This window comes from Allobosea sp. P4_C6 (assembly GCF_056402015.1).
Genome location: NZ_JBFUIF010000014.1, coordinates 1 through 55,971, shown reverse-complemented (window position 1 = coordinate 55,971; position 55,971 = coordinate 1). Strand labels below are relative to the sequence as shown.

The following is a 55,971-nucleotide window of genomic DNA, read 5'->3' as shown; positions in this document are numbered from 1 at the left end:
TCTACCGCAGCTTCCGCTATCGCACCCGAGGACCTGTTTTCGCCCCGCGCTTCCCCTCGCGGGGCTGACCGGGAACGCATCGCCGTCTCGTCGTCAGCATTTTTCGGCGCGGCTTGCCGCGCTTGCCTGATCGCATGAGATTCCGATGTCCCTGATTGCCCTGAAAGACCTTTCGCTCGCCCGCAGCGAGCCCCTGTTCGCCGGCCTCGACCTCGCCATCGCCAAGGGAGACCGCCTCGGCCTCGTCGCCGCCAATGGACGCGGCAAGTCCTCGCTCCTGCGCATCATGGCGGGAGAGGAAGAGGCCACGGCCGGCAGCGTCACCCGCGCCCGCGGTCTCGTCACCGCCTTCGCGCCGCAGGACCCGCCCGCCCATCTTCTGGCCTTGAGCTTCCACGATGCCGTGCGCGACGCGTTGGACGTCGAGACCGCGGAAACCGAGGGCTGGCGGGTCGATGTCCTGCTCGACGATCTCGCCGTCGACGAGGGCTTGCGCAGCCGCCCTGTCCGCGCGCTCTCCGGTGGCTGGCAGCGAGCGATGCTGCTGGTGCGGGCGGCGGTGGTCGAGCCCGATCTGCTGCTGCTCGACGAGCCGACCAACCATCTCGATCTCGAGCGGATCGGCGTGCTCGAACGCTTCCTCGCGGCCCTGCCGCGTGACTGCGCCGTGGTGGCGGCGAGCCATGACCGCGCCTTTCTCGACGATGTCAGCAGCCGCACGCTGTTCCTGCGCCCGGCGGAAAGCGCCGATTTCTCTCTGCCTTACACGCGCGCCCTGCAGGCGTTGGAGGAGCGCGATGCGGCGCGGGGCCGGCAGTTCGAGAACGACATGCGCAAGGTTCGGGCGATCCGGCAGCAGGCGGCGAAGCTCAAGAACATCGGCATCAATTCCGGCTCCGATCTGCTGGTGGTCAAGACCAAGCAATTGTCCGAGCGGGCCGACAGGCTGGAGGACAGCGCGCGGCCGGCGCATAAGGAGCGCTCGGCCGGGGCGATCCGGCTGACCAATAGCGGCAGCCATGCCAAGGCGCTGGTTTCGATCAAGGACACGGCGATCGCCGCCCCGGACGGACGCTCGTTGTTCCGCACCGGGCAGTTCTGGATAGAGAACGGCGATCGGGTCGCCCTGCTCGGCGCGAACGGCACGGGCAAGACGCGGCTGGTCGAGCGGCTGCGCGCCGCGCTCGATGGATCGGATCCGGAGATCCGGGGCGCGGCGAGCCTAAAGGCCGGCTGTTCCGACCAGGCGCTCTCGCAGCTCGATGCCTGGCCGACGCCTTGGGCGGCGGTGAAGGGGTCGAGCGATCTCGGCGATCAACTGGCGCGCACCCTGCTCTCGGGAGCCGGAATCGCGAGCGAAGCTCAGGCGGCGCCGACCGCGCGCCTTTCGGGCGGGCAGAGGGCGCGGCTCGCCTTGCTGCTTTTGCGTCTGGCCCAGCCGAACTTCTTCCTGCTGGATGAGCCGACCAACCATCTCGACATCGAGGGGCAGGACATGCTCCAGGCGGAACTGGTCGCGCACGGGGCGGCCTGCCTGCTGGTCAGCCATGACCGCGCCTTCGTCCGCGCCGTGGCGACGCGGATCTGGGTGATCGACGGGAAGAGGCTGGTCGAGGCCGACGATCCCGACCCGGTCTTCGACAGGCTGATGGCGGGCTGATCGCTCCGCCGCTCAGCGCGGCCAGCGATAATCGTCGAGCCGGCCGGGGACCGGATCGGGCGCGATGCCCTGGCCGAAGACGCGCTCCAGCTGCATCGCGGCGTCACCGCGCCCGCGCGCCTCGGTGATCGAGGCCAGCAGCGGCTGCTCGGTCGTCGCGGCCTGGCCGGTGAGCGGCTGGATCGGCCCGGCCAGCGGGCGCGCCTGCAGGGCCTGGGGCAGGCCGATCGTCGGCATGCCGGCGACCATCTGGTCGATCAGCCGCTCGACGCCGCCGGCCTGCAGCTCCGGCGCCGAGGGGGCTCCGGTCTCTGGCGAGACGGGCAGGGCGATCACGCTGTTCTGCGGGGCGGCCTCGATGATGCGGCGGATGACGAGATCGACGAAATGCGCCGCCTTGCGGGCACCGGCCACGGTGAAATGGATGCCGTCGCCGAGGCGCAGCCGCGTCGGCTGGCCGGAGACGTCCGGGCCTGTCGCGGTATAGCGGTTCTCGGCATCGACGAAGCCGCCCCAGAGATCGACATACTGGCCGCCGGCTTTTTCGACGCGCTGGCGGTAGAGCTCGTTGAAGCTGACGAAATCGGCCGAGAGCCGTCCGTTCTGCACCGGCGGCGCACCGACCCAGATCAGGGGGATGCGCCGGGAGGCGAAGGCATTGGCGATGATGTCGACCCGGTCGCGGTAGAGCTCGAGCCAGCGCGGGCTCAGCGGCTCATGGACGGTCTCGCCCTCGCGGATCGGCTGGCGGTCGTTGAGGCCGACCAGCATGACGCCGATGCCGATCTTCTGGTCGCCGGCCAGGATGTCGGAGACGGCCTTCGGCCAATCGTAGAAATCCGTGCGAACGAGGCCGGAATCCGGCTTGGCCTTGCGGATCACCTCGACATCGGGGCGGTTGTTCAGGGCATCGTCGAGGCCACCAGCCAGCAGATTGGCGAGGGAGTCACCCATCACCACGATGTGATTGGTGACATCGACCTTGGGGATGACCGGATCATCGCGGACGACGACGGGGGCCTCGCGGCGGCGGATGGCTGGCGCTATGCGCTGGCGCGGCTGCGGCGCGGCGCGCTGCGGCGCTGCCGGCAATTGCCAGAACATCTGGAACAGGTTGCGCTGCTGTTGCTGGGCGAGCGAAACCGGCCCGCCGGTGATGAGCAGCAGGCAGGCGGCACAGAGAACCACGGCGAGCGAACGCAGACGCATCGGCCAATCCGGTCCAGCACTTCGTATCTCCCCTAATATAGGGCGGGAGGACGCGGAAGTCAGCGCTTGCCGCGCATCCGCGCCAGCAAAGCGGGCGTCGGGTAGCCGTCGGGGATCTCGCCGGCGCTGATCTGGTACTGGCGCACGGCCTCGCGCGTGCCGGTGCCGATGCGCCCATCGGCATCGTGATCGTAGAGGCCTAGCGCCTTGAGCCGGAGCTGCAGGTCCTTGGTCGCGGCCATGTCGAGGCGGGCGGCCTTGAGCGGCCAGTCGGCCTGGATCGCCGGGCGGCCGACGATGCGGTCGCCGAGATGGCCGACGGCCAGTGCATAGGCGTCCGAGGAGTTGTACTTCTTGATCACGTCGAAATTCGCGGTCAGCAGCATCACCGGCCCGCTATGCCCGGCCGGATAGAACAGGCGGGCTTCGCCGGAGGAGGGCAGGCTGCGGCCGTCGGCGCGGCGCACGCCGGCAGAGGCGAAGGCGGAGAAGCTTGCCTTGTTGAGGCGGTGGTCGAAGCCTGCAGGCAGTGCCACCTCCAGGCCCCAGGGCAGGCCCGGCACCCAGCCATAGCCCTTGAGGTAGTTGGCGGTGGAGGCGATGGCGTCGCTCGACGAGTTCCAGATGTCGGCATGGCCGTTTCCGGTCCAGTCGACCGCGTATTTCATATAGCTCGACGGCATGAACTGGGTGTGGCCCATGGCGCCGGCCCAGGAGCCGCGCAGTTCGCTGCGCTCGACATAGCCCTTCTCGATCAATTCGAGCGCGGTCAGCAACTCGTCGCGGAAGAAGTCGCCGCGGTAGCGGATCGAGGCGAGGGTGGCGAGCGAGCGGATGACGTCCTTGCCGCCCTTGAAGGAGCCGTAATTGGTCTCCATGCCCCAGACGCCGAGAACGACCTCCTTGGGCACGCCATAGCGCGCTTCGACCTGGGCGAGCACGCTGGCGTTCTCTGCCGCAGCGTCGCGGCCGCGCTGGATGCGGGCGCCGCCGACGGCGTTCTCCAGATAGTTCCAGATCGGCGCGCTGAACTCGGACTGCTTCTTCGTCAGCGCGACGATGGAGGCATCCGGCGTCACGCCGCGGAAGGCGAGGTCGAAGGTCGCGCGCGAGATGCCGCGTGCCTGTGCCTGCGGCCAGAGCCGCTGGAGGAAAATGTCGAAGGAGGCACTCGCCGGCGTCGCCTGCGCATTGCGGGCATGCGCGCCGGAGACGTTGATCGAGCCGGTCGTCTGCGCCAGCGCCGGCGCCAGGCTGATCACGGCCGAAGCTGCGATGACGGACAGGCGCATGGACACTCCCGGCGGATGCTGGATGGAAACCCCATCACAGCGCCTGAACAAGATTAACCAAAGGTTAAGCCGGGAGCGAGTGCGACGATGCGTTCGTGATTTGACAAGGCGGGGCGATTGCCCGAATCTTTCCCGATGAACAGCGCCTCCCCCTTCCGCCGCGGTCTGCACCGCTCGGGCAACCTGATCGCGGGCTTCTAGCCCCGGGCCTGTCGCGCTTGTCGCCTCCGGTTCGGGGGGCGCTCCCTCTCTATCGTTTACCTGCGAGTTCGACCCTGAGATGCCGTGCGGCTTGTTGTCCGAGGGCGGGCGCTCGCTTTCGATGAAAGACCCAGTCCATGACCGCCAAGCGTCCTGCCATCACCGTCACGGCCACCGATCATGCCATGCTGAGCCGGATCGCAGCCGGCGCCGCTCACACCATGCCGGAGCTCGCCGCCGAGCTGACCTATGAGCTCGACCGCGCCCGCATCCTGCCGGAGGGGCGGGTCTCCGCCGACCATGCCCACATCGGCAGCGAGATCGTCTATCGCGACGAGAGCACCAAGCGGGAGACCACGCTGAGGCTAGTCTGGCCGCAGGACGCCGATATCGAGAAGAACCGCGTCTCGGTGATGACGCCGATCGGCGTCGCGCTGCTCGGCATGGCGGCCGGGCGCTCGATCGACTGGACGACGCGTTCCGGCGACGTCAAGCGCCTGACCGTGCTCGAAGTGCGCGAGCCGGCGGAGGAGCGGGCAGCCTCCTGAGCGGAGGCGCACCGCTCAACATGTCCTGCAGCTCAGGCCGAGGCGTTGCGCGTCCTGAGCTTCTCCTCCCAAGCCAGGGCCTGGCCGACGATCTCCTCGAGATCGTCATGCTCCGGCTGCCAGCCGAGTTCGGTCCGGATGCGATCGGCGCGGGCGATCAGCGAGGCCGGGTCGCCGGCGCGGCGCTCGGCGAGGACGACCGGGAAGTCGATCCCTGAAACCTTCTTCACGACCTCGACGACCTCCTTGACTGAATAGCCGCGGCCATAGCCGCAGTTCAGCGTCAGGCTTTCTGCGCCGCCGCGCAGATGGTCGAGCGCAGCGAGATGGGCGCGGGCGAGGTCGGTGACGTGGATATAGTCGCGCACGCAGGTGCCGTCCGGCGTCGCATAGTCGGTGCCGAAGACGGTCAGGCCGTCGCGCTGGCCGAGCGCCGCCTGGCTCGCGACCTTGATGAGATGCGTCGCGTTCGGCGAGGACTGGCCGGAGCGCAGCTTCGGGTCGGCGCCGGCGACGTTGAAATAGCGCAGCGCGATATAGGTGAAGCCGTGTGCCTTCGCCGCATCCTGCAGCATCCACTCGCTCATCAGCTTGGAGCGGCCATAGGGGTTGATCGGGTTGAGCGCGATCTCCTCGGGGACCGGCGAGACCGGCGGCTCGCCATAGACCGCTGCGGTGGAGGAGAAGATGACGTGCTTCACGCCGCCCCGGACCGCGCTCTCGATCAGGGCGCGCGTCTTCACGGTATTGTTGAAATAGTAGCCTAGGGGGTCGCTGACCGATTCAGGAACCACGATCCGGGCCGCGAAATGCGCCAGCTCCGTCACGCCGTGCTCGGCGATCAGCGATTCGACCAGTTCCTGGTCGCCGATATCGCCCTGGACGAAGACCGCCTCGGGCGGGACCGCCCACCAGAAGCCGGTGGAGAGATTGTCGAGGACCACGACCTTCTCGCCGCGATCGAGCAATTCCAGCACCATATGGCTGCCGATGTAGCCGGCGCCGCCGGAAACCAATACTGCCATCGTCTCTCTCGCCTCATCTTCGTCGGGAACACGGCCTATCGAAAAACCGTTGACGGGTTCTCAAGGCCTGTCAGCTAATATCCCAGATGGCCGGCAACCATGACAGTTGTACGGCCTTCCCCACCACGCCTGGCTTCGGCAAAGGCATTCGCGCCCAATGGATTTTGCATGACGAAACGCATCCGCAAGGCCGTTCTCCCCGTCGCTGGTCTCGGCACCCGCTTCCTGCCCGCCACCAAGGCGATCCCGAAGGAGATGCTCACCATCGTCGACCGCCCGGTCGTGCAGCATGTGGTGGATGAGGCGCGCGCCGCCGGCATCGAGCACTTCATCTTCGTCACTGGCCGCAACAAGGCGGTGATCGAGGATCACTTCGATCTCGCCTATGAGCTCGACGACACGCTCGCCAAGCGCAACAAGATCAAGGAACTCGAAGCGCTGAAGGCCGATCTGCCGGCCGCCGGCGCCACCAGCTTTACCCGTCAGCAGGCGCCGCTCGGCCTCGGCCACGCCGTCTGGTGCGCGCGCGAGCTCGTCGGCGAGGAGCCGTTCGCGCTGCTGCTGCCGGACATGCTGCATTACAGCCAGGGCAAGGGCTGCCTCGCCGAGATGATCGAGGCCTATGACCGGCATGGCGGCAACCATATCGCCGTCGCGCCGGTGCCGGACGACCAGACGCACCAGTACGGCATCGTCGGCGTCGAGGACGCCAAGGCCAAGGTCTCGAAGATCACCAGCATGGTCGAAAAGCCGCCCAAGGGAACCGCGCCTTCGAACCTGCATATTTCGGGCCGCTATATCCTGCAGCCGACGATCTTCAACCTGCTCGCGAACCAGGAGACCGGCGCGGGCGGCGAGATCCAGCTCACCGATTCGATGATCGCGCTGTCGCATCTGGAGCCGTTCTTCGCGGTGCGCTTCGATGGCGAGATCTACGATGCCGGCTCGAAAATCGGCTTCCTGGCGGCTAACGTCGCCTATGCGCTCGACCGCGGCGACCTCGGGCCGCAATTGCGCGCCGAGATCGAAAAGCTGCTCGATCGCTGAGCCGGACACAGCGACGCAGGGAATGCGCGGTTGAGCGACAACAGCCTCGTCTTCGACCGCACGCTTGGCCGTTCGCGGCTGCGGCGTGCGCTCGCGCAGGGCTATCCGGATTTCCTGCTGCAGCGCGCGGCTGGTGATCTGGAGGAGCGGCTTAGCGCGGTGCTCAGGCAGTTCGCGATCGCGGCCGATCTCGGCACGCCGCTTCCCGTCGTCGGCCCGGTGCTGGCGGGCAAGGCCGGTTGGTTTCTGCGCATGGCGGAAGCCCAAGGCCCGGGCGCCGATCTCATTGGCGATCTCGAACGCCTGCCCTTTGGGGCGGGTTCGCTCGACCTCGCCGTCTCGCTACTGGCATTGCATGGCGTCAACGACCTGCCGGGGGCGCTGATCCAGATCAAGCGTGCGCTGAGGCCTGACGGGCTGTTCATGGGTTGCCTGCTCGGTGGCCGAACCCTGCAGGAATTGAGGCAGGTCTTGCTGGAAGCGGAGAGCGAGACCGCCGGCGGCGTGAGCCCCCGCGTCGCGCCCTTCGCCGATCTGCGCGATCTCGGCGGGCTCCTGCAGCGTGCGGGCTTCGCCCTGCCCGTCGTCGACAGCGAGGCGGTGACGGTGCGGTATCGCGATGCCTTCGGCCTGTTCCGCGACCTCAGGGCCATGGGCTGGACCAATGCGCTCGTCGCGCGCCGCAAGGCGCCGCTACGGCGGGAGACGCTGCTGCGCGCGGCCGCGCTCTATGCCGAACGCTTCGCCGATCCGGACGGGCGCCTGCCGGCGACCTTCGAATTCGTCTGGGTCTCCGGTTGGGCGCCGCATGAGAGCCAGCAGAAGCCGCTGCGGCCGGGCTCGGCCAAGGCGAGACTTGCCGATGCGCTCGGCGTGCCGGAGATCAAAGCCGGCGAGAAACCGGGGGGCGGCAATGGCTGAGCGCCAGCCGCGCCTGTCACGCGGCGATTTCCGCGTCTTCCGCGCGATCCCAACGCGCTGGCACGACAACGACGTCTTCGGCCACGTCAACAATGTCGTCTATTATGGCTGGTTCGATACGGCGGTGAACGCCTGGCTGATCGAGGGCGGCTTCCTCGACCCGGCGACGAGCGAGATCGTCGGCCTCGTGGTCGAGACGGCCTGCACCTATTTCGAGAGCGTCGCCTTTCCCGAGATCGTCGAGGTGGGGATCGCTGTCGAGCGGCTGGGCAACAGTTCGGTCACCTACCGCATCGGCATCTTCCGGCAGGGCGGCGAGCAGGCGGCGGCGCAGGGGCGCTTCACCCATGTCTATGTCGAGCGCGCCGGGCAGAGGCCCGTGCCGATTCCCGCGCCGCTCCGGGCCGCGCTGGCTGCCATGTAACGATTCAGGCGAGCTGCAAGCCGCAATGGGCGGCAAATGGATCGAAATCGCGATCCTGATGGAGCAGAAGGTGGCGGTGCTCGATACAGAAGGCCGCAATGATCAGGTCAGCGGTTTTGCGCACGGTGATGCTCCGTTTGCGGAGCTCTCGATAATGCCATGCAGCCCGCACAGCGAGGGCTGGCGACAGCATGGCCACCATGGCAAATTGGCGGATCCGTTCTTCGATCGCCGCGGCGTGCGCTTCATCGCGAGCGCCACGCAGGATTTCGAGGAGAACGATATCCCCGACGAGGATCTCCCCGGTGTTCTCCAGGGATCGCAGCACGGTGAAGCCGCGCGAAATCTCGCCACGCAGCAAAGCGATCCAGACCGACGAGTCGACGACGATCACCGGTGATCCGGCTCGACGATGTCCTGCCGCATCGCGTCGAGGTCGCCTTCCCAGCCGAGGCCGCTGAGTTCTTCCAGAGCGTGACGCTGACGATGTTGCCTGACGACGATGCGCAACGCCTCCTCGACTGTGGCGCGCTTGGTCGGCAAGCCGGTCGCCTTCATCGCTTCTGCGAGGAGCGTATCGTCCAGTTCGATATTGGTCCGCATCAGCCAACTCCGCCGGAATTCGCAATGTGTATGGTATTTGAAAATTATACACATTGACGTTGGAAGCACAACCGCCGGGGCCGAATGCGTTGTCTCGCGCGCCGAGGCAGGCTATGCCCCTGCCAAACCCCCTCGCCGGACCGCCAGGAACCCTGAGCCCGTGATTCCGAACGATATCAAGATCACCCCGCAGCTCGTCGCCGAGCACGGCCTGAAGCCGGACGAGTATCAGCGCTTCCTGCATCTGATCGGCCGAGAGCCGACGATCACCGAGCTCGGCATCGTCTCGGCGATGTGGAACGAGCATTGCTCCTACAAATCGTCGAAGATCCATCTGAAGACGCTGCCGACCAAGGCGCCCTGGGTGATCCAGGGACCGGGCGAGAATGCCGGCGTCATCGATATCGGCGAGGGCACGGCCATCGTCTTCAAGATGGAGAGCCACAACCACCCGTCCTTCATCGAGCCCTATCAGGGCGCGACGACGGGCGTCGGCGGCATCCTGCGCGACGTCTTCACCATGGGCGCGCGGCCGATCGCGGTGCTCGACGCGTTGCGCTTCGGCGATCCCGCCCATCCGAAGACCCGCCACCTCGTCTCCGGCGTCGTGGCCGGCATCGGCGGCTATGGCAATTCCTTCGGCGTACCGAATGTCGGCGGCGCGACTGGCTTCCACACCCGCTATGACGGCAACATCCTGGTCAACGCCATGGCGGTCGGCATCGCACAGGCCGACGAGATCTTCTACGCCAAGGCCTCCGGCGTCGGTAAGGCGATCGTCTATCTGGGATCGAAGACCGGCCGCGACGGCATCCACGGCGCGACCATGGCCTCGGCCGAATTCGACGACAAGTCGGAGGAGAAGCGCCCGACCGTGCAGGTCGGCGACCCCTTCGCCGAGAAGCTGCTGCTCGAAGCCTGCCTCGAGATCATGGCCGCCGGCCATGTCGACGCGATCCAGGACATGGGCGCGGCGGGCCTGACCTGTTCGGCCGTCGAGATGGGCGCCAAGGGCGATCTCGGCGTCGAGCTCGACCTCGACAAGGTGCCCTGCCGCGAGGAGGGCATGAGCGCCTATGAAATGATGCTCTCCGAGAGCCAGGAGCGCATGCTCATGGTGATCAAGCCGGGCCATGAGGACGCCGCCGAGGCGATCTTCAAGAAATGGGGCCTGGACTTCGCCGTCATCGGCCACACCACCGACACGCTGCGCTTCGTCGTGAAGCACCAGGGCGAGGTCATGGCCGACCTGCCGATCAAGGAGCTCGGCGACGAGGCCCCGGAATACGACCGGCCCTGGATCGAGACCGAGCTGCAGCAGCGCATCGCGCCGGAGAGCGTGACGCCGCCCTGCGGCAATGCCGAGGCGCTGAAGACGCTGCTCGGCTCTCCGGACCTGTCGTCCAAGCGCTGGATCTGGGAGCAGTACGACACGCTGATCCTCGGCAATTCGGCGGTGACGCCCGGCGGCGATGCCGGCGTGATCCGCATCGAGGACGGCCCGAGGGGTCTCGCCATGACCGCCGACGTGACGCCGCGCTATTGCGAGGCCGATCCCTTCGAGGGCGGCAAGCAGGCCGTGGCCGAAGCCTGGCGCAACCTCACGGCAGTGGGCGCGACCCCGCTCGCCATCACCGACAACCTCAATTTCGGCAACCCCGAGAAGCCGGAGGTGATGGGCCAGTTCGTCGGCTGCGTGCGCGGCATCGGCGAGGCCTGCAAGGCGCTCGACTTCCCCGTCGTCTCCGGCAACGTCTCTCTCTACAACGAGACCAACGGCATCTCGATCCTGCCGACCCCGACCATCGGCGGCGTCGGCGTCATGGCCGATGTGACCAAGCATGCGACCGTCGCCTTCAAGACCGAGGGCGAGGCGATCATCCTGATCGGCGAGACGCAGGGCTGGCTCGGCCAGAGCTCTTATCTCGCCACCGTCTGCGGCCGCGAAGAGGGCGCGCCGCCGCCGGTCGATCTCGCGATCGAGCGCCGCAACGGCGATTTCGTGCGCGGGCTGATCGCGGCAGGCCGGGTCACCACCTGCCACGATCTCTCGGATGGCGGCCTTGCGGTTGCGCTTGCCGAGATGGCGATGGCCAGGGGCATCGGCGCTACCGTCGAGACGCTGCCCGCCGGCCCGGTCCATGCCGCGCTCTTCGGCGAGGATCAGGCGCGCTATGTCCTGGCGGTTCCCGCCGCGCAGGCCGAGGCGATCCTCGGTGAAGCCAAGGCGGCCGGTGTGCCGGCGCTCGCGATCGGCCGCACCGGAGGCATTTCGCTTGCGCTGCCGGGCGAGCCCGCGCTGGCGATCGCCGATCTCCGCAAGATCCACGAAGACTGGTTGCCGTCCTACATGGCCGGCAAGGCAGCCTGAGGAGACAAGACCATGGCGATGGATGCCCACGAAATCGAGCGGATGATCAAGGCGGCGCTGCCGGATGCGGCGGTCGAGATCAAGGATCTCGCCGGCGACGGCGACCACTATGCCGCGACGGTGACCTCGACCGCCTTCAAGGGCAAGACCCGGGTGCAGCAGCATCAGATGGTCTATGCCGCGCTCCAGGGGAATATGGGCGGCGTGCTGCACGCCCTTGCGCTGACGACGAGCGTTCCCCAAGATTAGAACGAAACCATCCGGCGGGCCTTGAACCCGCTTCAGGAGACAGACGATGTCCGACGTCAACGCCCGTATCGATGCCGAAGTGAAAAGCAGCGACGTGGTGCTCTTCATGAAGGGCACGCCGCAATTCCCGATGTGCGGCTTCTCCGGCCAGGTCGTGCAGATTCTCGGCTATGTCGGCGTGCCTTTCAAGGGCGTCAACGTGCTGGAGGATCAGGAGATCCGCGAGGGCATCAAGGCCTATTCGAACTGGCCGACGATCCCGCAGCTCTACGTCAAGGGCGAGTTCATCGGCGGCTGCGACATCACCCGCGAGATGTTCCAGGCCGGCGAATTGCAGCAGCTTTTCGAGGAAAAGGGCATCGCGGTGAAGCAGGCGAGCTGAGGTTTCTCAGCCTTCCTTGCAGGGCGGCAGCGATTCCAGCACCGCCCATAAGGCTTGGGGTAGATCGCCCTCCCGCTCGATCAGGGATGCGCAGCCGCGTCGTCCTTCCGCGATGACTTTCGGGCGCGCGCCATTGATCGACCGTACCGATATAGGCAGGTAGGTTGGCAATCGAGCGCTCGAAGCGGCGGCGCACATCGGCTTCGGCGACATCGTGCCCGCCTTCGCTGACGCGGCGGGCGATACGTGCCAGCGAGATGTCCGGGCTGGCGACCAGAAAATAGAGCAGGTTGACGACGAACCCGGCCTCCCGCGCGGCTTCGATCGTGCGCAGATGGGTCTTGCCCGAAAGCGTGGTCTCGATTGAGAATGACCGCTGGTCGGCGATCAGCGAGCGGGTCAACTCCAGCGCCACGCGCGCGGCGCGCTGCTGCTCCATCGAGGGGTCGAGCGGCGAGAGGCCACGCGCGATCTCATCGAGATTGACGAAACGCGTACTGCCCGAGACGGCCTTGATATGCCGGAAAGCGTAAGTCGTCTTGCCGACCCCGTTGGGGCCGGCAACGATCCAAAATTGAGGCTGGGCGGTCGTCATCGCGCTCTGGCTAGCATGGGCCTTGTTTCAGCGCCAATCCAACTCAAGCCGCCGCGCATTGCGGATGCGGCTTGCGCATGCGCTCCGTCGAGGCCGGGTATTTCTCCAGCATGCGCTCCGGCCTGATCGGCCGGCGCACGAGATCGCCGCCGCAGTTCGGGCAGGTGCCGGCGAAGCGCGTCTCGGCGCAGTCGCTGCAGAAGGTGCATTCGAAGGTGCAGATCAGGGCCTCGCGCGATTGCGGGCCTAAGTCGCGGTCGCAGCATTCGCAGTTCGGGCGCAGTTGCAGCATGGCGTCGTCTCCTTCCGATGGGCCGGAAGAATGATGGCAAATGTAGCCGAAACCAGCGATTTCGCGTGATCCGACCGATCAACGAGGCGGATCGATGTTCTCCCCCTCTGAACTTGGCGCGGTCATCCCGGGGGACCATCGGGAGGCCCGGGATCCATGCCCGAACGTTCATGGAAGCGCTCCGGCATGGATCCCGGATCTCCGCTTCGCTGCGTCCGGGATGACGGCGTGTTCTCGGAGGGCTGACTGGTGGCCCCTCACTTCACCAGCAGCCAGTCCTCGATCACCAGGGCATCCAGCCCGCTCGTGTAGAACATCAGGATCGCGTCTTCCGCTGTGTGCAGGATCGGCTTGCCCATGATGTTGAAGGAGGTGTTGAGGATCACCGGCACGTCGGTGAGATCGTGGAAGGCCGAGATCAGCGCGTGGTAGCGCGGGTTGCGCTCCTCGGTAACGCTCTGCAGGCGGCCTGTCGCATCCTCATGGACCACCGCCGGGACTTGGCTGCGCGCCGCCTCCTTCCAGGTCAGCGTGCGCTCCATATAGGGGGCGTCCTGATAGTTCTCGAACCAGTCGGCGGCATGCTCGGCCAGGATCGAGGGTGCGAAGGGGCGGAAGGCCTCGCGGTATTTCACCTTCGCGTTGAGGATGTCCTTGGCGTCGGCCGGGCGCGGATCGGCGATGATCGAGCGGTTGCCGAGCGCGCGCGGGCCGAACTCGGCGCGGCCCTGCACCCAGCCGATCAGCTTGCCTTCGGTAAGAAGCTTCGCCGTGGCGGGGGCGACCTCGTCCGGCGCGAGCTTGCGCAGCCGTTTCTCCCAGAGCTGCATGCGTTCGAAGGGCTCGCTCGAGACTGTTGAGCCGAGATAGGGCGTCAGCGGCCCTTTTGGCGCGCGCCAGTCTGGATTGGCCTCGGCATGGCTGAGCCATGCGGCGCCAATGGCGTTGCCGTCATCGGCCGGGGCGGAGGGCACGAAGACGGTCCTGAAGCCATGGCGGCCGGTGATCTTGCCGTTGAAGGAGGAGTTGAGGGCGCACCCGCCGGTCAGGACGAGGTTTTCGTTCGGCACGAGGGCGGCGGTTTCGCCGAGCAGCGCCTCCATCATCTCGGCGAAGACGTCCTGCCCGCAGCGGGCGAGGTCGGCCCAGCCCTGGTCGAGCGCATCGGCCGGACGCTTTGCAAGGATTTCTGCGGCGACGGCCCGCACGACGTCGGCCTTGGTGAAGGAGAGCTTGTGACCGTCGATGGTGTAGAGCCTGCGCAACAGCGCCATCAGTTCCGGGTCGGCCCGGCCATAGGGGGCGAGCCCCATGATCTTCCATTCCTCGCCTTTCGCCTGGTCGAAGCCGGCGAGATCGGTGACGAGCCCGAAATAGAAGCCGATCGATTCCCGCCCGCGATGGCGCTTCACCTCGCGGATGCGGCCGTTCTCCAAAGCGAAGATGGCCGAGGCGGCGGTCTCGCCCATGCCGTCGACGACAAGGCAGGCCGCGTTCTCGAAGGGCGAGGACCAGCACGCATAGGCGGCATGGCTGAGATGATGAGCGTAACGCGTCAGCCCTGTGACGTTGGCCTTGCCATGGGCACGGTCGAGGCTGAGGAGCACGCCCATGCCGGCGCGCTGCTGGGCGTGGTGAAGCGAGGCGATCAGCGCGCGCTCGGTCCGCTCCGGCACCAGCGAGCGGTTGAGCTCCGGCGAGAGCTTGAGCAGGGCCTCCAGCGTGAAGGAGCCTGCGCGCGCCATCTGGTCGAGGAAGCCGGTGAAATCCTCGCCCCAGCTGGTGGCGATGCGGATTTCGGCGCCTTCCGGGATATAGCGCTTCAGCAGCCCTTCCGTGCGCGGCGCCGAATCCGGCTCGCAGTTCGGCGCGCGCTTGTATTGCAGATAGCGTTCGGTCGCTTCCGCGAAGAGCACCTCGCCATCGGGGCCGATGATCGCGATGGCGGGATCATGGAAGGTAGTGGCCAGGCCGATCGTATAGGTCATGGAGAAGGCAATAACCGCTCCGCGGCAGTCGCGCCAACCGCTGAATGTGCGCGGAGCGGGTTCGGTGGCGCTACTGGGGGGCGAAGGCGATGCTGGCGGCGGTCTGCTCCACCGCCGGCTGAAGCTTCGGCATCTCGGGCTCGTCGGCCAGGACGATGAGCCGAACGAAACGTCCGCCTGGGCCGATGGCGAGGTACTGCACGAAGCCCTTGTCGCTGCCATTGGGATGCTTGAACGAGCCGGAGAGCAGCATGCCGTTTTGCCCGGCGAAGGGCACGCGCCTGCGTTCCTTGATCTCGGCGGTCTGCATGTCGCGCGTGCTCCGCAGCATCGTCTCGGAGAGCTTTTCCTCCTGGCCCGGGGTGATGGGCGCGGACATCTGATAGGCGGCGATCATCAGCGGCTGGGTGCCCGAGGGATCGACATTGCGCTCACCGGTTGTCATCAGGACGCCCGCGCCGCCGATGGTATCGACGACGCGGAAGGGGGCTGCGGTCTTGATCGTGAAAGGCAAGGCCGCGAGCTTCTCGTCGAGCGAGGCTTCCTTGCCGAGCGAGACGGAGGCGACGAGAGCCTTGACCTCGGCCGTCTGCAGCTTGGCGCCCTGCGGCGCCTGCACGGTCATCATCACCGTCTTCGGCCCCTTGAACAGGGCGATCCATTTGTCGAGCCTGGCGCCGCCGGCATCCTGCGTGCCGCTGAGCAGCGGCACCTTCTCGCCGCCCGCCCCGTCGACCTGCTCGACCTTGGCTATGTTGACCTTCTGCCGGGCGAAGTTGAGCTTGGCGCTCTCGCTGTCGTTGAACAATGTCGCGAGCTGCGGATAGGCCTCCGCCGGCATCTCGACGATCAGGACGCTGGCCTGCGTCTTCTGGTTGGCGAGCCCGGCGAAGCCGTTGGCGGGCTCGAAGCCCTTGGGCGCGACGAGCGAGACGCTCGTGCCGGGAATGGGCTTTCGCTCCTGCGCGACGGCCAGCCCTGCGGCAGCGCTCAACGCTACTGCAAGCAGGATGGCCCCCGCCCGGTGAAAACGCTGCGTCCGCTTCTGCGCGCTGGGCATGCCCGATCCTTCCGGCTGTCGCTGTTCGTCGCCCAGCAGAACGCCGCAATGCGACGAGAGTTCGTCAGCTTGTGGTCATCGCAGCGGCGCAGAGCGCTCAGGGCTTGCCGATCGCCGCCCGCATCAGCGCCTTCGAATCGGCGCTCGCCCAGTCGGCCGGGCCCTGGATGATGCCGAGTTCGCAGCCGGACTTGTCGACGATGATGCTGACCGGCATGCCCTCGACCTTATGCGCCTTGCGCAGGGCCTGGAAGGTCGCGGCCTGCGGATCGCCATAGAAGGGGAGGGTGGCGACCTTGTTCTCGGCGAGCCATGTCTTCGGCTTGTCGAGGTTGCGCGTATCGATGTTGATCGCGACGACCGCGAAATCCGGGCCGCCCATCTCCTTCTGGAGGGTGTCGAGCGCCGGCATCTCCTTGAGGCAGGGCGCGCACCAGGTCGCCCAGAGGTTGACCAGCAGCGTCTTGCCCTTGAGCGCGGCCAGCGTCATGGGCTGGCCGTCCGGGCCGGTGAAGGCGAGTTCCGGGGCGGGCTGCGGGCGGGTGCGTAGCTCGACCGCGGCAACCTCGCCTTTCACGAGCGGCTTCATGTGCTCGGCGGTCGTGCGCGCGGCGCTGCATGATCCGTTGCCGGCATCCCCCGTGACGGAGTAGAAGGCGGCGCCGCCACCGAGGACGACGAGGGCCAGAGCCCCGGTCGCGGCCAGGATTTTCGTTCGTCTCGCCATCGCGCCCTAGAAGCAGGAAAGACCGCCGTGAGCAACCGCATGTGGGGTGGGCGTTTCGCCACAGGTCCCGACGCCATCATGGAGGAGATCAACGCCTCCATCGATTTCGACAAGAAGCTCTGGCGGCAGGATATCCGCGGCTCGCTCGCTCATGCGGCCATGCTGGCCGAGACTGGCATCCTGACCAGGGACGACGTCGCGACCATCACGGCCGGCCTCAAGCAGGTCGAGGGCGAGATCGAGAGCGGCGCCTTCACGTTTTCGCGCGCGCTCGAAGACGTTCACATGAACGTCGAATCGAACCTCAAGGACAAGATCGGCGCCGCCGCCGGCCGACTGCATACCGCCCGCTCGCGCAACGACCAGGTCGCGACCGACATGCGGCTGTGGGTGCGCGACACGCTCGAGGAGATCGACGGCCAGATGGCCGATCTCCAGCAGGCTCTGGCAGAGAAGGCCGACACCTATGCCGGCGCGGTGATGCCGGGCTTCACCCATCTGCAATCGGCGCAGCCGGTCACCTTCGGCCATCACCTGCTCGCCTATGTCGAGATGCTCTCCCGCGACCGCGGCCGCATCCGCGACGCGCGCGCGCGTCTCAACGAATGCCCGCTCGGCGCGGCGGCGCTCGCCGGCACCTCCTTCCCGATCGACCGGCACATGACGGCGAAGGCACTCGGCTTCGACCGCCCGACGGCGAACTCGCTCGATTCGGTCTCGGACCGCGATTTCGTGCTGGAGACGCTCTCGGCCGCCTCGATCTGCGCGATGCATCTGTCGCGCTTCGCCGAGGAGATCGTGCTCTGGTCGACGCCGCAGTTCGGCTTCGTCCGGCTCTCCGACGCCTTCTCGACGGGATCCTCGATCATGCCGCAGAAGCGCAACCCCGACGCGGCCGAGCTGGTGCGCGGCAAGGCGGGGCGCGTCTTCGGCGCGCTCCAGGCGCTGCTGACGATGATGAAGGGCCTGCCGCTGACCTATTCCAAGGACATGCAGGAAGACAAGGAAGGCACCTTCGACGCCTTGCAGACGCTGTCGCTCTGCCTCGCCGCCACCGCCGGCATGGTCCGCGACATGCAGCCGGACCTCAAGGTGATGAAGAAGGCGGCAGGCCTCGGCTATGCGACTGCCACCGACCTCGCTGACTGGCTGGTGCGCGTGCTGAAGATGCCGTTCCGCGACGCGCACCACGTTACCGGGCGCCTCGTCGGCATCGCCTCCGAGAAGAAGGTCGGGCTGGAGAAGCTCACGCTCGCTGAGATGCAGGCGGTGGAGCCGCAGATCACCGAGGCCGTCTTCGCCGTGCTCGGCGTCGAGCAATCGGTGAAGAGCCGCGTCAGCTATGGCGGCACGGCGCCGGCCAATGTGCGCAAGCAGGCGCGGCGCTGGCTGAAGCAGCTCTCCAAGTAACACGTCATGCTCGGGCTTGACCCGAGCATCTCCCGCAAGAGATTCTCGGGTCGGCGCTCCGCTTGCCCGAGAATGACGCTCCCGAGAGCCTCGCACTCCGCCGCATCCTCCGCTACTGTCCCGCCACGCTTCGTTCCGAGGGTTCGTCTTCGTGCTTGATTCCCGCCTGAAATTCGGCCGCACCCTGCTGGTCGTCGGCCTGCTGGCCGTTGCGCTCGCTGCCTGCGGGCGCAAGGGGCCGCTGGAGGCACCGCCGAACGCGACGGGCGCCATCGACCTGCCCGACGACCAGATCGGCGGGCAGTCGAACGACACTGCCTCCTATGGTTCGACCTCTGTGCTGGCCAAGCCTGCCAAGGCCAACAAGGCGATCGTCGTGCCGAACAAGCCGTTCATCCTCGACCCGCTGATGTAATCGATCCCTCGGTCGCGGCGGCACCGGTTCATGCGTCATGCTCGGGCTTGACCCGAGTAGCTCTTCATAGAGATTCCCGGGTCTGCGCTTCGCTTCGCCCGAGAATGACGACGGGGTCCCCGCATTTATCATTGCGAGCTCAAGTCCATGCATCATTTCGCCTATCGCGACGGCTCGCTCCATGCCGAGGGCGTCGATCTCCAGCGCATCGCGGCCGAAGTCGGCACGCCGGTCTATGTCTATTCGACGTCGACGATCGAGCGGCACTACAAGCTGTTCGAAGCCGCGGTGAAAAAGACCGCGCCGGCCGGCAAGACCCATGTCTTCTACGCCATGAAGGCGAACGGCAATCTCGGTGTGCTCAGGACGCTGGGCGCGCTCGGCGCCGGCATCGACACCGTCTCGGAAGGCGAGGTGCGCAAGGCGCTCGCCGCCGGCATCCCGCCCGAGAAGATCGTGTTCTCGGGCGTCGGCAAGAGCGAGCAGGAATTGCGCTTCGCCGTCGAGGCCGGAATCTACCAGGTCAATATCGAGAGCGAGAGCGAGCTCGACCTGCTGTCCAGGGTTTCGGCTTCGCTGGGCAAGCGGCAGGAGGCGGTGTTCCGGGTCAATCCCGATATCGGCGCCGGCGGCCATGCCAAGATCACCACCGGCTCCTCCGAGAACAAGTTCGGCGTCTCCTTCGAGGAGGTTGGGCGGCTTTACGCCCGGGCGGCCAACATGCCGGGCGTGCGGATCATGGGGCTCGCGGTCCATATCGGCAGCCAGATTCGCGAGATTGACGCCTTCGAGGCGGCCTATGGCAAGATGGTCGCGCTGGTCGGTTCGCTGAAGGGCGAGGGCCACCGCGTCGACCGGCTCGATCTCGGCGGCGGGCTCGGCATCCCCTACGACATCCCCAAGACCTTCGACTACGGGCCGGGGCTGATCGACGCCTATGCCGAGATGGTCGCCAAGCTGACCAGGGGGCTCGATGTCGAGCTCGGCTTCGAGCCGGGCCGGCTCATCGTCGGCAATGCCGGCATCCTGCTGACGCGGGTGCTGCATCTCAATCAGCGCCCGACCAAGCAGTTCCTCGTCGTCGATGCGGCGATGAACGATCTGGTGCGGCCAGCGATGTACGAGGCCTATCACGAGATCTGGCCGGTGACGGAGCCGGCGATCGGCGGGCCCGAGGTGGCCTATGACGTGGTCGGTCCGATCTGCGAATCGGGCGACACCTTCACCACCGGCCGTGTCCTGTCGCAGCTCGGGCAGAACGACCTCGTCGCCTTCATGACCGCCGGTGCCTACGGCGCCTCGATGTCCTCGACCTACAACCAGCGCCTGCTGGTGGCCGAGGTCATGGTCAAGGGCGACGACTACGCCGTGACGCGCCCGCGCCAGAGCTATGAGGAGCTCATCGGCACGGACCGCCTGCCGGGCTGGTTCGCGTAGATTCCAGCGTCATTCTGGGGCTTGACCCGAGAATCTCATGGCCAGCGGGCTCTGGTCGCGGAGATGCTCGGGTCAAGTCCGAGCATGACGGGGCTCTCTCCGTTCACGAAACGTCGAGCTTGTTGCAAAGGCCGTCTTCGCGCTGGCAATGCCACATTCCCGTGCTAGCCTGACCGGGTCAGGCGAGATCGGACAGGAATGGGGGCGGCCCGGAGCGATGGCATGAGCGAGGCAGAGCGCCGCAAGGCGCCCGATACGATCGACGGCATCCGGCAGCGGCTCCGCCGTCTCGCGCTGGCTTCGCGTGCTTCGCTCGGCTGGGAACGGCTGTGGCCGCGGCTCTGGCTGACGCTCGCCGTCATTCTAGCCTTCCTCGCTGTGTCCTGGTTCGGCTTGTGGACGCATCTGCCGTGGTATGGGCGGATCGTCGGCGTTCTGGTCTTTGCGGGCGCGCTGATCGGCAGCCTCTGGCATGTCGCCCGGCTAGTCCTGCCGACGCATCGCGATGCGCTGACGAGGCTGGATCGTTCCTTCGCCGGCGGGCATCGCCCGGCCTCGGCGCTGGAGGACAACCTCTCCATCGGCTCGGCCGATCCCGTCTCGCAGGCCCTGTGGAAGCTGCATGTCGAGCGCCAGAGCCGCCAGGTCGCGGCTCTGCGGGTCGCGCCGCCGCAGCCTTTGATGGCCGGGCATGACAAGCGCGCGTTGCGCGCCGTGCCGCTGCTCGCCGCCGTAACCGCCTTCTTCGTCGCGGGCCCTGAAGCGACGCAGCGCCTCTCCGCCGCCTTCGACTGGAAGGGGCCGCCCGGCAGCGCACCCGCGACCCGCATCGACGCCTGGATCGACCCGCCGGCCTATACCCGCCTGCCGCCGATCCTGATCGATTTCGCCAAGCTGGCGAGCCCCAATCTCCACGCGCCCGAGAAGTCGATCATCGTCGTTCGCATCGCGGGCAAGACCAGCATGGACGTCGCCACGACCGGGCGGCTCGAACTGGTCAAGCCGGAGGCCAAGGAGGGCGAGGGCAAGGATGCCGCCGCCAAGAATGCCGCTGCCAAGGACGCCGCCCCCGCGAGGCCGGCACAGCCGGCGGGGCCGCAGCAGGCGGTGCTGGAGAAGCGCTTCACGCTGGCCGGCAACGGCACGCTGAAACTCACCGGCAGCGGTGCTCCCGGCACGACGCTGAACATCACGGCCATCGCCGACCAGCCGCCGACCATCGCCTTCACCGATCCGCCGAAGCCGGTGACGGGCGCGCAGTCCGGCGGGCTCGGCATCACCTACAAAGCCAGGGACGATTACGGCATCGCCTCGATCGAGGCGACCGTCTCTCGTCCCGATCCGGCTGCGGGCGGGCGCTCGCTGGTCGAGCCGCCGAAGCAGAACCTCGCCGTGCCGTCCTCCTCCGCGGGCGACGAGGAGCTGAAGAGCACGGTCGATTTCTCCGCCCATCCCTGGGCCGGCGCCAAGGTCCGCATGGTCCTGATCGCCAGGGACGAGGCCGGGCAGGAGGGCCGCAGCGAGCCGGTCGAGGTCGTGCTGCCGCAGCGCACCTTCACCAAGCCGATCGCCAAGGCGCTGGTCGAGCAGCGGCGCAAGCTCGTCATGAATGTCGAGGACCGCACCAAGGTCCAGTTCGCCATGGATGCGCTGCTGATCGAGCCCGATCTCTTCATGAAGGAGACCGGCGTCTATCTGGGCATGCGCATGCTGGGCGAGCGGCTGCGCCGGGCCGGCGGCGACGACGAATTGCGCGAAGTCTCCGAGCTGATGTGGGCGATGGCGCTGCAGCTCGAGGACGGCGACATGTCCGATGCAGAGCGGGCGCTCAGGCAGGCGCAGGAGAACCTGCAGCAGGCGCTGGAGCGCGGCGCTTCCGAGGAGGAGATCAAGAAGCTCACCGACGAGATGCGCCGGGCGATGAACAATTTCATGCGCCAGCTCGCCGAGCAGATGATGCGCCAGCAGCAGCAGAACGGCGAGCAGAACCAGGCACAGCTGCCCGAGAACTTCCGCACGGTGACGCCGCGCGACCTGCAGAACATGCTCGACCGCATCGAGGAGCTCTCCAAGCGCGGCGACATGGCCGAGGCGCAGCGCCTGATGGAACAGCTCAACCAGATGCTCAACAATCTGCAGATGGCACGGCCCGGCCAGCGCGATCCGCGCCAGAACCAGATGAACCAGGCGCTCGGCGATCTCGACCGGATGACGCGCGAGCAGCAGAACCTGCGCGACGAGAATTATCAGAACGAGCAGCGCCGGCAGGGACAGACCCAGCGGGGCCAGCGCCCGGGCCAGCAGCAGGCGCGGCCGGGCCAGCGCGGCCAGCAAGGGCAGCAGGGCCAGCGCGGTCAACAGGGACAGCGCGGCCAGCAGCCTGGACAACAGCCGGGCGAGCAGGGTGAGGACGGCGAAGGCGGCGAAGGCGGCGAGGGCATGCAGGGCCAGAACGGCCAGGGGCAGGGCGGGCAGGGGCTCTCCCAGCGCCAGCAGGCCCTGCGCGAACGGCTGCAGGATCTCCAGCGCCGGATGCGCGGCATGGGCGCGCCGCAGAATGGCGAGCTCGGCGAGGCCGAGGACGCGATGCGCGAGGCGGAAGGGCAGCTCGGCCAGGGCCAGGGCGAGGAAGCGCTGGACGCTCAGGGCAGGGCGCTCGACGCGCTGCGCCGCGGCGGCCAGAATCTCGCCCAGCAGATGCAGCAGGGCCAGCCCGGCGAAGGCGAGGGCGAGGGGCAGGCTTATGGCGAGCCGGACGGGCGCCCCGCCGGCCGGCCTTCGGCACAGCAGCGCGGCAGCGAGGATCCGCTCGGCCGGCCGCAGCGCCAGCGCGACTGGGCCGATGGCCGCGTGCGCGTGCCCGGCGCCGACGAGAGCGCGACCCAGCGGGCGCGGCGCATCCTCGAAGAGCTGCGCAAGCGCCTCGGAGACCCGCTGCGGCCATCGGAAGAGCTGGATTATCTGGAGCGGCTGCTCAGGCGGAATTGAGGGAGCAGCGCGCGGTCATGCCTGGGTCCCGGGGCGTCATTCTCGGGCGAGGCTAAGCTTCGACCAGAGAATCTCTTGCAGAATGAGGAGCGGGAGCTTCCGCGTCACGAGATGCTCGGGTCAAGCCCGAGCATGACGCCCATCTAAGCCTTCCGCCCACTCGCGCTCGCCACCAGCGCGCCGAAGACGATGAGCGCGCAGGAGGCGGCAAGCAGCCAGCTTGCCTCGGCATAGCAGAAGAGCACGAGGACCAGCGTCGAGAGCACCGGCGCGGCGTAGGAGGCGACGCCGAGCAGGGCGACGTCGCCCTGCTTCATGCCGACATCCCAGACGACGAAGGCGAGGCCGATCGAGCCCAGGCCGAGGCCGAGCACGCCCGCCCATTCGATCGATGTCAGCGACCAGAGCGTCGTCTCGAAGGCGAAATGGCAGGCGAGCGCCGGCACAGCGCAGCCGAGCATGGTGATGCAGAGGCTTTCCGAAGGCACGTTGGCGAAGCGGCGGGACATCACCGAATAGCTCGCCCAGACGAGGGCGCCGAGCGCGGCCAGCATATGCCCGAGCGCGAGGCCGCCGCCGGTTCGGAGCCCGCTTGAAACCAGCAGGCCCGTCGCGACGAGTCCGATCAATGCGCCCACGAGATGGCGTGGCTTCAATCTGCCGCCCGGCAGCAGCGCGGCGAAGAGCACGATCAGCAGCGGCCAGAGATAGTGGATCAGGTTGGCCTCGGCCGGCGGTGCCGTCTTCACGGCGGCGTAGTAGAGGGCGGTGTCGCCGAACGGGCCGTAGAGCCCGAGCGCGAAGGAGGCCGGCGTCGGTTTGATGCGGGAGAGCTGTCCGCGCAGCGCCGTGATCGCCAGGATCAATAGCCCGCCGATGACGAAGGTCATGGCGACGAGCTGGAAGGGCGGCACGCGGCCCGACATCGCCGTGAACAGCGCGAGCGTCGACCAGAGCAGGATCGCGCAGAAGCCGATGAGGGTCGCGGTGCGGGAGGTCATAGCGGCTCGGCGATGTCGGAATTCCGCGGCGATAGCAGGTTTCGCGGGGCTTGCCGATATTGGAGGCGGTCTTTCCGATTGACCTCTGTCGTCATTCTCGGGCGGAGCGAAGCGCCGACCCGAGAATCTCGAGACAGGCAGCTATCAGAACCTCCTTCTGCACGAGATGCTCGGGTCAAGCCCGAGCATGACGGCTGCTGTTGCGTCGCAGCACGGCTTCCCGGCGATAGGCGCCATGCTCCGGGCAGCGTTGACCGCGCGCGCAAGGCGGCTCATTGCCTGCTTTATGACCACGATCCCGATGCAATCCGTCGCCCGTCGTCCGCTGATGCCGGTTCTGGCCGCGCTGAGCCTGGCACATCTGCTGAACGACCTCGTTCAGTCGATGATCCCGGCGCTCTATCCGCTGATCAAGGAGACGTATCAGCTCGATTTCGTGCAGATCGGCCTGATTACGCTCGCTTTCCAGGTGACGTCGTCGCTGCTGCAGCCGCTGCTCGGCTACGTCACCGACCGCCGGCCCTGGCCTTATGCGATGGTCGCCGGCATGTGCGCCACGCTGTCGGGGCTGCTGCTGCTCTCCTTTGCCCATAGCTACGGCGTCGTGCTGATCGGGGCGGCGATGATCGGGCTCGGCTCCGCCGTGTTCCACCCCGAGGCGACGCGGATGGCACGCCACGCCGCGGCCGGGCGGCAGGGACTGGCGCAGGGCGTCTTCCAGGTCGGTGGCCATATCGGCTATGCGATCGGCCCGCTGCTGGCGGCGCTGATCGTCGTGCCGCGCGGGCAGGAAAGCCTGTCTTGGTTCTCCGGCGTGGTGCTGGTGGCGATGCTGGTGATGGGCTGGCTCGGCTCGCGCTATTCGGCGATGCGCCGCGAGCAGAAAGCGTCCCCGGTGCATGCCGAGGAGGTCGCGAGCCATGGCTTGCCGCATGGACGCGTGCTGCTGGCGATGGCGGTTCTGGTCGTCCTGCTGATCTCGAAGAACGGCTATACCGCCGCCTTCACCTCCTACTACACCTTCTACCTGATCGAGCGCTTCGGCGTCGAATTGCAGCTCTCGCAGATCATGCTGTTCCTCTATCTCGTCGTCGGGGCGCTCGGCGTTATCCTCGGCGGCATGATCGGCGACCGCATCGGCCGCGACCGGGTGATCTGGCTCTCTATCCTGGGCTCGCTGCCCTTCGCCCTGATGCTGCCCTATGCCGACCTGTTCTGGACCGGCGTGCTCAGCGTCATCATCAGCTTCGTCATGGCGAGCGCCTTTTCGGCGATCCTGATCTACGCGATCGACCTCGTGCCGCATCGCGTCGGCTTGGTCGGCGGGCTGTTCTACGGGCTGTCCTTCGGGCTCGGCGGCATCGCGGCGGCGGGCATCGGCGCGCTCGCCGACCAGATCGGCATCATCCAGGTCTTCAAGATCTGCGCCTGGCTGCCGGCTGTCGGCCTGCTGACCTTCCTGCTGCCGAAGGGCGCGCGACAGAGTTGAGCCGGACCCTGTTGTCTTGAGACGGAACCTCTCGGTCATTCCGGGGCGGCCTGAAAGGCCGAGCCCGGAACCAAAAACCGATGCCGTCCATCATGAACCGGTTTCTTCCGGCGCCTCTAACGATCGAGGACATCGGTTCTGGGTTCCGGGTTCAGGCCTGCAGCCTGTCCCGGAATGACGGCGAGGTTCCGTCTATAAGCAGCACGTCCCAGGCCCTTCACCTCGCATTCTTCGAGGCCGCCGGCGATCACCGGCGGCCTCGACGCATTGAGCCCACATTCGGGCGCTAGCCCTCTCCGCTCTCCGGCCGAACGCTTTCGGCTGCTGCTGAGAGGTTGGCCGATGCTGGTTCAGATCGGAACGCTGATTGCCGCGACGAGTCTGGTGCAGCTCGCGAACGGCTTCTTCAACACCTTCCTGTCCTTGCGCCTGACGCTCGAGGATTTCGGCCCGGCCGCGACGGGCATCGTGCTCAGCGCCTATTTCGTCGGCTTCACAATCGGCGCCGTGTCGAGCGGCGGGGTGATCCAGCGCGTCGGGCATATCCGCGCCTACACGGCCTTCGCCGGGCTCGTCGTCGTCGCGACCGCGCTGATGCCGCTCTGGACCTCGGCGCTGGTCTGGGCTGCCTGCCGGGCGGTGATCGGCATCGGCTGCGTCGGGCTGTTCGTGACGACGGAGAGCTGGCTCAATGCCAAGGCCGTGCCGGACCAGCGCGGCCGCGTCTTCTCCACCTATATGGTCGGGACGTTCCTGGCGCTCGCGATCGGCCAGCTCGCCGTCGCCCGGCTCTCGATCCAGTCTGCCGGCGCGTTCCAGATCATCATCGCGCTGTTCGCGCTGGCGCTGATCATGGTCAGCACGACGCGGGCGGAGGCGCCGGGCCTCGCGCCGGAGGCGACTTTGCGCTACGGCGAATTATCGCGCCAGGCGCCGCTCTCGGTCGTCGGCTGCGTGGTCAGCGGCGTCATCACCAGCGCCTTCTACGCGCTGGTGCCGGCCTGGATGCTCAGCAACGGCATTCCGCAACAGACGATCGCTCTGTTCATGCTGGTCGCGGTGCTGGGCGGGCTCGCCTTCCAGGTGCCGGTCGGGCGCTTGTCGGATCGCAACGACCGCCGGCTCGTGCTAGCCGGCCTCGCGGTCGGCTATGCCGCGGCCGTGATCCTGCTGGTGGCGATGCCGCGCTCGCTGATGGCGGTGCTGCCGGTCGCGGCGCTGCTCGGCGGCTTCATGTCGACGCTCTATCCGGTCTGCGTCGCCCATGCGCTCGACCGGATGCCGGCGGATCGCGTGGTGGCGGTAAGCGGTCGCCTGATCCTGGTCAGCGGCTTCGGCTCGGCGCTCGGCCCGCTGGTCGGCGCCGGCATCATGGCGCGCTTCGACATCGACGGGCTGCTGTATTTCATGGCCGCGATCGCTATCGCATTGGCGGCGGTCGCCGGCCTGCGCATGCGCATGCGCGCGCCGCCGGACAAGGTCGAGCGGCCCTTCGAGGTCATCGATCCGATGAATCCGTCGATCTCGCAGGAGCCGGAGGCGACCGGGAGCGACGGCACGCCGCGCCCCGTCATGGCCTGAGCGGGGAAGGCCGCCGCCCCGCAGTGGAGCGGCGGATCCAGGCGATCAGGCCAGGTACTGGCCGCCATTGGCCGAGATGGTCGAGCCAGTGATGAAGCCCGCATCGTCGCTGGCCAGAAACACCACCGCCCGCGCGATTTCCGCGGGCTCGCCGAGGCGCCCGACCGGGATATGCGGCAGGATCGACTTCTCGATCACGGCCGAATCGATCGCCTTGACCATCTCGGTCGCGATGTAGCCGGGGCAGATCGCGTTCACCGTGATGCCGGCACGCGCGCCCTCCTGTGCCAGTGCCTTGACGAAGCCGATGTCGCCGGCCTTGGCGGCGGAGTAGTTGACCTGGCCCATCTGGCCCTTCTGGCCGTTGATCGACGAGATGCAGATGACGCGGCCGAACTTGCGCGCGCGCATGCCTTCCCAGACCGGGCGGGTCATGTTGAAGAGCGAGTTGAGGTTGGTGTTGATGACGGCGTCCCACTGCTCCTTGGTCATCTTGTGGAACATGCCGTCGCGCGTGATGCCGGCGTTGTTGACGAGCACGTCGACCGGCCCAAGGTCGGCCTCGACCTTGGCGATACCGGCGACGCAGGACTCGTAGTCCGAGACGTCCCATTTATAGGTCTTGATGCCGGTCTCGGCGGTGAACTTGGCCGCGGCCTCGTCATTGCCGGCATAGCTCGCCGCGACGTTGTAGCCGGCCGCCTTCAGGCCCTTCGAGATCGCCTCGCCGATGCCCCGCGAGCCGCCCGTAACCAATGCCACCTTCGCCATAGACCCATCTCCCTCTGGATAATCCCTGCGGCTTGTCGCCGTTATTGTTCAGATAGTTTCAGTTTGGGCGAATAAGCTTCGTCCACGTCCTTGATGATGGCCTGGCCGCAGATGACGCGGCCTTGCGCCGCGTCGAAGGTGAGCGACGGCGGGCCGTAGAGCGACCAGCCGCGGCTCAGCGCCTCGCTGACCCGATGACAGAACGAGGCGTCATCGGGTCCGGTCAGGTAGCGATAGAGCGTGGTGCGCTTCGCCATCGGAGAGGCGCTTCACTCAGCGCTCCACCGCCATGGCGACGCCCATGCCGCCGCCGATGCAGAGGGTGGCGAGGCCCTTCTTGGCGTCGCGCTTGGCCATCTCGTGCAGCAGCGTGACCAGCACCCGGGCGCCCGAGGCACCGATCGGGTGGCCGATCGCGATGGCGCCGCCGTTGACGTTGACGATGTCGGGGTTCCAGCCGAGGTCCTTGTTGACCGCCAGCGCCTGCGCGGCGAAGGCCTCGTTGGCCTCGACGAGATCGAGATCGCCGACCTTCCAGCCGGCCTTCTCGAGCGCCTTGCGGGTCGAGGGGATCGGGCCGGTGCCCATGATCGCGGGGTCGACGCCGGCCGTCGCCCAGGAGGCGATGCGGGCGAGCGGGGTGAGGCCGCGGCGGGCGGCTTCCTTGGCGGTCATGACGACGAGCGCGGCGGCGCCGTCATTCAGGCCCGAGGCGTTTCCGGCCGTCACCGTGCCATCCTTGGAGAAGGCGGGGCGGAGCTTGGCCATGGCCTCGATCGTCGCGCCGTGGCGCGGGTACTCGTCGCTATCGACGATGATGTCGCCCTTGCGCGAGGCGATCGTCACCGGGACGATCTCGTCCTTGAAGCGGCCGGCCTTCTGCGCGGCCTCGGCCTTGTTCTGCGAGCCGACGGCGAAGCGGTCCTGCTCCTCGCGGCTGATCTGGTACTTGGTCGCGACGTTCTCGGCCGTCGTGCCCATGTGGTAGCCGTGGAAGGCGTCCCAGAGCCCGTCCTTGATCATGGTGTCGACGAACTTGGTGTCGCCCATCTTGGTGCCGTTGCGCAGATGCGAGGCATGCGGGGCGAGCGACATCGATTCCATGCCGCCGGCGACGATGATGTCGGCATCGCCATTGGCGATCTGCTGCAGGCCGATGGCGACGGTGCGCAGGCCCGAGCCGCAGAGCTGGTTGAGGCCCCAGGCGGTCTTCTCCTGCGGGATGCCGGCAGCCATGGCGGCCTGGCGGGCCGGGTTCTGGCCCTGGCCTGCGGCGAGCACCTGGCCCATGACCAGCTCGTCGACCTCGGCACCGTCGACCTTGGCGCGCCGCAGCGCTTCCTTGATGGCGATGGCGCCAAGCTCGTGGGCGGGAGTGTTGGCGAAGGCGCCGTTGAAGGCGCCAACCGCCGTGCGCGCTGCGCTGACGATCACGATATCCGAGTCTGCCATGAGAGAGGTCCTCGCTTTGTTGTTACTGCCGCCGCACCGCTCCCGCCGGTTCAGCCGCTCATCGCCACCTTCGAAGTCCGCCGCGACGCCGTCAAGACGGGCGGGCAGCGATTTCCGGGATTGAAGCGGGACACGGAGCTGTGGGCAACGCCGGAAGGCAGGGGCCGCATCTCAATTTCGACAGATTTTTGCACTGCGCGCTCAAAGAGCTTGCGGTGCAGCACCGAGAGGCTATCGTCATGACAGGGAGACCGCTCCGCCGAGCACGCCGGGATCACCAGTGGCCGCGGATCAACGTCAAGAAGGATCTGATGGCCACCGATAAAGAACCGACCGTCATCAAGAAATACGCCAACCGGCGTCTCTACCACACGGGCACCAGTTCCTACGTCACTCTCGAGGATCTCGCCGGCCTGGTACGTGGCGGCGAAGATTTCGTGGTCTACGACGCGAAGTCCGGAGAGGACATCACGCGCTCGGTGCTGGCACAGATCATCTTCGACGAGGAAGCAAAGGACGGCCAGAATCTGCTGCCGATCGCTTTCCTGCGCCAGCTCATCCGGTTCTACGGCGACAGCATGCAGGCGCTGGTGCCGCGATACCTCGAATTCTCTATGGAGAATCTGACCAAGGACCAGAACAAGTTCCGCGACCAGATGGCCAAGGCCTTCGGCGGCACGCCGTTCGGAGGCAACGCGCTCGACGCCATCCAGGCGCAGACGCGGGCGAACATGCAGATGTTCACCGAGGCCTTCCGGCTGTTCAACCCCTTCACGGCGGTGGCCCAGGCCCGGCAGGATGCGGCCGAAGGCGCCAAGCCTGCCGCCCAGGCGGGAAGCGGCGACCTCGGCGACCTCAAGCGCGAGCTCAACGAGATGCGCGAGCGCCTGGACAAGCTCTCCCGCACGCGCTGAGCCGATCCCGACGATTCCAAAGCCGCGCCCTCGCAGGAGAGGGCGCGGCTTTTTTATTGGCTACCGGGGATCGAGGCGCTCCGTTGCAGCGGGGCCGAACTGCAAGCCGCCGGGACTGGTCCGGGGGCGGATCAATGGCCGGGAGCGAGCTTGGTCCCTTCCTTGTCATGCACAGCGAGACGCTCGACCATGGTTGCCGTAGCGTTGTTCATTCCGACGGTATCGACCGCGACGTCGTGGTGACGGAACTTCAGCACAACCCGATCGAGAGCGTGGATCGCGCTGATGTCCCAGAAATGCGCGGCGCTGAGATCGATCACGACGCGTCGGACCTCCTCCTGCCGAAAATCGAACGCCGAGTGGAAAGCCTCCGCCGTCGCGAAGAAGATCTGCCCCGTCACGCGATAGACCGTGGTGTCCCCTTGCCGATCGGCTTCGACGGCGAAGAAGTGCGTCACCTTATGGGCAAAGAACAGTCCGCTGAGGATCACGCCGAACAGAACGCCCTTCGCCAGATCATGTGTCCAGACGACGACGGCGACCGTGCCGAGCATGACGAAGCTGGAGCTCTTCGGATGCACCAGAAGAGACCGTAGGGATCGCCACTGGAACGTGTTGATCGAAACCATGACCATCACCGCGACGAGCGCCGCCATTGGAATCTGCGCGACATAGCGACCGAGCACGACGATCAGGAAGAGCAGGAAGGCGCCGGCCCACAGGGTCGAGAGCCGGCCACGCCCGCCGGACGAGACGTTGATGACCGACTGGCCGATCATGGCGCACCCCGCCATGCCTCCGAACAGACCGGCGACGATGTTCGCGGCGCCCTGGCCGGCGCATTCCCGGTTCTTGTCGGAGGTCGTGTCGGTCATCTCGTCAACGATCGCAGCCGTCATCAGGCTCTCCAGGAGACCGACCATAGCCAGGGTCAGCGCATAAGGCGTGATGATCTGAAGCGTCTCGAAGGTGAGCGGCACCTGTGGAATCGCGAAGAATGGCGGTTCGCTGGGCAACGCGCCCATGTCGCCGACCGTGCGGATATCGAAGCCGAAATACATCGACACGGCGGTGAGCAGAACGATGGTCACCAGCGCGGATGGAACGGCTTTCGTGATCCGCGGCAGGAGATAGATCATCGCGAGGCCGATACCCGTCATCGCATAGACAGTCGGTCCTCGGCCGATCAGTTCCGGCATCTGCGCGAGGAAGATCAGGATCGCAAGCGCATTGACGAAGCCGGTCACGACCGAACGCGAAACGAAGCGCATGAGGTTTCCGAGCTTCAGGACACTGGCAACAATCTGGAAGAAGCCCGTCAGGATTGTTGCGGCGAAGAGGTACTGCACGCCGTGCTGCTTGACCAATGTGACCATGACCAGCGCCATGGCGCCGGTCGCGGCCGAGATCATCGCCGGCCGCCCACCCGCGAACGCCGAGACGACGGCGATGCAGAAGGAGGCGTAAAGACCGATCTTCGGATCGACCCCGGCGATGATCGAAAACGCGATCGCCTCGGGAATCAAAGCGAGCGCGACGACCGTACCGGCCAGCAGCTCACGCGTGACGTTGGGCGCCCATTCGTTGCGAAGATGAGAGATTGCCATAGTGAAGAATGAAGCCTTCGAGGCCCCGCCGGCAGGTGTGGCGGCCGAGGCGCGCAAACTCGGAAGTCCGGCGGAGGCCGAGACCGAAACTGTCCGTGATTGCGTTGTCCGGCGGATCGGCGGCCGGAAGAGCCACCCGGGATTTCACCGGGTCCGAGGTTTATGGCCCATCCTTTAAACCGTCTCGATATTGCGGCGCAACAGACATTGCAGGCAATACGCCCGCCGAAAGCGCCTCTGCGCACTCATCCGAGGTCTGTAACAGGCCTTGGGTGACGTAGCGATTCCGCTCCCGAACCGTGGATGTGTTAGACAATTCCGGCCAGCCACCGGGTATCGAGGGGAAACCGGACGAGGCGTATCCAAGAACAAGGTCATGAACGGGAGGACGAAGTGATGCGCATAGCGTGTATCGAGCTGGTCGCCGCCGCAGGGTTTCTGGCGCTCGCCGCCGGCGCCGCGCAAGCCCAGACAAGCGAGATGACTTTTTTCGTCACGAGCAGCGGCTCGGGGAAGGGGGCCGATCTGGGCGGCCTCGCAGGTGCGGATGCGATCTGCCAGCGCCTCGCCCAGGCCGTCGGTGCCGGCAGCAAGACCTGGCGGGCCTATATGTCGACGCAAGCGGCCGGCGGGGTGGCCGCCGTCAATGCGCGTGACCGTATCGGCGCCGGTCCGTGGCGAAATGCCAAAGGAGCCGTGATCGCCAGCAGTGTCGCCGATCTGCATGGCGCCGCAACCAATCTCACGAAGCAGACCGCGCTGAACGAGAAGGGCGAAACCGTCAAAGGCCGCGGCGACACGCCCAATGAGCACGATATGCTGACGGGCTCGCAAGCCGACGGCACCGCTTTCGGCCCAGGCGAGGACCGTACCTGCGGCAACTATACCAGAAGCGGCGCCGAGGGCGCGGTGATGCTCGGCCACCATGACCGCTCGGGCCTCGACGAAACGCCGCCCTCGAAATCCTGGAACATGTCCCATCTTTCGCGCGGCGGCTGCAGCCCCGATGCGCTGAAAAGCACGGGCAGCGCCGGGCTGTTTTACTGCTTTGCTGCCAATTGACGCGATCATCCGGAGGCGCTCGACGGGCGCCTCCGGCCGGGAGCATGGCTGAAGCCGGGTGTTGAAGGGCTCCGCTGAGCACGGCTTGGCGAGACTTCTTCCTCCGTGTGGTCGCGCTGGCGCCGTATCAGCCGGCGGCCAGTCTCCGGCGCACATGCTGCGAAGGCGCATGCAGCTCGGCCCGGCCGACGAGGTGCCCCTGCAGATAGGTGACGCCCCAGTCGCGCAGCATGGCGGCCTGCATCTCGTCATCGACCCATTCCGCCACCGTCTCGACGCCGAGATGGCCGGCGAGGTCGATGAGCGTGCGGACATAGAAGCGGTCGTCGGTCGAACGCCGCAGATTCTGGGTGAAGGCGCCGTCGATCTTGAGGATGTCGATCGGGAAGGCGCGCAGATGGCGCAGCGAGGTGTGGCCGGCGCCGAAATCGTCGATCGCGATGCGCGCGCCCTGTTCCTTGATGCGTCCGAGAAGCTTGCCCATCCGGGCCGGGTTCTCGATCGTCGCCGTCTCGGTGACCTCGACGATCAGGCGGGATGCCGCGTCTGTGGCCGCAGTGGTGCAGGCGACGAAGGCATCGAGCCATTCGGGGTCGGTGAGCGAGCGCGGCGAGACGTTGACGGAAAGCACGAGGTCCGGGTCGTCCTGCAGCATGTCCATGGCGAGCTCGAGCACGCGATGGTCGAACAGCCGCACGAGGCCGCGACGCTCCAGCATCGGAACCAGCTCGGCCGAGGCGAAATAAAGCCCGGTATCGCCCTGGCCGACCCGCATCAGCGCCTCGTGGAAGGCGGGCTCGCGTGAGCAGGTCCTGACGACGGGCTGGAGGGCGAGGCGCACCCGCCTCTCGTTCAGCGCCGCGATGGCCTGTACGTCGAAACCGACCTGATCGCCGGCCGTGTCGCGACGCGGGCGCGGCTTGGCCGTCACGGCGGTATCGATCGCGCCGGCGCGCGCCGTCGCGAGCGCTCCCTCGGCGGCGGCCAGCAGCGAGCCGCCATGGTTGCCCAGCTCGGGGGCGCTGGCGGCGCCGACGCGCAGCCGTACGAGCGCGATGCCGCGCGCGGTCTCGATCGCCGACTGGGCGACGATCTTGATGAAGCGACGGGCCGCCGATTCGATCTGGTCCTGCGGGCAGCCGACGAGCAGGATAGCGAAGCTGTTGCCGGCATAGCGGACGAGATGGTCGCGGCGGCGCGTGACCGAGCGCAGCCGCTCATGCACGGTGCTGATGATCTCGTCGGTGGCCTCATGGCCGAAATCGTCGTTGAGGCGCGCGAGCTCGTCGATCGCCGCGACGAGCACGACGACCGGCCGCTCGGCCGGGAGGTGCTCCTTCAGCGCCGCTTCGATGTGCTCCAGCAAGGCGGGGCGGTCGCAGAGCTCGTTGCCGAGCTGCTCCAGCTCGTCGGCCCTCGCGGCGCGCTCCAGTCTCACGACGCCACGCGCGCTGGCCGGGCGGCCGTCGCTGCCGGTGAACCAGCGGCCGGTGTCCTCGGCCCACATCTTGCGGCCGGCGAGGTCGATGGCGTAGCGGGTCCGGTAGATCACGCCGTCGCCATGGTCGTGCTCGCTGGAGCCGAAGATCGCGTCATAGCGGCTCGGGCCGCTGCCCGGCTCGACCAGCCCGGCGAAGGCGAGGCCGCGCGCCAGCACCGTGGCCGGAATCGGACCCAGCACATCCGCGACATTCGGGCCCCAGCTCAGGGAGTCGGTCTGGACGTCCCAGCCGTAAACGACTTCACCGATCGAGGAGAGGATGCTGCGAGGATCAACCGGGCCGCCGTTCTGGAAGCTGAAGATCGAGGGGGTGGGCATCGCTCGGCCTCGGAAAGACAGCCCACGCCGCGCCGTTCTGGTGCTTCGTCGCCCTGTCCGGATGATGGGAAGTGCTTCGAAACGATGCGGTCATTCCCATTAATGGGGCGTTAAGTCTGGCCAATGATTTGCAGCCTGAGCTCCGTCACAAGTTGCGTGTGCCGGAGTGATACATGGCAGAGGCCCGCGTTTGGCCGGAGCAGGGTGTGGTCAGCACCAACGCATCTGCGCTTGTACTTTTGCAGGCCGCCGCGGCACGGGCCGAAATCGGCCCCTTCGCACGCCGGGGGAAGGCGACGCCCCAATCGGCTGCGGGATGCTACCGGGCGGCGGCGCAGCTCGTGCCCGCACGCCGGATGCCGCGCCTCCGCGCCTGACTCAGACTCGACAAGGCAAAGAAAAACCGGCCTCTCGGCCGGTTCACGTCTTCTGTCGGGGGAGCGGCATTGCTGCCGCACCCGGCCGGAACGCCTCAGGCGTCGGCCTTGACCTTCAGCACCTGGCGGCCGCGATACATGCCGCTCTTCAGGTCGACATGGTGCGGACGGCGCAGCTCGCCGGAGTTCTTGTCTTCGATATAGGTGGGCTGCTTCAGCGCGTCGGCCGAGCGGCGCATGCCACGCTTCGACGGCGACGTCTTTCTCTTCGGAACGGCCATTGTACTCTCCATCGTGCCGCCGTCCGAACGCGCAGGCTTGCCAAAGCCACGCCTCCGCCACGGCGACGGATCAATCTCGTGAGGCGTTGCCCATACACGCTCGGGGTGCCGATGGCTAGTGCCGAATCCGGATTTCTAGCGATTAAGGCCGGATCAGCCGGGTACGGCGCAGTCTCCCAGCGTGCCGAGCTGGCCGACCCGGCGCTGCGTGCGGGCAGCGGCGGACTGCAGGGCGCGATTGGGCTTCGCCGGGTCACGCAGAAGCGGGTTCGGCAGCGCGGCGGCGAGGCGCGCGGCCTCGGCCGGTGTCAGGCGCGCCGCCGGCTTGCCGAAATAGCGCTGCGCCGCGGCTTCCGCCCCGAACAGGCCTTCGCCCCATTCGGCGACGTTGAGATAGACCTCGATGACACGTGGCTTGCCCCAGGCGAAATCGATCGCCATCGCCAGCGGGATTTCCAGTCCCTTACGGATATAGGAGCGGCCGGGCCAAAGGAAGACGTTCTTGGCCGTCTGCATGGTCAGCGTCGAGGCGCCGCGGCTGGGCCCGTCCTCGTCCTCCATGACGGCGTTGAGCTCGATCCAGTCGACGCCGCGATGGCTGCAGAAGCGCTGGTCCTCCGAGGCGATGACGGCGCGGATCAGATTCGGCGAGATCTGGGCCAGCGGCACCCATTCGCGCTCGACAGAGCGCAGCGTCAGCCAGCGGCCGAGCATCAGCGTCGAAGGCGCGGGCGTGAAGCGATAGAGCACGATCGCAGCGATGAGGATCAGCAGCAGCCAGAAGGCGAACTTGAAGCAGAGGCCGAGAATCCTGCCCAGCACGTTGCTTCGTCCCCCTCGTCGATCGATCGGCGCAAGGCTCGATGTCTTGGGGCCGAGCCCTGCTGCCAAGTCCCGCGCCAAGCCCTGCGCCATGGTGGCGCAGCTTGACGATGCCGCCAGCGTCCGGCAAGGCCCCCGTCCCGGCAGCGAACGCGAGACCCGCGCATGAGTTCCGTCACATCACCGGCCAGCCATGGCGATCTCGACCTGCGCCTCGCGGATAATGCCGCGGCCGTCGAGGCCCTGCTGGAGACGCTGCTCTCGGCCGAGCCGGCTGAAGGCGAGACCCTGCGCCCGCCGCGCCTCGTCGCGGCGATGCGGCATGGCGCGCTGGGGGGCGGCAAGCGCCTGCGGCCCTTCCTGACGATCGAGACGGCGCGGTTGTTCGGCGTCACCACCGAGCAGGCGCTGCGGGCGGGCGCGGCCGTCGAGCTGCTGCATTGCTATTCGCTCGTCCATGACGATCTGCCGGCGATGGATGACGACGACCTGCGGCGCGGCCGTCCGACGGTTCACAAGGCCTTCGACGAGGCGACGGCGATCCTTGCCGGCGACGCGCTGCTGACGCTGGCTTTCGCGGTTCTGGCGGATGAGGCGACGCATCCTTCCGGCGCGATCCGCGCCGCGCTGGTGAGCACGCTGGCGCGCGCATCCGGGCTCGGCGGCATGGTCGGGGGGCAGATGCTCGACCTCGCGGCCGAGGGGCGTTTCGAGGCGGAGAAGACTTCGCTGCCGGAGGCCGCCATCCGCCAGCTCCAGGCGATGAAGACCGGGGCTCTGCTTGCGGCGAGCGTCGAGATCGGCGCGCGGCTCGGCGGCGCCGATGCCGGTGCGCTGGCGGCGCTCGGCCGGTACGGCCGGGCGCTCGGCGCGACGTTCCAGGTCGCCGACGACATCCTCGACGTGGAATCCGACGCGGCCCGGATGGGCAAGGCGACCGCGAAGGACGAGGACAAGGGCAAGGGCACGCTGGTCGGCGCGCTCGGCCTGGACGGTGCCAAGCGCGAGCGCGACCGGTTGAGCGACGCGGCGGTTGCGGCTCTCGTTGGCTTCGGCCCCGATGCCGATGTCCTCAGGGCCGCCGCGCGCTTCGCGGCCGAGCGGAAGAGCTGAGCCCCTTATCGATTTCTTGCGGAAACACGGTGTCGTCCCGGACAAGCCGCGAAGCGGCGCCGATCCGGGATCCATCGTAGAGCCCCGGCGCCCTCCGATGGATCCCGGGGCAAGCCCGGGATGACGAGACGGTTCCGAGAGTAGTCAGAACGCCCTGGGGTGTTATGACAACCGGGGCGCGGAGGCCTTTACCGCCAGCGGCCGAAGGCGTCGGCCAGCGTCTGGCTGCCGGAGACGCCCTTCTCGAAGGTGATGATGCCGCGGCGCCCGGAGGTGAACAGCACGGGCACGTCGATCCAGCTCCGGTTGAGGATGAGATCGACGTTGCGATCGACCTCGACCGGCACGTTCGACAGCGCCGCGACGAAGAGATTGTCGCCGAGCGCGGAGTTGATCGCCGAGAGCGGCGCGCCGCGCTCGCCTTCCTCGGTCTTGAGCTGCGGCACGCCGACCTCCTTGATCGCCTGCGTCGCCGGGTCGCCGCTGCTGGTGAAGCGCAGGCCGATGATGTGCGAGGCGGGGAAGGCGGAATCGGTGTTGCGGCGGATGGTGAAATCGAGATTCAGCCCGGCATCCGGGATCTCGACGGTCGCGCGCACGATCGTCTCGACCGGGCGGCCCTGGCCGGCGCTCTCGCTGTCGAGGCGCCAGAAGACGCGGCCGTTGACCGCCCTCGGCTGCTGCGGGTTCTCGGGCACCTCGGTGTAGAGGATCGCGCGCTGGGCGACGGCGATCTCGCCGCCGGGCTGCGGCACGGGGATACCCTGCGCGGCGCTCTGGGCATTGTTGCCGGGCCGGTTCTGTGCCGGCGCGCCAGCCTCGCCGACGCGGTCGGAGATCTTGCCGGCGTTGTCCGGCTGGGCCGGCCGCGCCTGCTGCGCGGCGGTTTCGCCGTTCGCGCGGGGCGTGTCCTGCGGCTTCAGCTTGTGGACATAGATCGCGGTGGCCGCGATCGCGGCGACGGCGATCGCGACGACGCCTCCCACGACGGCCGAGCGGATATGGCCGGGTTTCACCCGCGATTCGCGCGGCGGCAGCACGCGCGGGCGGGCGATCTGCGGCTGGGCGGGCTCCGGAAGCGGTTCGCCCTCGTCCTGGCCGGTGGCCGCCGGCAGCGGCGCGAACTCCGGCTGCTTCTTCGGCTCGGGCGGCCGCGGCGGCTGCGGAACCGCCTCCACCGGGCGAATCACCGGGCCTTCGGCAGCAGGCGGCGCGGCGGGCGTCTCGTCGTGATCGGCTTCGATGCGGGCGACGGCCTCGTCGAGCGCCAGGCGCTCGCGCATGATCTCGGCCTCGCTCAGGGGCGGGTCGAGACCGCGCAATTGCGCAACGAGAGCCGCCCGCGCCCGATCGAAGATGGCGCGGCGCGCCTCGGGAGAGTTGTCGGGCAACCCGGCGACGGCTCGCGCCAGGATAGGATAGAAGTCGGCCATTGGCCTCACTTGTCGCTGATGGCGCCCTGCGTCAACCCTCGGAGGGCACGCTTATCCCTCGAAAGGATTGTGGACGAGGATCGTGTCGTCGCGCTCCGGGCTGGTCGAGAGCACGGCGACGGTGGCGCCGATCAGCTCCTCGATGCGGCGGACGTACTTGATCGCCTGCGCCGGCAGGTCGGCCCAGGAGCGGGCGTTCGCCGTTGAGCCGTCCCAGCCCTCGATCGTCTCGTAGATCGGCTCGACGCGAGCCTGGTCGCTCTGCCCGGCCGGCAGATGCTCCAGCACCTGGCCGTCGAGCTTGTAGCCGACGCAGACCTTGATCTCCTTGAAGCCGTCGAGGATGTCGAGCTTGGTCAGTGCGATGCCGTCGATGCCGGAGGTCTTCACCGTCTGGCGCACGAGGCAGGCGTCGAACCAGCCGCAGCGGCGCTTGCGGCCGGTGACGACGCCGAACTCCTTGCCCTTGGTGCCGATCAGCTCGCCGATCTCGTCGAAGAGCTCGGTCGGGAAGGGGCCTTCGCCGACGCGGGTCGTGTAGGCCTTGGCGATGCCGAGCACATAGCCGACGGCGGAGGGGCCGAGGCCCGAGCCGGTCGCGGCCTGGCCGGCGACGATGTTCGAGGAGGTGACGAAGGGATAGGTGCCGTGGTCGACATCGAGCAGCGCGCCCTGTGCGCCTTCGAACAGGATGCGCTTGCCGGCGCGGCGCTCGGCGTCGAGCAGTGCCCAGACCGTGTCGGCATAGGGCAGGATCTCGGGAGCGATGGTCTTGAGCTGGCCGAGCAGTTCCCCGGCGTCGACCTCGCCGATGCCCAGCCCGCGGCGCAGCGCGTTGTGATGGGCCAGCAGGCGCTCGATCTTGGCCTCGAGCAGGGCTTCGTCCTTGAGGTCGATGACGCGGATGGCGCGGCGGCCGACCTTGTCCTCATAGGCCGGGCCGATGCCGCGCTTGGTCGTGCCGATCTTCATGCCGGCGTTCGAGGTCTCGCGGAAATGGTCGAGCTCGCGATGCAGCGGCAGGATGAGCGTGGCGTTGTCGGCGATGCGGAGGTTGTCCGGCGTGATCGCGACGCCCTGGGTGCGCAGCTTGGCGATCTCCTCGACGAGGTGCCAGGGATCGACGACGACGCCGTTGCCGATGACCGAGAGCTTGCCTGGACGCACGATGCCCGAGGGCAGCAGCGAGAGCTTGTAGACGTTGCCGTCGATGACCAGCGTATGGCCGGCATTATGCCCGCCTTGGAACCTGACGACGACATCGGCCTGGCTCGACAGCCAGTCGACGATCTTGCCCTTGCCCTCGTCGCCCCACTGGGCGCCGACCACCACAACATTCGCCATGAGCGAGGTGTCCCTGCTTTACGTTCCGCGTTGCCCGTGCAAGCGGCCCGCGCAAATGCAAAACCCCGGCGCAAGGCCGGGGTTTCGGGGCAGGTCCTTGCAAGCCCTCATGGGCCAATGTGGTCCGAAGGTCAAGTTTTCCGACAGTCTCATTGCCAGGGTGAATGGCTCAGACCATCAGGCGCCCCCGTCATTCCGGGGCGACCCGCAGGGGCGCGCCCGGAACCCAGAACCGACACGTCATATCGCTAAACGAGCCGGTCACATGTGCCTCATCAAGACGCGGCGTCGGTTCTGGATTCCGGGCTCATCGCTCCGCGATGCCCCGGGATGACGGCGCGGCGAATCTCTCTCGTCGACCTCGAAGCTGCTGGCGTAAACCATCTGAGCATGGCCGCTCTGCAGCATCTGCGCAGTAATGCTGCCGCAATCGGGCGTAAGGGCTAGAATGGCGGTTGGCGGCCGATGGCAGGGACCAGCATGCCGGCGCCGCAAGAGAGGGGAAACCATCGATCATGACCAAGCTCGACGACTGGCTCGACCGGCACCATGCCGCGTTCACGGCGATCCGCCGCGACATCCACGCCCATCCCGAACTCGGCCTGGAGGAGCACCGCACCGCCAAGCTCGTCGCCGATAGCTTGCGCGAATGGGGCGTCGAGGTCACCGAGAATGTCGGCCAGACCGGCGTTGTCGGCGTCATCCGCGGCAGCCGGCCCGGCCCGCGCGCCATCGGCCTGCGCGCCGACATGGACTGTCTCGCGCTGGAAGAGACGACCAACCTGCCCTATTCCTCGCGTACCCCCGGCCGGATGCATGCCTGCGGCCATGACGGGCACACCACCATGCTGCTCGCAGCGGCGCGCTACCTCGCCGAGAACCGGGACTTCGCCGGCACGGTCAACCTGATCTTCCAGCCGGCCGAGGAAGGCCGCGGCGGCGCCAACGCCATGCTGGCGGACGGGCTGTTCGAGCGCTTCCCCTGCGACGCCATCTACGGGCTGCACAACACGCCGGGCATGCCGACCTCCAGCTTCGGCACCACGGTCGGCCCGTTCCTCGCGGCGGCGGATTCCTGGAAGGTCACCTTCCACGGCGTCGGCGGCCATGGCGGCTCGCAGCCGCATCGCTCCACCGACATCACCTATGCGCAGGCGCATTTCGTGCTCGGCCTGCAGGGCATCATCGGCCGCAACGTCGCCCCGCTCGACACGGCGGTGATCAGCGTCGGCTACATCCATGGCGGCGACGCCGACGCCTCGAACGTCATCCCCTCCGAGCTCGTCATCGGCGGCACGGCGCGGACCTACTCGCAGGAGGTGCGCGATACGGTGGAACGGCGCATCGCCGAGCTCGCGGCGGCGACGGCCCTGGCCTGGGGCTGCCAGGCGGAAGCCTATTATCATCGCGGCACCAGCCCGCTCGTGAACGAGGCCGAGCAGGTCAAGGTCGCGGTCGCGGCGGCCAGCGCGGCGGTCGGGTCCGAGCATGTCAACGGCCAGCTCCGGCCGGGCACGGGCGGCGAGGATTTCGCCGAGATGATGCTGGTGCGCCCCGGCGCCTTCATGCGGATCGGCAACGGCGTCAATCCCGACGGCTCCTTCGTCGGCCTGCACACGCCGCTCTACGATTTCAACGACGAGATCATCCCGGCCGGTGCGCGCTACTGGGTCGGCCTCGTCGAGCAGGAGCTCGGCCAGGGTTGGCAGGCGATCGCCGCCGAGTGAGAATTGCCTGGCGGCCGGTGTCGTACGATGCCGGCCGCAAGCTTGCAGGGGTGCCCGTCGTTTCCAGCGGTTGCGCCATCGGCGGAACGGACCTAGGCGGCATGCTCAGCCGCGGAGCCATGCCATGAAGACCCTCGCCATCTCGACCCTGACGATCTGCGGCATCGACGAGCTGCCGGGCAACAGCGCGCGCGAGGTAACGCATGTGCTCTCGGTGCTCGATCCCGACCGGGCCGAGCTCGATGCTTTCGGCGCCTATGGCGAGCACCATCGCGTCACGTTGCGCTTCCACGACATCATCGATCCGCGGCCCGGCCAGATCATGCCCGCGCCCGAGCATGTCGGGGAGATTCTGCGCTTTGGCGAGGGGCTGCAGGAGACGGCCGCCGCCCGCGTGAAGGGGCATCTGCTGGTTCACTGCCATATGGGTATTTCGCGCTCGACGGCGGCGATGCTGACGCTGATGGCACAGGCCGATCCGACCGAAGGCGAGGATGCGCTGTTCGCAAGGCTGCGCGAAATCCGCCCGCAGTCCTGGCCGAATTCGGTGATGATCGGCTTCGCCGACGCGCAGCTCGGCCGGCAGGGACGGCTGACCGCGGCGCTCGGGCGGCACTATGGCCATCAGATCGAGGCACAGCCCAAATTCCGCACCTGGATGAACGACCTCGGCCGCAGGCGCGAGATCGAGATGGCGGTCTGAGGTCGCCCGCGGGTAAGGGAGGCGCCGTCATGCTCGGGCTTGACCCGAGCATCTCATGACGTGAGGGCTCCAGAGCCTCTTCCTGCAAGAGATTCTCGGGTCTGCGCGGAGTTTATCCTTGGGCCGATCGAAGATCGGACCCGAGGGCTTCGCCCGAGAATGACGATGGAGGCCCGGCGCCCTTTCAATTCATCGGGCGCGCCACGGGCTCCGGTCCCGGCATGGGCTGCTGCTCGTAGGAGAGTTCGCGGTCGCCCGGCCATTTGATGCGATAGGTCAGCTTGATCTCCTTCTCGGAGGCGGGCTGCAGATCGAAGGTCCAGGACGAGACGCCGCGGCGATCGCCGACCTGCTTTTCGGTCGGCGGGGTCGTGAGGGCGGCGATGGTCTCGACCGTGATCGCGCTGCTCTCCGAGAAAGGGATGCGCTCGAGCACCGTGACCTTCACCGGCTTGCTGTGCAGGCTCTTCACCACGGTGCGGAACTCGCGCTGGTCCGTGCGGGTCTGGCCGAGCCAGCTCGGCTCGTTCTCGCGCCGCTTCACCGGGGCGTAGCTGACCTTGATCCGGTCGTCGGCGCCGAAGCCGAGCTCGACCTTGTCGCCCGGGGCGACGAGCCCGAACTGCCCCATGCCGACATAGGTGCCGTCGCGATGCAGCGCGACGCGGCCGGGCAGGAGCGGCGCCTCCTCCTCATGGGTGAAGCCGGCTTCCAGATAGGCCTTCAGCTCCAGCTCCGGGACGGTGCGGGCGGCGAGCGTCGCGTCCGCCCTGCGCTGCGTCAGGACCACCGTCTTCGCGGCGCCGTCCTGCGGGACGCTGGCGCGGCCCGGCACCTGGAAATTCGCCTGATAGGCGCCGGCCTCGATCGTCGCGACCTGAGCATCGGCGGCGACCCTCAACTCATCGCGCGAAACTCCACCGCTGAAACGGAAATTTGATGGGGGCGCGGGGGCGGCAGCAGGAGCTGCCCGCTCCGTTTCCTGCTTGCGGGCTTGCGCCATGGCGCGCGCCCGTGCCTCGGCAATGATCTGCGGCTCGAAGAAGGCGACCTGCACGGGCGCGAGATCGGGAGCGCGGGTGCCGCCGGCCGCGCGCGTGGTCGAGAGCGTCAGCGCCACATCGTCCCAGGCCTCGCCGCTGCGCTGGCGGATCTCGGCGCGCCGCGTCAGGGCGATCTCCGGCTTCTCGCCCGTCGTCGTCAGCCTTGCCTCGTAGGTCGGCGTCCAGTTCGCGCCAGTGACGCGGTAGCTCACGGTGAATTCGGCCGCGACGGGCTGCGGCGCCTCGACCGCGATGGCGACGTCGCGCTTCGGCGCGCCCGGCTTGCCGCCTTGCGGACGGGCGCGTTCGAGGGAGGCGATCTCGGCCTCGACGTCGGACAGGCGGTTGCGCACGCCGCGCAGCTCGTCCTGGACCTTGACCAGCGCGGTGCCGATCGCCTCGAACACGGCCGGCCAGTCGGTTACGGGCAGGGCCTTGCCGTCGGGGCCGAGCTTGTCGGGGCCGGTCTGGGCGAAGCGCTCGATGGTGGCGCGCTTGGCCTCGTTCGCGGCGATCTGGCCGGTGAGCCTGTCCTTGTCGTCGCGCAGCGCCTTCAGCTTGTCCTCCAGCACCGTGTCGAGCACAGGCCTGGCGTCGCCCGGCGTGACGCGGACATCGACGGCACCGACCGAGAAGGCGCCGTCGCCCTTGCCCTCGACGCGGATGGAAGCGGGATCGATGGTCGCCGGCAGGCCGCGCAGCACGACCTGCGAGACGCCCTGCAGCAGCTCGGCCTTGCCGAGCCGCGTCACCACGGCGCCGTCGGGATACACCGTGATGCGGTCGATCCGGCTCGACAGCTCGGTCTCGGCGGCGCTGGCGAGGCCGGGCGCGAGAATCAGGGCAGCGGCAATATGGCTTCTCATCAAAATCGTCCCCTCCAGATCGCAATCACGAGGCCGTGATAGGCGTGGTCGAATTCGGCACGCCCAAGGCGGAATTGGGCCGGAATGCGGATAGGACGAGCGGGCGGGGAGAGCGTCCTGTGTTTGCAGGAGGGGCCCGGTCTTGGCGTGGCGCCGGCTAGTGGCCGGGATGCAGCGCGTCGTTCAGGTAGATGCAGGCGAGCACGGTGAAGACATAGGCCTGCAGCACCGCGACCAGGAACTCGAAGGCCGTCAGCGCCACGGTCATCAGCAGCGGCAGCGGCGCCAGCAGCCCGTAACCGAAGCCGGCTGCGAGCAAGGCCGCGACGAAGCTGCCGAAGACCTTGAGCGCGATATGGCCGCCGAGCAGGTTGGCGAAGAGGCGCAGGCTCAGGCTGATCGGCCGCGACAGGAAGGAGACGATCTCGATCACGGTGATGAAGGGCAGGAGCCAGCCCGGCACGTCGGAGGGCACGAACAGCCGCAGGAAGCGCAGGCCATGGCGGCAGGCGCCGTAGCCGACCACGGTCGCCATCACCAGCATGGCGAGCGCGAAGGTCACGATGATGTGGCTGGTGACGGTGAAGCCGCCGGGGACCATGCCGAACAGGTTGAGCACCAGCACGAACATGAAGAGCGAGAAGATCAGCGGCAGGAAGCGCATGCCCTCGCGGCCGGTCGCGTCGGTCAGCGTCCGCGCGACGAATTCGTAGAGCATCTCGGCGAGCGCCTGGGCCCGGCCGGGGATCAGCGCGCGCGAGCGGGTCGCAAGGATCAGCCCGCCGCCGATCGTGACTGTCGCGAGCGCCATCATCAGCGCCGCGTTGGTAAAGCCGATGTCGATCCCGCCGAGGCGGAGCGGGATGAGGGTCTTGACGATGAACTGGTCGCTGGGATTGGCCAAGGCTGGGCCTCCGCTGCACGAGGTTGCGCGACGGCGCGGACAAATCCGTGCCGTGGGGCCGTCCCCGATGTGAGCGAAGGCCAAGGGTCGTCCCGAGGCCGGGCCTGCTTAGAAAGCGGACCCTGGTTTGGCAAGCGCCATCAGCTCGCCGAGAGCTTCATCATGACAAGGCCGGAGACGATGAGCGCCGCTGCGGCGATGCGCATCGGCGTCAGCGCCTCGCCGAGCACGGTGACGCCGACGAGGAAGGCGCCGACCGCGCCGATGCCGGTCCAGATCGTGTAGGCGGTGCCGAGCGGCAAGGAGCGCATCGCCAGCGAGAGCAGGGCGAAGCTGCCGATCATGGTGACGATGGTGATCGCTGCCGGCACCGGACGGGAGAACCCGTCCGACTGCTTCATCGTGTAGGCCCAGACGATTTCGAGAATGCCGGCAGAAAAAAGATAGAGCCACGCCATAGCGGTCCCCCATGAGTTGCCGGGTCGTCCCGGCACATCGCCCAGGTTGGGGGAGGTCGTGGCCTCGCTGGCGTTGATCTAGTCAGCGCGGCTGGGGATGGCAAGGCTGGAGCAGGCTGCGTCCTGCCAGGAGCGCGGGTCATCCCGGCCGGAGCGAAGCGGAGAGCCGGGATCCATGCCTGAACCTCGACCGGAAGCGCTCCGGCATGGATCCCGGGTCAAGCCCGGGATGACGGAGCGGTCATGTGGCATCCTTCCGGAAGAGATCCCCGGGACGAGGCTCGCGGGATGTTGGCGCCGAGCGCTCAGGCCCTACCGCGCTCGCTCGCATGCGGCTTGATGCGGTGCTCGACGAAATTGCGCAGCTCGGTGACGCGGCGCTCGGTGTCGAGCACCTCGCGGTCGAGGCCATGCGCCCAGGCGAGGTCCTGCCGCTGCGGCTCGGCGTCGAGCGTGCGCAAATCGCCGAGCCAGCTCTGCGTGGAGGCCTCGTCGCGCCGGAAGCCTTCCTCGATCAGGAGCGGCACCATGCGCCCGAGGATCGAGGCGACCTGCTTCAGCGGGAATTCGGGGTGGTACTGCACGCCCCAGAAGGTGCCGCCGCCATGCCTGATCTCGGCGGCCTGGACCTGGCTGTAGGCGTTGGAAGCGAGGATCGTCGTGCCATGCGCGGGCAGGGCGATGGTGTCGAGATGAATCGCCGGGGCGTCGAAGGCGGCAGGCCTGCTTTCGAGCAGCTTATGGTTGCGGCCCGCTTCGGTCGGCGTGATCCGCCGGGCGAAGCCGACCTCGCGGCCCTTCGGGTTGGCGGTGACGGTGCCGCCCGCCGCGACCGAGCCGATCTGGATGCCCCAGCAGGAGCCGAAGCAGGGCGTGCCGCTGGCATAGATCGACCGCATCAGTTCGACTTGCCGCGTCACCGCCGGCTCGGTCTCGTAGATGTGGAGGGCCGAGCCGGTCAGAAAGACGCCGTCATAGGATTCGAGCCCGGCGCCGTCGGGCAGGTTGGCGCCCTCGTCGGCCGGCAGGCAGATGTCGGAGACGATGCCGGGTGCGATCGCCGCGATCTCGGCGGCATAGGCTTCGCCATAGGCCATGCCGTAAGCCTCCCGCAGCCCTTCTCGATGCTCGCGCGTGTTGCCGTCGACGAAAAGCAGGCGGAGCGGGCGGGAATTGGTTTTGATCATCGAGAAATGTCCGCAGGGATGCGCAGGGCGACGGTCAGGCTTGCGCCGCATCTCATATGAGACCGGGCTCGCGCAAGGGTATTGCAAGAGCCCTTTCCCGGAACAGGGCGGAATCGTGCACCCTTCCCCGACCTGGCTGCAACGCGCCTGGGCCAATGCCTATCTGTTGATGATCCTGACGACGCTGATGTGGGCCGGCAATGCCGTGGCGAGCCGGCTCGCCGTCGGCAACATCTCGCCGATGGCGCTGACCTCGTTCCGCTGGATCGCGGTCTGCGCGATCATGCCGTTCCTGCTGCGCCATCAGATCCGGGCCTATTGGCCGGTGCTGCTGTCGCGCTGGCGCTTCGTCGCCCTGCTCGGCATCCTCGGTTTCACCGCCTTCAACACGCTGATGTATCTCGCCGCCTATTCGACCTCGGCGATCAACATCGGCATCCTGCAGGGCTCGATCCCGGTCTTCGTGCTGATCGGCGCCTTCCTGGCCTATCGCACGCCGATCGGCACCATGCAGGCGCTCGGCGTCGCGGTCACGCTGCTCGGCGTCGCCGTCACGGCGAGCCGCGGCGACATCCATGTCCTGACGGGTTTTCGCTTCGCCGCCGGCGACCTGCTGATGATCCTCGCCTGCGTGCTTTATGCCGGCTACACCGTCGCCATCCGCAACCGGCCGGCGATGCCGGGGCTGGTCTTCTTCGCGGCGGTCGCCTGCTTCGCCTGCCTTGTTTCGCTGCCGCTGCTCGTCGGCGAGATCGCGCTCGGCAAATTCCACGCCCCGACCGCGACGGGCTGGGGCATCCTGGCCTTCACGGTGATCGGGCCTTCGCTGCTGTCGCAGCTGTTCTTCATGCGCGCCATCGAGATCATCGGGCCCGGCCGGGCCGGCGTCTTCGTCAATCTCGTGCCGGTCTTCGCGCCGATCCTGGCCGTGCTGATCATCGGCGAGCCCTTCGGCCTCTACCACGCGCTCGCGCTCGCTTTGGTGCTCGGCGGCATCTTCATCGCCGAGCGGCTGGGGCGGTAGGGAAGTTCTTTCGTCGACAACTGCCGACATTCTCGGGCGAAGCGGAGCGAAGACCCGAGAATCTCAGGACGAGAAGGCACTGGTTTCCGAGATGCCCGGGTCAAGCCCGAGCATGACGTCAGGGTATGCGCGACCCTTGTCAGCGCAGCGCCGAAACCGCCAGCCTCGCGACGGCGGCCAGCGCCGCCTCGCGCTCGTTCGCCTCGGCGCGAGAGCCGGCGAGATAGACCACGATGGCGAAGCGCCGGCCGTCCGGCAGCGTCGCGATGCCGATGTCGTTGGTGGCGTGGTTGATGCCGTCGACCGTCAGGCCGAGACCCGTGCGATGGGCGAGGCGCGAGCCCGCAGGCAGGCCGGCCTTGATCCGGTCGGCGCCGATCTTGCTCTCGGAGATCACCTTATCGAGGAAGGCGGCATGGGCCGGCTGGCGCAGCCAGTTGCCCTTGGCAAAGGCCTCGAGGAAGAGGGCGCTCGCCTCGGGCGTCGCGGCGTCGCGCTTGTCCTTCAAGGCGGCCGAGAGCGCGGCGGTGCGCGGCTGCGGCTTCATTGCCTTCAGCTCGGCGCGGAAGCGCTGCTCATCGACCGTCTCGCCCCAGGCGAAGCCGCGCAGCCCATAGATCTCCGGCTGGAACTGGCGCTCGTAGCGGTCGACCGAGATGCCGGTGATGCCGCCGTCGCGCAGCATCTTCGTCACCACCTGCGGCCCGCCGATCTCCCGCATCAGCAGGTCGGCGGCAGTGTTGTCGCTCTCGCCGGCGGCGAGGCGGATCAGCTCGCTGAGCGGGTAGTCGTTGCGCTCGCCCTTGAAGGCTTTGACCAGCGGGCTGCGGAACAGCGAGAAATCCTTGCGCGTGACGGTGATCGGCTGGTCGAACTTGAACTTGCCGGCCTCCACTTGCTGCAGCACGGCGACGGCGAGCGGCAGCTTGAACACGCTCTGCATCGGGAATGTCTCGGCGCCGCGATGCGACCACTGCTTGCGGTCCTTGAGGTCGATGAGGGCGACGCCGAGCCGGCCCTTCGACTGCTGTTCGATCGTGACGATCTCCTTGTCGAGCTTGGCCCGGTCCCAATCGGCGAGGGCAGGCAGGGCGACGAGGCAGGCGAGGGCCGTGGCGGCAAGGCGAAGGCGGGCAGGCATGGGCGATCCTCTGTGATGGCGCCCAACACAAGGGAGGGGACATTGCGGCATGGTTGCGGCAGCGGCCCGGCGACACCGGGCAGGCTCACGCCATCAGCGGCGGCAGGGCCTTCGCCAGCTCGTCGACGGCGACGCGGACCTTGAGCGGCAGCAGCGGGCTCTGCGGCCAGAGCGCATAGCCGTCATAGAGGAAGGGCGGCTGGTCGGGCAGGACGACGGCGAGTTCGCCCGAGCGCAAGCGGTCGCGGATCAGCCAGGCCGGCAGCCATGACAGCCCCAGCCCGGCGACGGCGGCATCGGCCATCGCGTCGAGATCGTCGAAGCGCAGCCGCCCGGATGGCGCGATCTCCAGCGGCGGCAGGCCGGCCTGCGGAAACTGCCAGGGCCGGACCCAGCCGGCACGGCCATAGAGAATGGCCTGATGCTGCGCGAGATCGTCCAGTCCCGTAGGCGTGCCGTGACGTTCGAGATAGGCCGGGGCGGCGCAGAGCAGCATCGGCTGGCGGGCGATGCGCCTGGCGACGATACCGGCGCGATCCTCCAACGTGCCGGTGCGGACGGCGAGATCATAGCCCTGCTGCACCAGATCGGCGATCGGATCGCCGAATGAGAGTTCCAGTTCGAGGCGCGGATAGCGCTGAGCCAGCCCGAACAGCACCGGCGCGACGCAACGCCGGCCGAAATGCGCCGGCATGGTCACGCGCAACCGCCCGCTCGGCTCGCCGAGATGGTCGCCGGCGAGGGCCTCGGCTGCTGCCGTCTCAGTCAGGATGGTGCGGCAGCGGTCGTAATAGGCGCGGCCGACATCCGTCAGGCTCTGGCGGCGCGTCGTCCGGTTCAGGAGCCGCGCGCCCAGCCTCTCCTCCAGGAAGCGGACATGCTTGCCGACCATCGGCGCGGAGAGATCGAGCGTTTCGGCAGCCGCCGCAAACGAGCCGAGATCGACCGCCCGGACGAAGACTTCCATACTGGTGAGGCGATCCATTTTCGGAACCAATGGTTTCTGATCTGCAAAGCACACGCGACTTTATCGTTGGGCCGGTGGCGCAGACAATCGCTTCATTCGAAATCGTTTGGAATGAAGTCATGGCAAAGGTTGTTCGTTTCTCGGAGCTGGGCGGGCCGGAGGTGCTGCGGATCGAGGAGGTCGAGGTGCTGCCGCCGGGGCCGGGCGAGGTTCGCATCCTGGCGAAGGCGCTCGGCCTCAACCGGGCGGAGGCGCTGCTCCGGCGTGGCAGCTATATCGAGGCGGCGGCGCTGCCCTCGGGGCTCGGGCTGGAAGCGGCCGGGGTCGTCGAAAGCATCGGAGACGGCGTCGAGGGATTGAATCCGGGCGATGCCGTCAGCCTCGTCCCGCCGCGTTCGATGCTGCGCTGGCCCGTCCATGGCGAGCTGATCCGCGTGCCGGCCGAACTGGTGGTGAAGCATCCGCCCGAGCTCGACTGGGAGGGCGCTGCGGCGCTGTGGATGGCCTTCCTCACCGCCTATGGCGCGCTGGTCGATCTGGCAGGTCTGAAGACCGGCGAGACCGTGGCGATCACGGCGGCGTCGAGCAGCGTCGGCCTCGCCGCGATCCAGATCGCCAACCGCATCGGCGCGCGGCCTGTTGCCGTGACGCGCTCCGAGGCCAAGCGCGAGGCGTTGATGGCCCATGGAGCGGCGGCCGTGGTGCTATCGGAGGGCGAGGGGCTGGCGGAACGGCTGGAGGCTGCGGCGGGTGGTGGTTCTGGTCTCCGCGTCGTCCTCGATGCCGTCGGCGGGCCGATCTTCGAGCCCCTGACGGCGGCGATGGCGCCGGGCGGCATCCTTGTCGAATATGGCGGCTTGAGCCCTCTGCCGACGCCGTTCCCGCTGCCGGCCGTGCTGGGCAAGAGCCTGACCTTGCGCGGCTATCTCGTCCACGAGATCACGCGCGATCCGGCGAAGCTCGCCGCAGCGAAGGCCTTCATCCTAGCCGGCGTGGCAGGAGGGGCTTTCAGGCCGGTGATCGCGAGCAGCTTCCCGCTCGACGAGATCGCCGCGGCGCATCGCTATCTCGAGTCGAACGAGCAGTTCGGGAAGATCGTGGTGACGGTCTGAGCCTAGGCGTCCGGCGCGTCGTCGCAGAGTGCGAGCTCGACCGGGCAGTTCTCGATGCCGAAGCATTCCGGCAGGAGCTGCTTAAGCCGCTCGCGCAGGGCGTCGAGCGACTCGGCCTCGGTGACGATGCCGAGCTCGCCGGTGTCCATGGCGTACCAGAGGCCCGCCGCCTCGTCGCGGCGGACCTCGAAGCGGATCGGCTCCAGCGCCGCCTCCTGGCGGGAGGCGACGATGGCGCGCAGGGGGTTGAGCACGATCAGAACCTGAGTCGACGAGCGCGCTTGACCATCGGGATCTCGTGGATCTTCGCGAGCAGCTCGTCCGAGATCGGCTCGTCGACGGCGACATAGCAGATCGCGTCTCCGCCCGGCTTGTCGCGGCCGAGCGAGAAGGTCGCGACATTGACGCCGGCGCCGCCGAGCAGCGAGCCGAACTGGCCGATGAAGCCTGGCTTGTCGGCGTTGCGGACATAGAGCATGTGCGGCGCGAACTCGGCGTCGACCTGGATGTCGCGGATCTCGACGATGCGCGGCTTGCCGTCCTGGAACACCGTGCCCGAGGCGTGGCGCGGCATGTCCTCGGCCTCGACGACGATGCGGATGACGCTTTCGAGATTGCCGGCGACCTCGCGGGTCAATTCCTCGACGACGATGCCCTTTTCCTTGGCGATCATCGCGGCGTTGACCATGTTGATCTCGGGCAGGAAGGGCCTGAGCACGCCGGTGATCGCGGCGGCCGAGATCGCCTTGAGGTTGAGGTCCGCGACGGCGCCCTCATATTCGATGCGGATGCCCTTGACCGCCGCCTCGGTGAGCTGGCCGAGGAAGGAGCCGAGCTTTTCCGCCAGCGCCACGAACGGCTTGATGCGAGGGGCTTCCTCGGCCGAGATCGAGGGGAAGTTGACCGCGTTGGTGATCGCGCCCTTCAGCAGGTAGTCGCTCATCTGCTCGGCGACCTGCAGGGCGACGTTCTCCTGCGCCTCGTTGGTGCTCGCGCCGAGATGCGGCGTGCAGACGACGTTGTCGAGGCCGAAGAGCGGGTTCTGCTCCGCCGGCTCCTGCGAGAACACGTCGAAGGCCGCGCCCGCGACATGGCCGGACTTGATCAGGTCGGCGAGGGCCTGCTCGTCGACGAGGCCGCCGCGGGCGCAGTTGATGATGCGCACGCCCTTCTTGGTCTTGGCGAGGTTCTCGGCCGAGAGGATGTTCTTCGTCTTCTCGGTCATCGGCACGTGCAGGGTGATGAAGTCGGCGCGCTTCAGCAGGTCCTCGAGCTCGACCTTCTCGACGCCCAGCTGCACGGCCCGCTCCGGCGAGAGATAGGGGTCATAGGCGATGACGCGCATCTTCAGGCCGATGGCACGCTCGGCGACGATCGAGCCGATATTGCCGGCGCCGATCAGGCCGAGCGTCTTGGCCGTGATCTCGACGCCCATGAAGCGGTTCTTCTCCCACTTCCCGGCCTGGGTCGAGGTATCCGCCGAGGGGATCTGGCGGGCGAGCGCGAACATCATCGCGATCGCGTGCTCGGCGGTGGTGATCGAATTGCCGAAGGGCGTGTTCATCACGATGATGCCGCGCGCGGTGGCGGCGGGGATCTCGACATTGTCGACGCCGATGCCGGCGCGACCGATCACCTTCAGGTTCTTCGCCTGCTCCAGCAGCTTGGCGGTCGCCTTGGTGGCCGAGCGGATGGCGAGGCCGTCATAGTCGCCGATGATCGCGGCGAGCTTGTCCTTGTCCTTGCCGAGGCCGGGATCGAAGGTCACGTCGATGCCGCGATCCTTGAAGATCTGCACGGCGGCGGGGGAGAGGGCGTCGGAGATCAGGACTTTGGGGGCTGTCATGAGGATGGCTCCGGCGGCGCGGCGCTGAGGCGCACGGGCTCGCGTGAAATTCAGGGGACGGGGAAACACCCCGTCATTCCGGACAAGCCGCGAAGCGGCGCCGCTCCGGAATCCATCGAAGGGCGGCTCGCTCTACGATGGATCCCGGGTCTGCGCTTCGCTTGCCCGGGATGACGGTGAGTGCGTCACAACGGGCAGCGCCTTATGCCGCCTTCTTGCTCAAGCCCGCCTTGGCCTCGGCGAAGGCGTATTCGATCCAGGGCAGCAGCGCCTTGACGTCGCGCGCCTGCACAGTCGCGCCGCACCAGATGCGCAGGCCGGGAGGGGCGTCGCGGTAGTGGCCGAGGTCGTAGCCGGCGCCGGCCTTCTCGATGATCGACACCACCTGCTTGGCGAAGGCCGCCTGCGCGTCCGCCGGCAGGGCCGTCACGGCCGGGTCGGTGAACTTGAGGCAGACCGAGGTGTTGGAGCGCGTCTTCGGCTTCACGGCCAGGAAGTCGATCCAGTCGTTCTCGCGCACGAACTTGGCGATGACGCGGGCATTCGCATCGGCGCGCTTCACCAGCCCCTCTAACCCGCCGACCTTCTTCGCCCAGTTCAGCGCATCGAGATAATCCTCGACCGCGAGCATGGAGGRCGTGTTGATCGTCTCGCCGGAGAAGATGCCCTCGATCAGCTTGCCGCCCGAGGTCATGCGGAAGATCTTCGGCAGCGGCCAGGCCGGCTTGTAGGTCAGCAGCCGCTCGACCGCGCGGGGCGAGAGCACGATCATGCCATGCGCGGCCTCGCCGCCGAGCACCTTCTGCCAGGAGAAGGTGGTGACATCGAGCTTGGGCCAGTCGAGGCGCTGGGCGAAGGCGGCGGAGGTGGCGTCGCAGATGGTCAGCCCCTCCCGGTCATCGGCGATCCAGCCGGCATCGACGACGCGCACGCCGGAGGTGGTGCCGTTCCAGGTAAAGACGACGTCGCGGTTCTTGGTGTCGACCTTCCGCAGGTTCGGCAATTCGCCATAGGGGGCGTCGAAGGTGCGGACGTCGGGAAGCTTGAGCTGCTTGACGACATCGGTGACCCAGCCGGCGCCGAAGCTCTCCCAGCTGACCATGTCGACGCCCCGCGCCCCGAGTAGGCTCCACAGCGCCATCTCGACGGCGCCTGTGTCGGAAGCGGGCACGATGCCGATGCGGTAATCGGCGGGGATCTGCAGCACCTCGCGGGTGAGGTCGATCGCGGCCTTCAGCTTGTCCTTGCCGATCTTGGCGCGGTGCGAGCGGCCGAGCGGGGCGTCTGCGAGGCCCTTGAGGGTCCAGCCGGGGCGCTTGGCGCAGGGGCCGGACGAGAAGTTAGGCACGCGCGGGCGCGTGGTCGGTGCGGTGTTCGCCATCGATGTCTCCATCCTTACAGATGGGCGCGCCCCGTTGGGAGGGCGTGTCCCGTCGATGGGGGTAGGATGGGGAGGGGTGGGGAGTCAAGTCGGAAGAAATATTTGAGCCTACGATCTTTAATTCAGATTATTGCGCAGATCATTTCAATATTTCATCTATGTTCCATGCCACATTTCTTTGAATGTTGTATCCAACTATGCCTTTCTGCTTCCTGCTATAGGCGATTAATTTATTTCGCAGCTTTTCAAGCCAAGGGCGTTCCGCGGATAATTCCCGGCCAAGCTTTCCATGCTCGTACCTGGCTTTGATCGCCATAAGCACAATTCTTTGCTCAGACGGGTGCAATTTGGCGAACTCATCGACAAACTCGGGTATCTTAATATGCAACAAAATCGGTATATCGTAAAAATAATTATCTTCGCTATTCGTGAGATTCAGGCGTCTATAAAATAGCTGCTGATCGCTTTTCATTTCCAAAAGCAATTTATTCGCCTGACTGGGATAGTTTTTTTCTGTTGCCTTACCCCTCATCTCCCGCAAATGCACAAACAATTCTCTAAAATCTTTGCTATCACTTTCGTGGATACCAAGACCTCCATAGCCCTGAATTCTAAACTCATCGGCAAAGGCGTTTCGTCCCATTTTTTCTATATTTCCGGATTTAAATATGTCGTCTATATATGATTTACTCTCTTTAAATACAATTTCTCTCTTTTTCTTAATTATTCCGGCCGAAGATAACCAAAGCCTTATCCCAATAACGTGCAAAACCTCACCCGATATGCAGAATTCGCGATTCTTAAATTGGAGCTCCATTTTCTCCAGAGCTTGATAAAACTCATCCTCTGTTCTTTCGAGAGAGTGCCAAACGGTCCTCCAAGGAGGCTCCGCTCCGCGTGGAGCGTATTGAGGGCTTTTATTGAGTTCTGATGTAATGGTATTGCTGTCATGCCAGCCGTTTATAAGTATTTCTTCAAGTGTTTTTTGGTCTAATACATCAAAATCAAACGATATGTTGGAATATTTTTTCTCAATATTATCCATTATACCGTCTGGTTCGCCTTTTTCTTTCTTTACATAGCGGGCCAATCTATTGACGCTAATTGCGCCAAAGTTCTCAGAATTCAGGCGCCCAGTTCTAATTTCGATGGACAAGGCAAGTATCTGGCCCAGTAACCTAAGGATGGCGTTCTCATTGCGCCAATGGTCTGATGTAAAACCTCTTGATACTCTCTCAAAATCCCACAAGCTTTGCTTTAGTATCCTTAGGTTTATTGTCTGTGATAAGTCGTATATCGACGTGATATATTCCGATTGATTGATAAGGAAGTCTCTGGTTTTGTCGTCGCGAATTTGCCCCATAAAATATGCCAGGGCTGTCTTTGTCGACGGGGCAATTTGCAATGTCTTTCCTATTAATTTTTCTTTTATATTCTTGTAAGATTCATCTTTTTTTAGAATCTCGGATTCATTGGCAATTACTATTGCTTTGAATCCATCATGTTCGACAAACGAGTTTATATATCCTAGAACATCTGCTACATTCATCGAGCATCGCTCCAGATCATCAAATACAATGAGATTATCATCTGGATCTGTGAAATACTTACTCAAATCTATTTCTGGAACTGTTGACGATACGGTTACGTCTTCTTTTCCATCGCCGTCAAAATCTATCTTTAACGCAGTTTTGAATAGCCC

Annotated in this window: 52 protein-coding genes and 1 other annotated feature (1 of these 53 only partly in view); of the genes, 22 read left to right on the top strand and 30 right to left on the bottom strand. The window is 66.8% G+C overall.

Annotation, left to right across the window (positions count from 1 at the left end):
- Window positions 1-68 carry the 3' end of a hypothetical protein gene (locus tag AC1DVA_RS12500; RefSeq protein ID WP_476806085.1) on the top strand. The gene continues 145 nt to the left of window position 1, outside the view, so only the last 68 of its 213 coding nucleotides appear in the window; the start codon falls outside the window, past its left edge; the stop codon is at window positions 66-68.
- 77 nt (window positions 69-145) lie between these two features.
- Window positions 146-1,660 (top strand): ATP-binding cassette domain-containing protein, encoded by a 1,515-nt coding sequence (locus AC1DVA_RS12495; protein WP_476806084.1) that lies wholly within the window; start codon window positions 146-148, stop codon window positions 1,658-1,660.
- Window positions 1,661-1,672: 12 nt separating this feature from the next.
- On the opposite strand, the gene AC1DVA_RS12490 is transcribed toward AC1DVA_RS12495, so the two are convergent.
- Complete coding sequence (locus AC1DVA_RS12490) at window positions 1,673-2,869, bottom strand: SGNH/GDSL hydrolase family protein (RefSeq protein WP_476806083.1); 1,197 nt, start codon at window positions 2,867-2,869, stop codon at window positions 1,673-1,675.
- Between the two features lie 59 nt (window positions 2,870-2,928).
- Window positions 2,929-4,161 carry a lytic murein transglycosylase gene (locus AC1DVA_RS12485; protein WP_476806082.1) on the bottom strand — a complete coding sequence of 411 codons (1,233 nt, stop codon included), beginning with the start codon at window positions 4,159-4,161 and terminating at the stop codon, window positions 2,929-2,931.
- 338 nt (window positions 4,162-4,499) lie between these two features.
- Here AC1DVA_RS12485 and rnk point away from each other — a divergent pair, with 338 nt between their 5' ends.
- Entirely contained in the window at window positions 4,500-4,910 is a 411-nt protein-coding gene (rnk, locus tag AC1DVA_RS12480; protein ID WP_476806081.1) for a nucleoside diphosphate kinase regulator, read from the top strand.
- A 32-nt stretch (window positions 4,911-4,942) separates the two neighbouring features.
- Here the strand turns inward: rnk and galE are convergent, their stop codons facing one another.
- Window positions 4,943-5,935 carry a UDP-glucose 4-epimerase GalE gene (galE, locus tag AC1DVA_RS12475; protein ID WP_476806080.1) on the bottom strand — a complete coding sequence of 331 codons (993 nt, stop codon included), beginning with the start codon at window positions 5,933-5,935 and terminating at the stop codon, window positions 4,943-4,945.
- A 168-nt stretch (window positions 5,936-6,103) separates the two neighbouring features.
- On the opposite strand from galE, the gene AC1DVA_RS12470 reads away from it, so the two are divergent.
- The 3 genes from AC1DVA_RS12470 to AC1DVA_RS12460 are packed head-to-tail and all read left to right on the top strand — an operon-like array spanning window position 6,104 to window position 8,327.
- Entirely contained in the window at window positions 6,104-6,982 is an 879-nt protein-coding gene (locus AC1DVA_RS12470) for a UTP--glucose-1-phosphate uridylyltransferase (RefSeq protein WP_476806079.1), read from the top strand.
- 30 nt (window positions 6,983-7,012) lie between these two features.
- Window positions 7,013-7,903, top strand: a complete 891-nt coding sequence (locus AC1DVA_RS12465) for a methyltransferase domain-containing protein (RefSeq protein ID WP_476806078.1) — start codon at window positions 7,013-7,015, stop codon at window positions 7,901-7,903.
- Window positions 7,896-8,327 (top strand): acyl-CoA thioesterase, encoded by a 432-nt coding sequence (locus AC1DVA_RS12460; protein ID WP_476806077.1) that lies wholly within the window; start codon window positions 7,896-7,898, stop codon window positions 8,325-8,327. The genes AC1DVA_RS12465 and AC1DVA_RS12460 overlap by 8 nt, the downstream gene beginning before the upstream one ends.
- Before the next feature lie 4 nt (window positions 8,328-8,331).
- Here the strand turns inward: AC1DVA_RS12460 and vapC are convergent, their stop codons facing one another.
- Together vapC and AC1DVA_RS12450 are read right to left on the bottom strand one after the other, a co-directional pair.
- Window positions 8,332-8,721: a type II toxin-antitoxin system VapC family toxin gene (gene vapC, locus AC1DVA_RS12455; protein ID WP_476806076.1), complete on the bottom strand. Its 390-nt coding sequence runs from the start codon at window positions 8,719-8,721 to the stop codon at window positions 8,332-8,334.
- Complete coding sequence (locus AC1DVA_RS12450; RefSeq protein WP_265050073.1) at window positions 8,718-8,930, bottom strand: type II toxin-antitoxin system VapB family antitoxin; 213 nt, start codon at window positions 8,928-8,930, stop codon at window positions 8,718-8,720. The genes vapC and AC1DVA_RS12450 overlap by 4 nt, the downstream gene beginning before the upstream one ends.
- A gap of 160 nt (window positions 8,931-9,090) precedes the next feature.
- On the opposite strand from AC1DVA_RS12450, the gene purL reads away from it, so the two are divergent.
- From purL to grxD, 3 genes are read left to right on the top strand one after another with little or no spacing between them, the layout of a single operon-like run.
- On the top strand, window positions 9,091-11,301 hold the full coding sequence (gene purL / locus AC1DVA_RS12445; RefSeq protein WP_476806075.1) for a phosphoribosylformylglycinamidine synthase subunit PurL: 2,211 nt from the start codon (window positions 9,091-9,093) through the stop codon (window positions 11,299-11,301).
- A 12-nt stretch (window positions 11,302-11,313) separates the two neighbouring features.
- Window positions 11,314-11,550: a BolA/IbaG family iron-sulfur metabolism protein gene (locus AC1DVA_RS12440; RefSeq protein ID WP_476806074.1), complete on the top strand. Its 237-nt coding sequence runs from the start codon at window positions 11,314-11,316 to the stop codon at window positions 11,548-11,550.
- Between the two features lie 46 nt (window positions 11,551-11,596).
- On the top strand, window positions 11,597-11,932 hold the full coding sequence (gene grxD / locus AC1DVA_RS12435) for a Grx4 family monothiol glutaredoxin (protein ID WP_265050070.1): 336 nt from the start codon (window positions 11,597-11,599) through the stop codon (window positions 11,930-11,932).
- Here grxD and AC1DVA_RS12430 read toward each other — a convergent pair.
- The 5 genes from AC1DVA_RS12430 to tlpA all read right to left on the bottom strand — a co-directional run bounded on the left by AC1DVA_RS12430 (window position 11,853) and on the right by tlpA (window position 16,594).
- Window positions 11,853-12,527, bottom strand: a complete 675-nt coding sequence (locus AC1DVA_RS12430) for an ATPase (protein WP_476806073.1) — start codon at window positions 12,525-12,527, stop codon at window positions 11,853-11,855. The two genes, grxD and AC1DVA_RS12430, sit on opposite strands and share 80 nt — an antisense overlap.
- Before the next feature lie 43 nt (window positions 12,528-12,570).
- A complete protein-coding gene (locus AC1DVA_RS12425) occupies window positions 12,571-12,819 on the bottom strand; it encodes a DUF1272 domain-containing protein (protein WP_476806072.1) in 249 nt (82 codons plus the stop codon).
- Window positions 12,820-13,076: 257 nt separating this feature from the next.
- On the bottom strand, window positions 13,077-14,807 hold the full coding sequence (locus AC1DVA_RS12420) for a carbamoyltransferase family protein (protein ID WP_476806071.1): 1,731 nt from the start codon (window positions 14,805-14,807) through the stop codon (window positions 13,077-13,079).
- 70 nt (window positions 14,808-14,877) lie between these two features.
- Window positions 14,878-15,867 carry a hypothetical protein gene (locus AC1DVA_RS12415; RefSeq protein ID WP_265050066.1) on the bottom strand — a complete coding sequence of 330 codons (990 nt, stop codon included), beginning with the start codon at window positions 15,865-15,867 and terminating at the stop codon, window positions 14,878-14,880.
- A gap of 97 nt (window positions 15,868-15,964) precedes the next feature.
- On the bottom strand, window positions 15,965-16,594 hold the full coding sequence (gene tlpA / locus AC1DVA_RS12410) for a thiol:disulfide interchange protein TlpA (RefSeq protein WP_265050065.1): 630 nt from the start codon (window positions 16,592-16,594) through the stop codon (window positions 15,965-15,967).
- A gap of 27 nt (window positions 16,595-16,621) precedes the next feature.
- Here tlpA and argH point away from each other — a divergent pair, with 27 nt between their 5' ends.
- The 4 genes from argH to AC1DVA_RS12390 all read left to right on the top strand — a co-directional run bounded on the left by argH (window position 16,622) and on the right by AC1DVA_RS12390 (window position 22,844).
- Window positions 16,622-18,004, top strand: a complete 1,383-nt coding sequence (gene argH, locus AC1DVA_RS12405; RefSeq protein ID WP_265050064.1) for an argininosuccinate lyase — start codon at window positions 16,622-16,624, stop codon at window positions 18,002-18,004.
- Window positions 18,005-18,155: 151 nt separating this feature from the next.
- Window positions 18,156-18,419, top strand: a complete 264-nt coding sequence (gene lptM, locus AC1DVA_RS12400; RefSeq protein ID WP_265050063.1) for an LPS translocon maturation chaperone LptM — start codon at window positions 18,156-18,158, stop codon at window positions 18,417-18,419.
- Window positions 18,420-18,566: 147 nt separating this feature from the next.
- Window positions 18,567-19,856 (top strand): diaminopimelate decarboxylase, encoded by a 1,290-nt coding sequence (lysA, locus tag AC1DVA_RS12395; RefSeq protein WP_476806070.1) that lies wholly within the window; start codon window positions 18,567-18,569, stop codon window positions 19,854-19,856.
- 222 nt (window positions 19,857-20,078) lie between these two features.
- Complete coding sequence (locus AC1DVA_RS12390) at window positions 20,079-22,844, top strand: TIGR02302 family protein (RefSeq protein WP_476806069.1); 2,766 nt, start codon at window positions 20,079-20,081, stop codon at window positions 22,842-22,844.
- A 143-nt stretch (window positions 22,845-22,987) separates the two neighbouring features.
- On the opposite strand, the gene yddG is transcribed toward AC1DVA_RS12390, so the two are convergent.
- A complete protein-coding gene (gene yddG, locus AC1DVA_RS12385; RefSeq protein ID WP_476806068.1) occupies window positions 22,988-23,845 on the bottom strand; it encodes an aromatic amino acid exporter YddG in 858 nt (285 codons plus the stop codon).
- A 301-nt stretch (window positions 23,846-24,146) separates the two neighbouring features.
- Here yddG and AC1DVA_RS12380 point away from each other — a divergent pair, with 301 nt between their 5' ends.
- Window positions 24,147-25,334, top strand: a complete 1,188-nt coding sequence (locus AC1DVA_RS12380; protein WP_442865033.1) for an MFS transporter — start codon at window positions 24,147-24,149, stop codon at window positions 25,332-25,334.
- Between the two features lie 342 nt (window positions 25,335-25,676).
- Window positions 25,677-26,915: an MFS transporter gene (locus AC1DVA_RS12375; protein WP_476806067.1), complete on the top strand. Its 1,239-nt coding sequence runs from the start codon at window positions 25,677-25,679 to the stop codon at window positions 26,913-26,915.
- 45 nt (window positions 26,916-26,960) lie between these two features.
- Here the strand turns inward: AC1DVA_RS12375 and phbB are convergent, their stop codons facing one another.
- The 3 genes from phbB to AC1DVA_RS12360 are packed head-to-tail and all read right to left on the bottom strand — an operon-like array spanning window position 26,961 to window position 29,138.
- Complete coding sequence (gene phbB / locus AC1DVA_RS12370) at window positions 26,961-27,686, bottom strand: acetoacetyl-CoA reductase (RefSeq protein WP_476806066.1); 726 nt, start codon at window positions 27,684-27,686, stop codon at window positions 26,961-26,963.
- Window positions 27,687-27,727: 41 nt separating this feature from the next.
- Window positions 27,728-27,943: a DUF1737 domain-containing protein gene (locus tag AC1DVA_RS12365; RefSeq protein ID WP_476806065.1), complete on the bottom strand. Its 216-nt coding sequence runs from the start codon at window positions 27,941-27,943 to the stop codon at window positions 27,728-27,730.
- Window positions 27,944-27,959: 16 nt separating this feature from the next.
- A complete protein-coding gene (locus tag AC1DVA_RS12360) occupies window positions 27,960-29,138 on the bottom strand; it encodes an acetyl-CoA C-acetyltransferase (RefSeq protein WP_476806064.1) in 1,179 nt (392 codons plus the stop codon).
- 140 nt (window positions 29,139-29,278) lie between these two features.
- On the opposite strand from AC1DVA_RS12360, the gene phaR reads away from it, so the two are divergent.
- Window positions 29,279-30,052, top strand: coding sequence for a polyhydroxyalkanoate synthesis repressor PhaR (gene phaR / locus AC1DVA_RS12355; RefSeq protein ID WP_476806063.1), 774 nt, complete (start codon window positions 29,279-29,281; stop codon window positions 30,050-30,052).
- A 131-nt stretch (window positions 30,053-30,183) separates the two neighbouring features.
- Here the strand turns inward: phaR and AC1DVA_RS12350 are convergent, their stop codons facing one another.
- On the bottom strand, window positions 30,184-31,659 hold the full coding sequence (locus AC1DVA_RS12350) for a SulP family inorganic anion transporter (protein WP_476806062.1): 1,476 nt from the start codon (window positions 31,657-31,659) through the stop codon (window positions 30,184-30,186).
- A 102-nt stretch (window positions 31,660-31,761) separates the two neighbouring features.
- Window positions 31,762-31,817 (bottom strand) — a sequence feature (sul1 is cis-regulatory element that is thought to sense ions involved in sulfur or methionine metabolism; They are found in Alphaproteobacteria).
- Window positions 31,818-32,055: 238 nt separating this feature from the next.
- On the opposite strand from AC1DVA_RS12350, the gene AC1DVA_RS12345 reads away from it, so the two are divergent.
- The gene (locus tag AC1DVA_RS12345) at window positions 32,056-32,721 is read left to right on the top strand and encodes a hypothetical protein (protein WP_265050054.1); all 666 of its coding nucleotides are present in this window, start codon (window positions 32,056-32,058) and stop codon (window positions 32,719-32,721) included.
- A 127-nt stretch (window positions 32,722-32,848) separates the two neighbouring features.
- On the opposite strand, the gene AC1DVA_RS12340 is transcribed toward AC1DVA_RS12345, so the two are convergent.
- From AC1DVA_RS12340 to mtgA, 3 genes are all read right to left on the bottom strand, one after another.
- Window positions 32,849-34,540 (bottom strand): EAL domain-containing protein, encoded by a 1,692-nt coding sequence (locus AC1DVA_RS12340; RefSeq protein ID WP_476806061.1) that lies wholly within the window; start codon window positions 34,538-34,540, stop codon window positions 32,849-32,851.
- A gap of 472 nt (window positions 34,541-35,012) precedes the next feature.
- The gene (rpmF, locus tag AC1DVA_RS12335) at window positions 35,013-35,198 is read right to left on the bottom strand and encodes a 50S ribosomal protein L32 (protein WP_265050052.1); all 186 of its coding nucleotides are present in this window, start codon (window positions 35,196-35,198) and stop codon (window positions 35,013-35,015) included.
- A 153-nt stretch (window positions 35,199-35,351) separates the two neighbouring features.
- Window positions 35,352-36,017: a monofunctional biosynthetic peptidoglycan transglycosylase gene (mtgA, locus tag AC1DVA_RS12330; protein WP_476806121.1), complete on the bottom strand. Its 666-nt coding sequence runs from the start codon at window positions 36,015-36,017 to the stop codon at window positions 35,352-35,354.
- A gap of 168 nt (window positions 36,018-36,185) precedes the next feature.
- Between mtgA and AC1DVA_RS12325 the strand changes: the two genes are divergently transcribed.
- Window positions 36,186-37,133, top strand: coding sequence for a polyprenyl synthetase family protein (locus tag AC1DVA_RS12325; protein ID WP_265050050.1), 948 nt, complete (start codon window positions 36,186-36,188; stop codon window positions 37,131-37,133).
- Window positions 37,134-37,321: 188 nt separating this feature from the next.
- Here AC1DVA_RS12325 and AC1DVA_RS12320 read toward each other — a convergent pair whose 3' ends face one another.
- Window positions 37,322-38,566 (bottom strand): histidine kinase, encoded by a 1,245-nt coding sequence (locus AC1DVA_RS12320; protein WP_476806060.1) that lies wholly within the window; start codon window positions 38,564-38,566, stop codon window positions 37,322-37,324.
- 51 nt (window positions 38,567-38,617) lie between these two features.
- Window positions 38,618-39,910, bottom strand: coding sequence for an adenylosuccinate synthase (locus AC1DVA_RS12315; protein ID WP_476806059.1), 1,293 nt, complete (start codon window positions 39,908-39,910; stop codon window positions 38,618-38,620).
- Between the two features lie 515 nt (window positions 39,911-40,425).
- Between AC1DVA_RS12315 and AC1DVA_RS12310 the strand changes: the two genes are divergently transcribed.
- Together AC1DVA_RS12310 and AC1DVA_RS12305 are read left to right on the top strand one after the other, a co-directional pair.
- Window positions 40,426-41,637 carry a M20 aminoacylase family protein gene (locus AC1DVA_RS12310; RefSeq protein ID WP_265050047.1) on the top strand — a complete coding sequence of 404 codons (1,212 nt, stop codon included), beginning with the start codon at window positions 40,426-40,428 and terminating at the stop codon, window positions 41,635-41,637.
- A gap of 124 nt (window positions 41,638-41,761) precedes the next feature.
- Entirely contained in the window at window positions 41,762-42,340 is a 579-nt protein-coding gene (locus tag AC1DVA_RS12305; protein WP_476806058.1) for a tyrosine phosphatase family protein, read from the top strand.
- A gap of 184 nt (window positions 42,341-42,524) precedes the next feature.
- Here the strand turns inward: AC1DVA_RS12305 and AC1DVA_RS12300 are convergent, their stop codons facing one another.
- The 4 genes from AC1DVA_RS12300 to AC1DVA_RS12285 all read right to left on the bottom strand — a co-directional run bounded on the left by AC1DVA_RS12300 (window position 42,525) and on the right by AC1DVA_RS12285 (window position 46,798).
- Window positions 42,525-44,249: a mucoidy inhibitor MuiA family protein gene (locus tag AC1DVA_RS12300; RefSeq protein WP_476806057.1), complete on the bottom strand. Its 1,725-nt coding sequence runs from the start codon at window positions 44,247-44,249 to the stop codon at window positions 42,525-42,527.
- A 157-nt stretch (window positions 44,250-44,406) separates the two neighbouring features.
- Window positions 44,407-45,153: a F0F1 ATP synthase subunit A gene (locus AC1DVA_RS12295; RefSeq protein ID WP_476806056.1), complete on the bottom strand. Its 747-nt coding sequence runs from the start codon at window positions 45,151-45,153 to the stop codon at window positions 44,407-44,409.
- A gap of 140 nt (window positions 45,154-45,293) precedes the next feature.
- The gene (locus AC1DVA_RS12290; RefSeq protein ID WP_476806055.1) at window positions 45,294-45,611 is read right to left on the bottom strand and encodes a DMT family transporter; all 318 of its coding nucleotides are present in this window, start codon (window positions 45,609-45,611) and stop codon (window positions 45,294-45,296) included.
- Window positions 45,612-45,916: 305 nt separating this feature from the next.
- On the bottom strand, window positions 45,917-46,798 hold the full coding sequence (locus AC1DVA_RS12285; protein ID WP_476806054.1) for a type 1 glutamine amidotransferase: 882 nt from the start codon (window positions 46,796-46,798) through the stop codon (window positions 45,917-45,919).
- 115 nt (window positions 46,799-46,913) lie between these two features.
- On the opposite strand from AC1DVA_RS12285, the gene AC1DVA_RS12280 reads away from it, so the two are divergent.
- On the top strand, window positions 46,914-47,822 hold the full coding sequence (locus tag AC1DVA_RS12280; RefSeq protein WP_476806053.1) for a DMT family transporter: 909 nt from the start codon (window positions 46,914-46,916) through the stop codon (window positions 47,820-47,822).
- A gap of 139 nt (window positions 47,823-47,961) precedes the next feature.
- On the opposite strand, the gene bla is transcribed toward AC1DVA_RS12280, so the two are convergent.
- Together bla and AC1DVA_RS12270 are read right to left on the bottom strand one after the other, a co-directional pair.
- Complete coding sequence (bla, locus tag AC1DVA_RS12275; protein ID WP_476806052.1) at window positions 47,962-48,963, bottom strand: class A beta-lactamase; 1,002 nt, start codon at window positions 48,961-48,963, stop codon at window positions 47,962-47,964.
- Window positions 48,964-49,048: 85 nt separating this feature from the next.
- On the bottom strand, window positions 49,049-49,948 hold the full coding sequence (locus tag AC1DVA_RS12270; RefSeq protein ID WP_476806051.1) for a LysR family transcriptional regulator: 900 nt from the start codon (window positions 49,946-49,948) through the stop codon (window positions 49,049-49,051).
- Window positions 49,949-50,049: 101 nt separating this feature from the next.
- Here AC1DVA_RS12270 and AC1DVA_RS12265 point away from each other — a divergent pair, with 101 nt between their 5' ends.
- On the top strand, window positions 50,050-51,042 hold the full coding sequence (locus tag AC1DVA_RS12265) for a zinc-dependent alcohol dehydrogenase family protein (protein ID WP_476806050.1): 993 nt from the start codon (window positions 50,050-50,052) through the stop codon (window positions 51,040-51,042).
- 2 nt (window positions 51,043-51,044) lie between these two features.
- On the opposite strand, the gene AC1DVA_RS12260 is transcribed toward AC1DVA_RS12265, so the two are convergent.
- The 4 genes from AC1DVA_RS12260 to AC1DVA_RS12245 all read right to left on the bottom strand — a co-directional run.
- Window positions 51,045-51,296 (bottom strand): DUF1902 domain-containing protein, encoded by a 252-nt coding sequence (locus AC1DVA_RS12260; RefSeq protein ID WP_476806049.1) that lies wholly within the window; start codon window positions 51,294-51,296, stop codon window positions 51,045-51,047.
- A gap of 2 nt (window positions 51,297-51,298) precedes the next feature.
- Window positions 51,299-52,888, bottom strand: a complete 1,590-nt coding sequence (serA, locus tag AC1DVA_RS12255) for a phosphoglycerate dehydrogenase (RefSeq protein ID WP_476806048.1) — start codon at window positions 52,886-52,888, stop codon at window positions 51,299-51,301.
- Between the two features lie 202 nt (window positions 52,889-53,090).
- Window positions 53,091-54,269 (bottom strand): phosphoserine transaminase, encoded by a 1,179-nt coding sequence (locus AC1DVA_RS12250; protein ID WP_476806047.1) that lies wholly within the window; start codon window positions 54,267-54,269, stop codon window positions 53,091-53,093.
- Window positions 54,270-54,408: 139 nt separating this feature from the next.
- The coding region (locus AC1DVA_RS12245; RefSeq protein ID WP_476806046.1) for a P-loop NTPase fold protein at window positions 54,409-55,971 on the bottom strand (1,563 nt) is incomplete at its 5' end.

Bases quoted from the DNA above. Each gene is read 5' to 3' on its own strand.
- AC1DVA_RS12490 (WP_476806083.1), bottom strand. From the start codon at position 2,869: ATGCGTCTGCGTTCGCTCGCCGTGGTTCTCTGTGCCGCCTGCCTGCTG.
- AC1DVA_RS12285 (WP_476806054.1), bottom strand. From the start codon at position 46,798: ATGATCAAAACCAATTCCCGCCCGCTCCGCCTGCTTTTCGTCGACGGC.
- AC1DVA_RS12300 (WP_476806057.1), bottom strand. From the start codon at position 44,249: ATGAGAAGCCATATTGCCGCTGCCCTGATTCTCGCGCCCGGCCTCGCC.
- AC1DVA_RS12310 (WP_265050047.1), top strand. From the start codon at position 40,426: ATGACCAAGCTCGACGACTGGCTCGACCGGCACCATGCCGCGTTCACG.
- serA (WP_476806048.1), bottom strand. From the start codon at position 52,888: ATGACAGCCCCCAAAGTCCTGATCTCCGACGCCCTCTCCCCCGCCGCC.
- AC1DVA_RS12375 (WP_476806067.1), top strand. From the start codon at position 25,677: ATGCTGGTTCAGATCGGAACGCTGATTGCCGCGACGAGTCTGGTGCAG.
- AC1DVA_RS12470 (WP_476806079.1), top strand. From the start codon at position 6,104: ATGACGAAACGCATCCGCAAGGCCGTTCTCCCCGTCGCTGGTCTCGGC.
- AC1DVA_RS12345 (WP_265050054.1), top strand. From the start codon at position 32,056: ATGCGCATAGCGTGTATCGAGCTGGTCGCCGCCGCAGGGTTTCTGGCG.
- AC1DVA_RS12450 (WP_265050073.1), bottom strand. From the start codon at position 8,930: ATGCGGACCAATATCGAACTGGACGATACGCTCCTCGCAGAAGCGATG.
- grxD (WP_265050070.1), top strand. From the start codon at position 11,597: ATGTCCGACGTCAACGCCCGTATCGATGCCGAAGTGAAAAGCAGCGAC.
- AC1DVA_RS12290 (WP_476806055.1), bottom strand. From the start codon at position 45,611: ATGGCGTGGCTCTATCTTTTTTCTGCCGGCATTCTCGAAATCGTCTGG.
- AC1DVA_RS12265 (WP_476806050.1), top strand. From the start codon at position 50,050: ATGGCAAAGGTTGTTCGTTTCTCGGAGCTGGGCGGGCCGGAGGTGCTG.
- AC1DVA_RS12460 (WP_476806077.1), top strand. From the start codon at position 7,896: ATGGCTGAGCGCCAGCCGCGCCTGTCACGCGGCGATTTCCGCGTCTTC.
- AC1DVA_RS12325 (WP_265050050.1), top strand. From the start codon at position 36,186: ATGAGTTCCGTCACATCACCGGCCAGCCATGGCGATCTCGACCTGCGC.
- AC1DVA_RS12350 (WP_476806062.1), bottom strand. From the start codon at position 31,659: ATGGCAATCTCTCATCTTCGCAACGAATGGGCGCCCAACGTCACGCGT.
- AC1DVA_RS12270 (WP_476806051.1), bottom strand. From the start codon at position 49,948: ATGGATCGCCTCACCAGTATGGAAGTCTTCGTCCGGGCGGTCGATCTC.
- galE (WP_476806080.1), bottom strand. From the start codon at position 5,935: ATGGCAGTATTGGTTTCCGGCGGCGCCGGCTACATCGGCAGCCATATG.
- AC1DVA_RS12420 (WP_476806071.1), bottom strand. From the start codon at position 14,807: ATGACCTATACGATCGGCCTGGCCACTACCTTCCATGATCCCGCCATC.
- rpmF (WP_265050052.1), bottom strand. From the start codon at position 35,198: ATGGCCGTTCCGAAGAGAAAGACGTCGCCGTCGAAGCGTGGCATGCGC.
- yddG (WP_476806068.1), bottom strand. From the start codon at position 23,845: ATGACCTCCCGCACCGCGACCCTCATCGGCTTCTGCGCGATCCTGCTC.
- AC1DVA_RS12340 (WP_476806061.1), bottom strand. From the start codon at position 34,540: ATGCCCACCCCCTCGATCTTCAGCTTCCAGAACGGCGGCCCGGTTGAT.
- AC1DVA_RS12415 (WP_265050066.1), bottom strand. From the start codon at position 15,867: ATGCCCAGCGCGCAGAAGCGGACGCAGCGTTTTCACCGGGCGGGGGCC.
- rnk (WP_476806081.1), top strand. From the start codon at position 4,500: ATGACCGCCAAGCGTCCTGCCATCACCGTCACGGCCACCGATCATGCC.
- AC1DVA_RS12390 (WP_476806069.1), top strand. From the start codon at position 20,079: ATGAGCGAGGCAGAGCGCCGCAAGGCGCCCGATACGATCGACGGCATC.
- AC1DVA_RS12425 (WP_476806072.1), bottom strand. From the start codon at position 12,819: ATGCTGCAACTGCGCCCGAACTGCGAATGCTGCGACCGCGACTTAGGC.
- lysA (WP_476806070.1), top strand. From the start codon at position 18,567: ATGCATCATTTCGCCTATCGCGACGGCTCGCTCCATGCCGAGGGCGTC.
- AC1DVA_RS12440 (WP_476806074.1), top strand. From the start codon at position 11,314: ATGGCGATGGATGCCCACGAAATCGAGCGGATGATCAAGGCGGCGCTG.
- bla (WP_476806052.1), bottom strand. From the start codon at position 48,963: ATGCCTGCCCGCCTTCGCCTTGCCGCCACGGCCCTCGCCTGCCTCGTC.
- AC1DVA_RS12360 (WP_476806064.1), bottom strand. From the start codon at position 29,138: ATGGCAGACTCGGATATCGTGATCGTCAGCGCAGCGCGCACGGCGGTT.
- tlpA (WP_265050065.1), bottom strand. From the start codon at position 16,594: ATGGCGAGACGAACGAAAATCCTGGCCGCGACCGGGGCTCTGGCCCTC.
- AC1DVA_RS12365 (WP_476806065.1), bottom strand. From the start codon at position 27,943: ATGGCGAAGCGCACCACGCTCTATCGCTACCTGACCGGACCCGATGAC.
- AC1DVA_RS12430 (WP_476806073.1), bottom strand. From the start codon at position 12,527: ATGACGACCGCCCAGCCTCAATTTTGGATCGTTGCCGGCCCCAACGGG.
- phbB (WP_476806066.1), bottom strand. From the start codon at position 27,686: ATGGCGAAGGTGGCATTGGTTACGGGCGGCTCGCGGGGCATCGGCGAG.
- AC1DVA_RS12315 (WP_476806059.1), bottom strand. From the start codon at position 39,910: ATGGCGAATGTTGTGGTGGTCGGCGCCCAGTGGGGCGACGAGGGCAAG.
- AC1DVA_RS12495 (WP_476806084.1), top strand. From the start codon at position 146: ATGTCCCTGATTGCCCTGAAAGACCTTTCGCTCGCCCGCAGCGAGCCC.
- AC1DVA_RS12305 (WP_476806058.1), top strand. From the start codon at position 41,762: ATGAAGACCCTCGCCATCTCGACCCTGACGATCTGCGGCATCGACGAG.
- AC1DVA_RS12485 (WP_476806082.1), bottom strand. From the start codon at position 4,161: ATGCGCCTGTCCGTCATCGCAGCTTCGGCCGTGATCAGCCTGGCGCCG.
- AC1DVA_RS12380 (WP_442865033.1), top strand. From the start codon at position 24,147: ATGCAATCCGTCGCCCGTCGTCCGCTGATGCCGGTTCTGGCCGCGCTG.
- AC1DVA_RS12320 (WP_476806060.1), bottom strand. From the start codon at position 38,566: ATGGCCGACTTCTATCCTATCCTGGCGCGAGCCGTCGCCGGGTTGCCC.